The sequence below is a fragment of the Pseudomonas sp. IT-P74 genome (assembly GCF_949768175.1).
Taxonomy (GTDB): Bacteria; Pseudomonadota; Gammaproteobacteria; order Pseudomonadales; family Pseudomonadaceae; genus Aquipseudomonas.
Map to the genome: position 1 here is coordinate 1 of NZ_CATKQD010000088.1, position 55,152 is coordinate 55,152.

Consider the following 55,152-nt stretch of genomic DNA (forward strand, 5'->3'; position numbering starts at 1 on the left):
TAACGAGCTGTTCTACCTGGACAAGACCATGATGGTGTTCGGCGACGCTAAAAAGGTCATCGAGGACATGGTAAAAGCTGTCGACTAACCCTCTGCGGCACACGGAACGCCCCGACTCGTCGGGGCGTTTTTGTTTGCGCAAATCGTCGGACAAACTGTCCTTTTGTTACCGATCCGGTAACGGTGTTTTGCTTGAAAGGCCCTGAATAGACGCCTCGATTGCGACCTTGGTAGCGGGACAGAAGCTGGCGCAATTCACTAGACTGCACGTCCTGCTACCTGTTGCCCGAGATAACAATCCATGTACCGTGACCGTATTCGCCTGCCTTCGTTGTTGGACAAAGTGATGAGCGCCGCCGACGCTGCCGCCCTGATTGAGGACGGCATGACCGTCGGCATGAGTGGCTTTACTCGCGCCGGCGAAGCCAAGGCCGTCCCTCAGGCGCTGGCCGAGCGTGCCAAGGTCACGCCGCTGAAGATCAGCCTGATGACCGGCGCAAGCCTGGGCAACGACCTCGACAAACAGTTGACCGAAGCCGGTGTGCTGTCGCGACGCATGCCGTTTCAGGTCGACAGTACCCTGCGCAAGGCGATCAATGCCGGTGAGGTCATGTTCATCGACCAGCACTTGTCGGAAACCGTGGAGCAATTGCGCAACCAGCAATTGAAGCTGCCGGACATTGCCGTGATTGAAGCCGTAGCGATAACCGAGCAAGGACATATCGTGCCAACCACTTCGGTCGGCAACTCGGCCAGCTTCGCGATTTTCGCCAAGCACGTGATCGTCGAGATCAACATGGCGCACAACCCGAATCTCGAAGGTCTGCACGACATCTATATTCCGACCTACCGTCCGACCCGTACGCCGATTCCGCTGGTCAAGGTCGACGATCGCATTGGCAGCACCGCCATCCCGATTCCACCGGAAAAAATCGTCGCCATCGTAGTCACCCACCAGGCTGACTCGCCCTCCACGGTGCTGGCGCCGGACGCCGAGACCCAAGCCATTGCCGATCATCTGATCGACTTCTTCAAACAGGAAGTGGCAGCAGGGCGCATGACCAACAAACTCGGCCCGCTACAAGCCGGTATCGGCACCATCGCCAACTCGGTGATGTGCGGCTTGATCGACTCGCCGTTCGAAGACCTGACGATGTACTCCGAAGTGCTGCAGGACTCGACCTTCGACCTGATCGACGCCGGCAAGCTGAGTTTTGCTTCGGGCAGTTCGATCACCCTGTCGAGCCGACGCAATGCCGACGTGTTCGGCAATCTGGAGCGCTACAAGGACAAGCTGGTTCTGCGCCCGCAGGAGATCTCCAACCACCCTGAAGTCGTGCGCCGCCTTGGCATCATCGGCATCAACACGGCACTGGAGTTCGATATCTACGGCAACGTCAACTCCACTCACGTCTGCGGCACGCGGATGATGAACGGCATCGGCGGCTCGGGCGATTTCGCGCGCAACGCACACCTGTCCGTGTTCGTGACCAAGTCGATCGCCAAGGGCGGTGCGATCTCCAGCGTGGTGCCGATGGTCAGCCATGTCGACCACACCGAACATGACGTCGACATTCTCGTGACCGAAGTGGGCCTGGCAGACTTGCGTGGCCTGGCGCCTCGGGAACGCGCCCGGGTCATCATCGACAAATGCGTGCACCCGGATTACCGCCAGGCGCTGAATGATTACTTCACCGCCGCGTGCGCCATCGGCGGGCACACCCCCCACATCCTGCGTGACGCCCTGAGCTGGCACATCAACCTGGAAGAAACCGGGCAAATGCTGAAGAAGTAATTGGTACAGATAGCAGCTGGCGCAAACACAGTTTCGTCAGCTTGCCCTTGCCCCTTCGGAATATTAAAAAAACTGTACTGCTGTACTGGTCGTTTCTTTAGGAAAACTCCTACACCACCAAGCCAAAACAACAGTTTTGCACCTTAATAGTGCAGACAGGTACAGTTGCCTCAATTTAGACCAGTACACCCCCTTTAAACAGTTAACTGAGCTCTTACAATACAGATGAACTGTATCTACAGAGACTAGGCAAACGAGAGGATCATGGGCACCAGTTAAGCCACTACCTAATCCCGCCATAAGCGGAAGGATGAAAACCATGGAACGTACACTCAGTTCCGAACTGTTCTTCGAAGACACCGCTGCAAAAACCCAGGCTTCCCTGCCTCTGCGCGTTATCGCCAACCTGATGCTGTGGCAGCGCCGCATCACCAGCCGCCATCAACTGGCTCGTCTGGATTCGCGTCTGCTGGCTGACGCCGGTATTAGCGAAGCACAACGCTACGAAGAGCTGAGCAAGCCGTTCTGGCGCTAAGTTAGCGTCGCTGGCCCTGACCTGAAGGTCCATCGCCAGCAACCCGAATTGAAAAAACAAAACCCGTCGTGGGGAACCACGACGGGTTTTGTCGTTTTGGCCTGTCAAATCCGCTCGAACAGTAGAAAACCAAGACACCAGTACAGTTTGTAAAAACAACAAACTGAATGAGTACAATATCATCGCGGTGTGTCTGTAGCGGATATTCGACCGGTGTCAGCATGGAGCTCTCTACTTATCAAGACAGGGACCGCGCCATGAGTTCTTTACAGGATGTTTCCACACCACAGGTTCAATCGAGACCTTGCTTGCGCTGGGTCAGATACCTGTTAACAAGACTCTTCGCTAGTCTGGAAAGGGCGAGAACACGGCGTTTACTGGCTCAACTCGATGATCGTCAGCTATCGGATCTTTGCATCAGCCATGCTGAGCGCATCAATGAATTGGATAAACCGTTCTGGCGCTGACTGCCTGCTTGCATGTCGGGCTGTTCGAATTGACACACTCAGGCCTAATATCAGGTCAGAACGTGGCGAGCGCCAAGCGCCTGGCGTCTGACTTTGCAGACACTGCGCCATCTTCCAATCGGCTTACCCTAGGAGTTACACCATGTCCCGACTTCGCTTGCTCAGCGCTGCAGCCCTGCTTGCCGTAGCAGCCAATTCCCACGCCACCAGCTTTATCGTGACCACCGACGCAGTCGTTGGGGCACTCAAATCCAGTTCCGATGCGACGTCCGACATCACGTCTTCGTTCAAAGATGACAAGATCGTGCTCGCAGCACGTGACGACGCCGCCAGCTTCGTTGCCAGCGAAGGTTCCATCCGCGGGGTGAAACTGGAAAGCGCGCTCGACCATATTCGTCATCAGGCCCCCCAGTTGAACGCAACCGATGCACAACTGGCGCAGGCGATCCTGACGATCTGATCGACTTCTGGCCGGGGACACGCTCGACGTGTCCCAATATTTCCGTGCTGGCTCTGGAATGGGCCTTGCGCTAGCCTTGGGACTCACTTTTAACTGTCGAGTCTCATGCGCTTTCTTGCAAATCTGTTGATCACTCCAGTCATGGTTACTGCCGCCTGTTCAGGCTCAGCCCACGCCTACGACGCCTTTAACCTGTCAACCCAAGGGGTCGTGGCCAGTGGATATGCCACAAGCATGGTGACCTCCGCCCCCTTCGACCATAAACTGCTGCTCGCAGCCCAGGATGACGCCGCGGCATTCATTGCCAGTGACGGCCAACTAAGAGGCGCACGACTGGAGTCGGCCCTGCGGTATCTGCGCCGAACCCAGGCAAAACTTCATGCCAGCGACCTTGAACTGGCACAAGCAATTCTCGTCCAATGGTTATCCCTGTTTTTTCTGGAGTCATTCCATGCGTAACCCGCTGATTGCTGCCACCTTAGGCCTGCTGCTGTTGGCCGATGTGGCCCAGGCACATACTCTGGTTGCCACCAGTAATATTCTGATCCGTGCTACCCAGCGCACCCTCGATTTCACCTCCGACACCACCACGTCCATTCGCGATTCGAAAATCGTGCGCGAAGCCCAGGACGACGCCGCCAGTTTCGTTGCCAGCAATGGCGACATTCGTGGCGCTCACCTGGAATCCGCCTTCGATTTGCTGCGCACCCGTGTGCCGGAAGCTCGTGACGCCAGTGACCAGGATCTCGCCGAAGCCATCCTCGCACTGTGAAGCGTCCAGGCGCCTGGCTGCTGGCCGGAGCCCTGTTGCTGCTCGGCAACACGGCCCACGCTGGCCTTCAATTACAGCTCAAGACCGAAGGTCTGACGCCCGCGCAACAGCAAGCCAGCCAGGCGTTGCTCGATGAAGCCATGCAGGCACTGCCGCCACGCTTTGTCGAACAATTGGACCGGCGCATCGATGTCGGCTGGACCGATGACATGCCGAGAAATGCCTACGGTCAGGCGACACTGGTGTCCGAACTCGATCTGAACCGCAACCTGCTGGCCGGCCTCACCGATGGCAGCGCCGCGACCAAGAAGACCCATCGCCCCCATGGCACCGTGCGCCGGGAAATGCTGGCCACGGTGTTGCACGAGCTGACTCACATCTACGATCGCTCACGCCTGTGGCCAAAGGCAGAGCGCACACTGATTCAACGCTGTACCCGACAAGACAGCAGCTCAGGGCTGGTCGGCATCCCCGACCAATGCCGCGGCCAGACCGGCCGCCGCTATACCCTTAGCGATGATCCACGCCTGCTCGACCTCGCCGGCTGGCCGCAATACGTCGGCCGTCGTGGCGAGCGCGAACAGTACAACCGGCAGATCGCGCGCAGCCCGGACATCTACGAGACGAGCAGCCCCAAGGAGTTCGTCGCGGTCAATATGGAGTACTTCCTGCTCGATCCGAGCTACGCCTGCCGTCGTCCCGCGTTGTACCGCTACTACAAAGAACACTTCGGCTGGGCACCCACGGCCAAAGACGCTTGCGGCAAAACCGTCGCCTTCCTCAATGCCGGCAGTGATTTCGCCAAAACACCACTGGGCCAGGTCGATCCTGAACGGGTTTACGCCATCGACTACCTGCTGGCCGAAGCTAACCAGAACTTGTTCAGCTACTGGGGTCACAGCATGTTGCGCCTGGTCATTTGCGCACCGGGCCGGCCACGCGGACCGGATTGCCGACTGGACCTGGACCAGCATCTGGTGCTGTCGTACCGTGCTTTTGTCGGTGATGTGCAGATGTCGAGCTGGAACGGGCTGGTCGGCAAGTACCCATCGCGCCTGTTTGTCCTGCCGCTTTCCCAGGTCATCGATGAATACACCAAGACCGAGTTACGCAGTCTGGCCTCAGTACCGCTGAACCTGTCGCGCCGCGAGATCGATGATGTGGTGGAGCACGCCGCCGAAATGCACTGGAGCTACGACGGCAACTACTTCTTCCTGTCCAACAACTGTGCAGTAGAAGGACTGAAACTGCTGCGTAGCAGCACTAACAACCCGCAACTGGTGGGTCTGGACAACATCATGCCCAACGGCATGCTCGAAGTGCTCAAGGGGCGTGGTCTGGCCGATACCAGCGTGCTGGATGATCCTCGCGAAGCACTGCGCCTGGGTTATCGCTTCGACTCCTTCCGTGATCGCTACCAGGCGATGTTCGATGTGTTGAAAAAGCAGATGCCGATCAAACAGGAAACTGTCGAAGAGTGGCTGGATTTGAAAGCCGCAGAGCGGCGGCAATGGTTCGAACAGGCTGATTTGCGTACTAGCGCGGCATTGCTGCTGCTGGAACAGGCGAGTTTCCGTCGACAGATGCTGCTGGCCCAGGACGAGGTGAAGCAACGCTATCTGGGCGCTCGGGAGCTGAAAAACGGCGGCATGGACAAGGCCAACGAGACGCTGAAGCAGATTCTCGCCAACAGCGGCTTCCTCAGCCGCCCGGCAGAATTGCTGGGGACCGCAGGTTACGGGTTGCCGCAACCAAGCGAGTGGAAGCATCTGGAATCGGAAAGCAGCCAACGCCAGAAGCAGCTCCTGGCGCTGTCCGGGGATCTGGACAAGGAAGTGAGAGCCTTGCTTGAACCGGGCCGTGCCGCCGAAATGGCCGCCAACGAGGCCAACGTGAAGCAGATTGGTGAGCACCTGCGCAAACTGCACAAGGCATCAGGCGGGATAGAGTTGCCTTGATACCGCAACCTTGTGGGAGCGAGCTCGCTCCCACAAGGTTTACAGCGTTCAGGAACTTTACCTTCAGCTGACGCGGGCTTTACGCACGCCTTCGGCCAACGCCGAGCAGAGGCTCAGCACGCCATCCACGGCTTGTTCCGGGGAGGTGGCATTGGCGATGTGATCGATCAACGCCGAGCCCACCACAACACCGTCCGCCAGACGCGCGATGGACGCTGCCTGTTCCGGAGTCCGGATACCGAAACCGATGCTGATCGGCAGGTCGGTATGGCGACGCAGACGGGCGACCGCTTCCTCGACGTGTTCCAGCGTGGCGGCACCGGCGCCGGTCACACCGGCCACCGAGACGTAGTAGACGAAGCCGGAGCTGCCGTTGAGAACGGTCGGCAGGCGCACATCGTCGGTGGTTGGCGTGGTCAGGCGAATGAAGTCCAGGCCCGCGGCCTGCGCCGGATCGCACAGCTCGCCGTTATGTTCGGGCGGCAGATCGACCACGATCAGACCATCAACGCCAGCCTCCTTGGCTTCGGCAATGAAGCGCGGTACGCCGTACATGTGGATCGGGTTGAAGTAACCCATCAGCACCAGTGGCGTATCGTTGTTGTCCTGGCGGAACTCGCGAACCATTTGCAGGGTTTTCGCCAGATTCTGTTTGGCACCCAACGCACGGATGTTGGCGAGCTGGATGGCCGGGCCGTCAGCCATCGGGTCGGTGAAGGGCATGCCCAGCTCGATCACATCGGCGCCAGCCGCCGGCAAGCCTTTGAGGATGGCCAGGGACGTGTCGTAGCTCGGGTCGCCAGCAGTGACGAAGGTCACCAGGGCGGCGCGGTTCTGTTCCTTGAGTTCGGCAAAACGCGTTTGCAGGCGGCTCATCAGTGTTTCTCCTGCTTGGATTGTTCCATGTGGTGCATCACGGTCTGCATGTCTTTGTCGCCACGGCCGGACAGGTTGACCACCATCAGGTGATCTTTAGGCAAGGTCGGTGCGCGCTTGAATACTTCAGCCAAGGCATGGGCGCTTTCCAGGGCAGGGATGATCCCTTCCAGGCGGCAGCACTGGTGGAATGCAGCGAGGGCTTCGTCGTCGGTCACCGAGGTGTACTGAACGCGGCCGATGTCATGCAACCAGGCGTGTTCCGGGCCGATGCCCGGATAGTCCAGGCCAGCGGAGATCGAATGGGCATCGATGATCTGGCCATCGTCGTCCTGCAGCAGGAAGGTGCGGTTGCCGTGCAACACACCAGGTACGCCGCCGTTCAGACTGGCCGCATGCTTGCCGGTCTCGATGCCGTAACCGGCGGCTTCAACGCCGATGATCTCGACACTCTTGTCGTCGAGGAACGGGTGGAACAGGCCCATGGCGTTGGAACCACCACCGATGCACGCCACCAGGCTGTCCGGCAGCCGGCCTTCCTGGGCTTGCAACTGCTCGCGGGTTTCCTTGCCGATTACGGCCTGGAAGTCGCGAACCATTGCCGGGTAAGGGTGTGGACCAGCCACGGTGCCGATCAGGTAGAAGGTGCTGTCGACGTTGGTCACCCAGTCACGCAGGGCTTCGTTCATCGCGTCTTTCAGCGTGCCGGTGCCGGCCACTACCGGGATCACTTCGGCGCCCAGCAGCTTCATGCGAAACACGTTGGCCTGCTGACGTTCGATGTCAGTGGTGCCCATGTAGATTACGCAATCCAGACCGAAACGCGCAGCGACGGTGGCAGTGGCCACACCGTGCATGCCGGCGCCGGTCTCGGCGATGATGCGCTTCTTGCCCATGCGCCGCGCCAGCAGGATCTGGCCGATGCAGTTGTTGATCTTGTGCGCGCCGGTGTGGTTCAGCTCTTCACGCTTGAGGTAGATCTTCGCACCGCCGCAGAATTCGGTCAGACGCTCGGCGAAGTACAGTGGGCTTGGACGTCCGACGTAGTCGCGCTGGAAGTAAGCCAGTTCTTCCTTGAATGCAGGATCTTCCTTGGCCAGCTCGTATTCGCGGGCCAGGTCGAGGATCAACGGCATCAGGGTTTCGGCAACGTAGCGGCCGCCGAACGCGCCAAACAGGCCGTTGGCATCAGGGCCGTTGCGCAGATTAGTCTGGGTCATGGGGCGCTCCAGTTGAATGCGTGAAGTGATGCATAAAGAGATAGTGGGCTTCACTCTACCCCTGACGCCCCGACCTGAAAACCGATAAGATCGCCACAACCTGTCAGGAAAACTCACAGATCAAATGAGCCATGACCTTCCTCCGCTGAACGCGCTTCGAGCCTTCGAAGCCACTGCCCGCCTGAACAGCGTCAGTCAAGCCGCCGAACAGTTGCACGTCACCCACGGTGCGGTCAGCCGGCAACTCAAGGTGCTTGAAGAACACCTCGGCTTAAGCCTGTTCATCAAGGACGGTCGCGGCCTGAAACTCACAGATGCCGGGTTGCGACTGCGTGACGCCAGCAGCGAAGCCTTCGAGCGCCTGCGTAGCGTCTGCACCGAACTCACACAAAGCACAGCCGATGCGCCATTCGTGCTCGGTTGCTCGGGAAGTCTGCTGGCGCGCTGGTTTATCCCGCGACTGGGCCGACTCAACGCCGACCTGCCGGACTTGCGCCTGCACCTGTCGGCCGGAGAAGGCGATCTGGATCCGCGAAGACCCGGGCTGGATGCCTTGCTGGTATTTGCCGAGCCACCCTGGCCTGCGGACATGCAGGTTTTTGAGCTGACCAGTGAACGTATCGGCCCGGTCATGAGTCCGCGGTTCGCCGGCTATGCACGACTCAAGCAGGCGCCGGAAACCGCACTGCTGAGCGAACCCTTGCTGCATACCACCTCACGCCCGCAAGCCTGGCCGAACTGGGCGCAACCACGCGGGCTCGACGCCAGGGCGTTGAAGTACGGTCAGGGATTTGAACATTTGTATTACTTGCTGGAAGCCGCCGTCGCAGGTCTTGGCGTGGCGATTGCCCCCGAACCCTTGGTGACGGAGGACTTGAAGGCCGGCCGCCTGGTTGCGCCTTGGGGCTTCAGTGAAACCCCGGCGCAACTGGCGTTGTGGCTACCCAAGCGCGCCGCGGACGGGCGCGCCCGGCAACTGGCGCAGTGGCTCAAGAACGAGCTGCGTCGAGCGGATTAATCACGCTTGCACAACAGATAAGCAGCCAACAGGCCCAATGCACCCACTGCGACACCCGCTGCTGTCCAAGGGTGTTCCTGGGCGTAGTCCCGAGTGGCAATCCCGGTTTCACGGGTTTTGACCTTGACCTCTTCATAGGCATCGGCAAGCAGATGGCGCGAATGCTTCAAGGCATTCTCGGCGTTGCTTTTCAGGGTCTTGAGGGTTTTACGCGACTCGTCCGAGGCGTCGTCCTTCAAGCTTTCCAATGACTTGAGCAGACTCTCGATCTCGGCTTCCATGCTTTGCAATGAGGCTTTGCGTAACGAGGTGTTGGCCATGGTGGCTCTCCTGCATTGGTGATGAGTGGCGTGTGTTGGTTGGGACTTCATGGGTTCGAGAAAGTGCAGAAAATCTGAACTTCACCCTCAGAACGGCCGACGGAAGAAATAGAAAAAATCACTGCTAATCTGTAATTCACACGCCGAGGAGAACGCCATGTCTGACCATCACACCTACAAGAAAGTCGAGCTGATCGGCTCGTCCACCAGCAGTATCGAAGATGCGATCAATAACGCGCTGACCGAAGCCAGCAAAAGCATCAAGTACATGGAATGGTTTGAAGTGACCGAGACCCGTGGGCACATCAGGGACGGCAAGGCTGCGCACTTTCAAGTGACCTTGAAAGTCGGGTTCCGGATTGCCAGCAGCTGACTTTGGACTAGTCTTCTGAACTTGCACGCCGGTCGAATGCCATAGGGAATGGCAAAGCACTACATGAGTGCGTCCGGCTGACGGCTGGTTACCCCTATGATCCGACCAGGGAATGCAACCGATGAAGAAGTTTATGTTGGCAGTAGGTTTGTTGAGCCTTGCGGGGAGCGCATTGGCGGGCGGCAAGCCATGCGAAGAGCTGAAAGCCGAAATCGCAGCGAAACTTGATGCCAAGGGCGTTTCCGGATATTCGCTGGAGATCGTCGATAAAGGTGCCGCTGCCGGCGGGAAAGTTGTTGGCAAATGCGAAGCGGGCGCAAAAGTGATCGTCTATAAAAAGTAGGCCGATTCTCGCCCGAATGAAAAAGCCGACGCCGTGGCGCCGGCTTTTTCATGCCTGCCGTTTGAGTATCAGCCCCGCATGACCTGCGCCAGCAATTCGTAGGAATGCACGCGATCGGCATGTTCGTACAGGTCACAGGTGAAAATCAGCTCGTCAGCCTGGGTCTGCTCGATCAGGAGCTCGAGTTTGGCGCGGATTTTCTGCGGGCTGCCGATCATGGCCAGGCCAAGGAAATCGTGCACGGCATCTTTCTCATGGGGCAGCCACAGGCCGTCCATGGTCTTCACCGGCGGACGCTGTACCAGGCTTTGGCCACGCATCAGGGCGAGAATCCGCTGGAAGACCGAGGTCGCCAGGTAATCGGCCTGCTCGTCGGTATCGGCTGCAACCAATGGCACGCCGAGCATCACATAAGGTTTGTCCAAAACGGCTGACGGTTTGAAGTGATTGCGGTAGACCCGAATCGCTTCATGCATGTAGCGCGGTGCGAAATGCGATGCGAAGGCGTAGGGCAAACCACGCTCACCCGCCAGTTGCGCACTGAACAGGCTCGACCCCAACAACCAGACAGGCACATTGGTCCCGGTTCCCGGCATCGCGATGATGCGTTGGTCCGGGGTACGTGGCCCGAGGTAGCGCACCAGTTCCGCCACATCTTCCGGGAAGTCGTCGGCGCTGCCGGAGCGTTCGCGGCGCAGTGCACGTGCGGTCATCTGGTCGGAACCGGGGGCACGCCCCAGGCCCAGATCGATCCGGCCCGGATAAAGGCTTTCCAGAGTGCCGAACTGTTCGGCGATCACCAACGGTGCGTGGTTGGGCAACATCACTCCGCCCGAACCGACTCGAATGGTCGACGTACCACCGGCCAGATACCCGAGCAGCACTGAAGTGGCGGAGCTGGCGATGCCATCCATGTTGTGGTGCTCAGCCACCCAGAAGCGGTTGTAACCGAACTTCTCGACATGCTGCGCCAGGTCAAGCGAGTTGCGCAGCGATTGGGCCGCGCTGCCGTTCTCGCGCACTGGCACCAGATCGAGGGTCGAGAACTTGATATCGGACAGTCGTTTCATAAACCTGCTTCTCCAATTGAGGGCGCAGGTTTGTTCTTGCGAACGCAAACCTGCCGAATCCAAAAGCGTGTTCATGCAATGAGGGCATATACCCGAGTTTCAATAGCCTGGTAAAAAATCCTACGAAAAAAGCAGATTGATCAGACGAGATGAACTTTGCGCCACCGTCTATCCTCACAACCCTGGCAAACGAAAACCACGAAGGCGCGACGTTTCGCGCCAATCTTGAGGAGGCAGGCATGGCTATCGTTAAGAAAGCTTCGGCTCATTGGGAAGGTGATCTGAAAACCGGCATTGGCTCGATTTCCACAGAAACCGGCGTGCTCCGGGAAGCACCCTATGGCTTCAAGGCGCGATTCGAAGGCGGCCGGGGCACCAACCCGGAAGAGCTGATCGGCGCGGCCCACGCCGGCTGTTTCTCCATGGCGTTTTCCATGATTCTCGGTGATGCCGGTCTGAAGGCCGATAGTATCGACACCCAGGCAGAAGTCACTCTGGATCAAGTGGACGGCGGTTTTGCGATCACCGCAGTGAAATTGATTCTGAAGGCGAAAATCCCCGGAGCGACCCAGGCCCGGTTCGAAGAGCTCAGCAACAAGGCCAAAGAGGGCTGTCCGGTGTCCAAAGTGCTGAATGCGAAGATCAGCCTGGAGGCAACATTGGTCGGCTAGATTTTCGTTGAAAAAAAGATCGCTGCTTTGTGCAATCTGCCGGGATCATTCGGTAAAAGGTGCTCAAGGCTGCGATCTTTTTTGCGTCGCGACAGACTTGCCCGTTAAAACTGTGGTCGAATAAATGACAGCAGCGAAAACCACGATTGTGCGTGCTGCCTCAAAGGAGCTTCAACCATGATACGTTTTACCCTGGCGGTTATCTGTTGCGCACTGGCCACTTCGGCTCTGGCGGCACCGAAACCCTGCGAAGAACTCAAGGCCGAGATCGAAGCCAAGATCCAGGCCAGCGGCGTCACTTCCTACACGCTTGAAATCGTCACCAACGACGAGGTACACGACCAGAACATGGTCGTTGGCTCGTGCGAAAACGGCACCAGGAAAATCATCTACCAGAAGAACGATCGCTGAACCATTCACATCAGGCAGTAGGATTCCCGGTCCTCAGCAACGATTTCACGCTTGGCGTTGTACAGCCTGGCACCGGGGGTAAAGGCGATGGAACGGCCTTCGAGCACATAACGCTGACCGGCTTCGAAATGATCATATTTGATGGTCAGGTAGCACAGCCGCTCCGAAGGGCCGCTCATCATGCCCAAACCGCCACCAGGCACTTCAAAGTCGAAACGCACAATCAGTTCATGGCTGCCCGGCGTGACCTCGAAAAAACGCCCGTCGCGCAGACGTTGTTTATCCAGTCGCTCGGCCATCAACAACTTGTCGTTAGGGAAGGGCGTCGAGAATTCGACCCAGGCCATTTTTGGATTGGGTGTCGGCATCGGGCTTTGACAGCCCGTGACAACACCGACGGCGAGTAACAGCATCAACTTGCGCATGATGGATGTCCCAAGGGATATACATCCAGCATAACGCCGATCAGGTGTGTTGACAGCCTGCCGGCGTGCCCTGGCCAATCACCCTGCGCTGCTGATCGTAGAGCTTCGCCCAAGGCCGAAAGCCGATGTTCCCCGCTTGTAGTTGATAACGCTCACCCGCGTTGAAATCGCTGAATTTCACGTTCAACTGACAATCGCGCCACAACGGCTCGGCGTCAGGGCCAATGTTGGTAGGCTGGACCGAGAATTGGTAGCGGACCGTCAACTCATGACTACCGGGATGAACCTGGAAATAGCGTTTATCGTCGGTGATCCTGTTATCGACCTCCAGCGCCTGCAGCGCCGTATCCTCTTGCTTCGAGTCCAGGTCGATCCAGGCTTGCGCAGGATCATGGCGGGGTATTCCGAAACCAGCACAGCCGGCCAGCATCAGCAGGCCTCCTGTCAGTATCAACATGCGCATAGCGGAGCTCCAGTCTGGCGGGATAGTCTTGCGGAAAGACTCTCCAAGGAAGAATTATTGTGATCAGGCCGCTTCCTAGCCTTGGGTTACTTGATCGCGTTTTTCGCGTTTTGTTTCCGAGCCTGTTGTTTTTGTTGCTCAACGGCTGCACCAGCGCCAGCTATTACAGCCAACTGGTCAGCGGCCAACTTCAGTTGCTGCGGGCCAGGGAGCCGGTTTCCAGCGTGATTGCCAACCCGGCGCGCGACCAAAAACTGCGTATACACCTGGAGCAATCGCAAAAGGCCCGAACCTTCGCCAGCCAGCAATTGCACCTGCCGGATAACCAGAGTTACCGCTTGTACGCGGACATTGGGCGTCCCTTCGTCGTCTGGAATGTCTTCGCTACGCCGGAATTTTCCCTCAAGCCCATAAACCACTGCTTCCCCATTGCCGGTTGCGTGGCCTATCGCGGTTACTACAACCAGAGCGCAGCCCGCGGCGCAGCGGCTTTGCAACGCTTGCAAGGCATGGACGTGTCGATTGGTGGCGTCGAGGCCTATTCGACACTCGGCTGGTTCAACGACCCGATCATCAGTTCGATGATGGGCTGGGGGGATGAACGACTGGCCACGCTGATCTTTCACGAACTGGCCCATCAACGCGTCTATGTGAAGGACGACACGGAGTTCAACGAATCCTTCGCCACCTTCGTCGAGCAGGAAGGTACTCGCCAATGGCGCGCCTACCGCCACCTGCCACCGGACAACAATGCGCAGGCACGTCAGCGCGAACAGTTCACCGAGTTGGTGCTCAAGACCCGCACCCGACTGGAGAAGCTCTACACCTTGCCGCTGCCCACCGAACAAATGCGCCAGCGCAAGGCGGCCGAATTCGAGCGCTTGCGCAGCGAATACCGGCAATTGCGCGACAGTCAGTGGGCCGCAGACAAACGCTACGACGCCTGGATCCATGCACCCATGAACAACGCCCGGCTATTGCCGTTTGGCTTGTACGACCAATGGGTGCCGGCATTTGGCGCGCTGTTTCATCAGGAAAATGGCGACTGGCTTAAATTTTACGCCGCCGTGGAAAAGCTTGGCGCCTTGCCGACGGACGAGCGCAAGGCCACGCTGAAGGCTTTGGCTGACGGAGCCAATCAACCAAAGAACCAGTAGCAAACCCCGATCGCGCCCAGCACCCCGGCAAGCTCGGCCAGCAATGCACAACCGACGGCATGGCGTGCGCGCTGGATACCCACGGCGCCGAAGTACACCGCCAGGACATAGAACGTCGTTTCGGTACTGCCCTGGACCGTTGCCGCCACCAGCGCCGGGAAGCTGTCCACGCCCGAGGTCTTCATGGTTTCAATCAGCATCGCCCGGGCGGCGCTACCGGAGAAGGGTTTGACCATCGCCGTCGGCAGGGCGTCAACGAAACGTGTGTCCCAACCGGCCCATTCCACCAGATGACGGATCCCGTCCAGACCGAAGTCCAGTGCCCCGGACGCGCGCAGTACGCCCACCGCGCAGAGCATCGCCACCAAGTAGGGCAGCAGGTTCCTGGCGACGTCAAAACCCTCTTTGGCTCCTTCAACGAAGGCCTCGTAGACCTTCACTTTGCGCAGCGCGCCGATCATTAAAAACAGCATGATCAGGCCAAACAGCGTCAGGTTGCCGAGTATCGATGACAGGCCGGCCAGCGCAGTCGCCGAAAGGGTCGCCAGCAACGCCATGAAACCACCGAGGGCGAGGGCGCCGGGGATCAGGTAGGCCAGCACCACCGGGTCCCAGATGCGCAATCGCTGCATGAATGCCACCGACAGGAAGCCGACAATGGTCGAGCAACTGGTCGCCAGCAGGATCGGCAGGAACACCAGCGTCGGGTCAGGCGCGCCTTGCTGGGCGCGATACATGAAGATCGTCACCGGCAGCAGGGTCAGCGAGGAGGCGTTGAGCACCAGGAACAGGATCTGTGCGTTGCTGGCGACGGTCGCGCTGGGATTGAGTTCTTGCAGCGCTTTCATGGCCTTGAGACCGATCGGTGTGGCGGCGTTGTCCAGGCCCAGGCCATTGGCGGCGAAGTTGAGGGTGATCAGGCCGATGGCCGGATGGCCCGGCGGGACTTCAGGCATCAGGCGCAAGAACAGTGGCCCCAAGGCCTTGGCCAACCATTCGACGATGCCGGCTTTCTCGGCGATGCGCAAAAAGCCCAGCCAGAGGGTGAGGGTGCCGAACAGCAGCACCATGACTTCGACCGACAGCTTGGCCATGGCAAAAATGCTTTCCACCATCGCCGCGAATATCCCGGCGTTGCCGCCAATCAGCCACTGGGCCAGCGCCGATACGGCTGCCACGATGAAGAAGCCAAGCCACAGGCCATTGAGCATCAGTCAAATCCCCCAAAAGATCCGCGAATGATAGCGGGGTGGCCAGAAACGACAAACCCCGGATTTCTCCGGGGTTTGTTTGTTACTGCCTGCACTGCTCACTGTAGGAGCGAGCCTGCTCGCGATGAGGGCGGTACATTCAACATCTCTGTTGTTCGAAATTGCGCTATCGCGAGCAGGCTCACTCTTACAGGGGGATTTGTGTCAGTTGCTGGAAACTTCGCCGGCTGGCAGCTTTTCCTTGCTGCGCCAGTGCGGCAGGGAGTTCCAGTAGCGCTGGCCCTTGGCGTCGTCGTACATGCCTTCCCAACGAGCGATAACCAGAACGGCCAGGGCGTTGCCGATCACGTTCAGTGCGGTACGGGCCATGTCCATGACGCGGTCGACACCAGCGATGAACGCCAGGCCTTCCAGCGGAATACCGACGCTGCCCAGGGTGGCCAGCAGCACCACGAAGGACACGCCCGGTACACCGGCGATGCCTTTGGAGGTGACCATCAGGGTCAGTACCAGCAGCAGTTGCTGGCTGATCGACAAGTCGATGCCATACAGCTGGGCAATGAAGATTGCCGCGATACTTTGGTACAGGGTCGAGCCGTCGAGGTTGAACGAGTAACCGGTCGGCACCACGAAGCTGCAAATGGCCTTCGGCGCGCCGTAGGCTTCCATCTTCTCGATCACTCGCGGCAGCACGGTTTCAGAGCTGGCGGTGGAGTAGGCCAGTACCAGCTCGTCCTTGAAGATGCGCATCAGCTTGATCACCGAGAACCCGAACAGACGAGCGATCAGGCCCAGGATCACGAAAGCGAAGAAGGCGATGGCGACGTAAACCAGGATCACCAGTTTGGCCAGCGGTATCAGCGAGGCGAAGCCGAAGTTGGCCACAGTCACCGCGATCAGTGCGAACACGCCGATCGGGGCGTAGTTCATGATCATGTGAGTGACCTTGAACATGCTTTCCGATACGCCCTGGAACATCTTCACCAGCGGCTCGCGCAGGTCTGCCTGCAGGCTCGACAAACCGAGACCGAACAATACGGAGAAGAAGATGATCGGCAGCATTTCGCCGCGAACCATCGCCGCGAAGATGTTCGACGGGATCAGGTTGAGGATGGTTTGGATGAACGCGTGTTCATGCTGAACCTCGGCCGCCGTGGCCTGGTACTTGGAAATATCCACAGTGCCCAGGGTGCTCATGTCGATGCCGGCACCCGGATGGAACAGGTTGGCCAGCAGCAGACCGACCACGATGGCGATGGTGGTGACGATCTCGAAGTAGATGATGGTCTTGAAGCCGATGCGCCCCAGCTTCTTGGCGTCACCGACGCCGGCAATGCCGACGATCAAAGAGGAAATGACGATCGGGATCACGATCATCTTGATCAGACGGATAAAGATATCGCCTGCCGGTTGCAGAACGTTGCTGATCCACCAGGCTTTTTCGGCACTGAAATGGTTGAGCAGCGCACCGATTGCAATCCCCAATACCAGACCGATGAGGATCTGCCAGGCGAGGCTAAGCTTTGCCTTCTTCATATCTTTACCCTTACTTATTGTTTGACTCAGGGAGATGCGCGAACTGGAACGCTTATGGCGAAAAAGTCCAGTGCATCTGCCCCCCGTATAAGGTGCCCCGGAGCTCGTGTTTGCAGCTCTCTGGCAGGCGAAAAAAGGCGCAACTATTCCGATGCAAGGGAGCGCCGTCTAATGCCGTAAACGCCTACCCCATGCCGAATCGGCATGAGGTTTTTTTAGCGAAACGCGCGTCCCAACCGGTTCGAATACGACATTTCGGCAGGCATAAGTGCCGTGAACCGGCCATCACAGAGCAGATTGAATATTTTTTGAGCAGTGGCCGAGCGTTGGTTTTTCAGCAAAATCCCGCAGGACGAAGGGAAAAATCGCGGCCAAAGAAAGGTGATTTTTCTCGATATACGGTCGCAGATGAAACACCGGGAAAAGTATTTTCCGACGTAACAAGGACAAGGACGAGAAAACAGTGATGAAACGGGACGAGCGCTCTATTTCAAAGTGTTGCTTGATCAAGCCCTTCGCAAGCCCGTCGAGCCTTGGCGGTCCGACGAACTTGCGCAGCAGCTTTTCCTGACCCGGCCCTTGCGCAGGCACTCCCTGTACCTGTAGGTCACTCCGCCCCTGAAACAGGCAGAACGTCCCGACCCCTTGGTCATGCGCCGACCCTCCTCAGGTGGCGCAGGTGGAAAGAGGCGCTGTGACCTCCTTCGTGTACAAATTCTGTCCTGCCAACAAGCCCTGCATGCGCAGGTCAGGCATGCCGGGGAAACGCCAGCCCGCATGCCATGGCACTACCGCCCAACAGCAGGGCGGCTGCCAGTGTCTTGAACACCCCTCTCATATCAGCCTCGACCGCGACGGCCAAAGAAGAAGGAGGCAATGAACATCACCAGGAACACGATAAACAGAATCTTGGCGATACCCGTGGCGGTGCCCGCGATACCACCGAAGCCCAGTACAGCGGCGATGATGGCGATGATCAGGAATGTGATTGCCCAGCTCAACATGGTGATTCTCCTTACGCTTCTGTTTAGAGGTGCTGCGTTTTCCCGGCGCATGGGGTGCGGCGGAAGTTTTGCCTAGAACACCCAACGCTCTTGATGACGTATCTCACCCACAGGCCCGGTCTGGTCGACATCCATCATGCGCGTCGGGGTGCTATCGGCCTGCTCGCGGCTGACAGCGCTGAAATGGGTTTGGGCCGGATGCGCAATCGACAGGCATGGAGCTTCCGGCTGCCGGCTCAGCTCCCAGCGCAGAAACTGCTGGCCGCCGATCAGGGTGATCAACAGCGCCAGAACAGCAAACAGTCCTTGCTGGATATGCACAGGCCAGAGGTGCAGGTGGGCGGCATGTTGACGTTTCATCCTGGAGCTCCTGCCACTGGGGGTCGGTATTCGATAGCGGGCGCTTGCTTATGAATGCCCTGGTTAACCAGACAACTGCAGGGCGCATGCCAGCCTTGATTCGAAAATATTTCCTTTAATATCAATGTGTTATTAGCATCAAAGAAACCACTCCGCGCGCATCCTGCACGATGCCCCTTGTGCCGTCGTGCGTATTGCACGATTGAATTGAAGGAAGGCTTAAATTTTTTGAATTGAGAGGAGGGTGCGCAGGTCAGACACTCACGCTGGCCGCCGGCAGAGACCGGGTATCAATCAAAAGACCCGCAAAATCATGTGGCTAACCGATGCATCGGATGAGAGCTACTCTGCCTGAACAGGAAAGGCTCAGAATCAATCATGCAACTTGCCCGATTTCTCCGGGACTAAATTAAGATCATTCATTAAGGAGCGTAGGAAAATGGAATCCGCCACTGGGCATCAAGGCCGCATTCTTCTGGTGGATGATGAGTCCGCCATCCTGCGTACTTTCCGTTACTGCCTCGAAGACGAAGGCTACAGCGTGGCCACCGCCACCAGCGCCGCGCAGGCAGAAGTCTTGTTGCAGCGGCAGGTCTTCGACCTTTGCTTCCTCGACTTGCGCCTGGGTGAAGACAACGGCCTCGATGTGCTGGCCCAAATGCGTATCCAGGCACCCTGGATGCGGGTGGTGATCGTCACTGCCCACTCAGCCGTCGACACGGCAGTGGATGCGATTCAGGCCGGCGCCGTCGACTATCTGGTCAAACCGTGCAGCCCCGATCAATTGCGGCTGGCCGCCGCCAAGCAACTGGAAGTGCGGCAACTTTCGGCGCGACTGGAAGCCCTGGAAGGCGAGGTGCGCAAGCCCCAGGATGGTCTGGACTCCCACAGCCCGGCCATGAAAGTGGTACTCGAAACCGCCCGCCAGGTTGCCACGACCGATGCCAATATCCTGATTCTGGGTGAGTCAGGTACCGGCAAGGGCGAACTGTCCCAAGCCATTCACGGCTGGAGCAAACGCGCGAAAAAATCCTGCGTCACGATCAACTGCCCGTCGCTGACCGCCGAGCTCATGGAAAGCGAACTCTTCGGCCACAGCCGCGGCGCCTTCACCGGCGCCAGCGAAAGTACCTTGGGGCGAGTCAGCCAGGCCGACGGCGGAACGCTGTTTCTCGACGAGATCGGCGACTTTCCCTTGGCATTGCAGCCGAAGTTGCTGCGTTTTATTCAGGACAAGGAATATGAGCGCGTCGGTGATCCGGTGACCCGCCGTGCCGATGTGCGCATCCTTGCGGCCACCAACCTCATCCTTGAGGACATGGTGCGCGACGGTCGCTTCCGTGAAGACCTGCTCTATCGCCTGAATGTCATTACCTTGCACCTGCCACCGCTACGCGAACGCCGCGAAGATATTCTCAACCTGGCCGACCGCTTCCTGGCGCGCTTCGTCAAGGAGTACGCCCGTCCCGCGCGCGCCTTCAGCGACGAGGCCCGGGAAGCACTGCTGGGCTATCGCTGGCCGGGCAACATCCGTGAGCTGCGCAATGTGATTGAACGGGCAAGCATCATCTGTCCGCAGGAACGGGTCGAGATCAGTCATCTGGGCATGGCCGAAACCCCGGTCAACAATGCACCGCACATCGGCGCGGCATTGAGCCTGGAGGAGCTGGAAAAGGCTCACATCGGGGCGGTCCTCGCCACCGCCGACACCCTGGATCAAGCGGCGAAAACCCTCGGCATCGACGCCTCGACGCTGTACCGCAAACGCAAGCAGTACAACTTGTGAGCATTAGCCGATGAAACTGCCGCTGAAATTGCGGACCCGGCTTTTCCTGAGCATCTCCGCACTGATCACCGTCGCGTTGCTCGGGCTCTTGCTCGGGCTGGTCAGCGTGATGCAAATGGCCGGAAGCCAGGAAGTACTGATCCGCAGTAACTTCATCACCCTGGACCTGGGGCTAAAGCTGCGTCAGACCCTGGGTGATCAACTGATCATCATGCTCAGCGAGAAGCCTGACTCCGCCGCTTTCGCCGCCTCGAAGCAGCATTACTTCGAATTGCTGGAGGAAGGCATCGCCCAGGAGCCGGCAGAAACCGGAAGCGAGCACGGCTTCAGAAAAGCCAAGGCCGACTACGAGAGCTTTATCCAGGCTTATGAAACCTCCCCGGACCCGTCGAATGTGCTCAGCAGCCACGACAACCTGACGGAAAAATTCAACGCGCTACGCAACGGTCTGATCGCCGAGCACAAGCGCGCGCTGGATAACATCAGCGGTACCGAGCGCCAGGCCCGGGAGCAGGCACTGCTGATTGCCGGGTTGCTTGGCCTGGTGGGGCTGGCAGTGCTGATCATCGGCTTCGTGACCGCGCAGGCCATTGCCCGACGTTTCGGGGAGCCCATCGAGGCCTTGGCCAAGGCGGCGGACAATATCGGCCAGGGCAATTTCGATGTCACCCTGCCGATTTCTTCGGCGATGGAACTGAACCAACTGACCCGGCGCTTCGGGATCATGGCCCAGGCGCTGCGCGAACATCAGGCCACCAACGTCGATGAGCTGCTGGCCGGCCAGCAACGCTTGCAGGCCGTGCTCGACAGCATTGACGACGGACTGCTGATGATCGACCGCCAGGGCCATCTGGAACACCTTAACCCTGTGGCCCAGCGTCAGTTGGGCTGGGAGTCCGATCGTCTGGGTCAGGGGTTGGGCACGGCGCTGGAGCGCCCCGAGCTCGATGAGCAGCTGCAACTGGTGCTGCGCGGGGGCACGCTGGAGCGGGCACCGGAAGACTTGAGTGTCGAAGTCGATGGCGAGTCTCGACTGCTGACCTACAGCCTGACCCCGGTCAGCCATACCCAGGGCCATATCCTGGGTGCCGTGATGGTGCTGCATGACGTCACCGAACAACGAGCCTTCGAACGGGTACGCAGCGAATTTGTATTGCGCGCTTCCCATGAGTTGCGCACACCGGTCACCGGCATGCACATGGCCTTCGGATTGTTCCGTGAGCGCGCGCACTTTGCTCCGGACTCCCGGGAAGCCGACCTGCTCGATACCGTGAATGAAGAGATGCAGCGGCTGATGCAGCTGATCAATGACCTGCTGAATTTCTCCCGTTACCAGAACGGTTTGCAGAAACTCACCCTGACGCCGTGCTCCATCGAGGCGTTGCTGGAACAGGCACAGTCACGCTTTGCCACGGCGGCCGAAGAAAAGGAGATCAATCTGCTGGTGGAAGTGCAGGGACCTTTGCCGCGGTTGCAGGCCGACCCGCCACAACTGGACCGGGTACTCGACAACTTACTCGACAACGCCTTGCGTCACACCGGCTCCGGTGGGCGGATACGCCTGCAGGCCCGGCGGCACGGAGACCGGGTCATCATCAGTGTCGAGGACAACGGTGAAGGCATTGCCTACGGTCAGCAGGGGCGTATCTTCGAGCCGTTCGTGCAGGTTGGACGCAAGAAAGGCGGGGCAGGGCTCGGGCTGGCCTTGTGCAAGGAAATCGTGCAATTGCATGGCGGGCGGATAGGCGTCTATTCACGGCCGGGGCAGGGTACTCAGTTCTATATGACGCTGACCGTGTAGATCACCCTCACGCTTCATCATCCAGGCGCCGGCCTCCCCGACGACGCCCCCGGGTAATCAATTCAGTGAACTGCACTGCGCTCAGCGCGCGGGCGAAAAGCCAGCCCTGGCCGAACTTCACGCCTTCGCTGCACAGGAACGCGGCCTGAGCCTCATGCTCGATACCCTCGGCAATCACCTTCAGGTGCAGCGACTGGGCCATGTGAATGATGTGCGGGGCCACGCCGCTGCTGGCGGCGTCATGGCCCAGCGCATCAATGAACGCCTTGTCGATTTTCAGGCAATCGACCGGCAGGGTCTGCAAATAGGCGAGGCTGCAATAGCCGGTGCCAAAGTCATCGATCAACACCTGGTGCCCGACATCCCGCAGCGCTTGCAGGTTTTCCCGGGCCACCACCACATCGACCAGCCCGCGCTCGGTGACTTCAAAGGCAATTTGCCGCGCAGCGACGCGATGCAGGGTCAGCAGCCGCGCCATCACCTGGCCGATCCGCGGAACCATCACATCACACGCCGCGAGATTGACCGAGATGTACAACTGCGGGTTGGCACGCAGCAACTGGCCGAGTTGCTCGAGCAGGCGTTGCAGGACGAAGTCCGTCATCTGGCGAATCTGCCCGGTGTTCTCCGCCATCGGAATGAACAGGTCGGGACTGGTCAGGGTGCCGTCCGGCCTGCGCCAGCGAAGCAGTGCTTCAGCCCCGACACAGTTGCGGCTATCAAGGTCGAAGATCGGTTGATACAGCACCTGCAACTCGCCACGGCGAATCGCCCCGGTCAGTTCGGCGTCCAGCGACTGCCGCTGGCGTACCAGCAGAAACACCAGGAACCCAACACAGGTGCCCAGCCCGAGGCTGGCCGGCAACAACCACCACCAGACCGCCGGGATATGCATGCCGGTGCGTGGGCTGATCAACACCAATTGATATTCCGGGTTGTCGGTGGGCATGCGGTATATCAGGCGTGCCTGGGTGATCTGCAGCGCATCACGGTTTTTCGGTGGCCAGGCCTCGGTCGGCGGCCAGACCTGAGAAGCGCCGAGCACCGGAATCGCGCGCGCGCCATGGTCGAGGACCACCAGTAAGCTGCTGCCCGGCGACAGGTCGACCATATCGGTCAAATGCCCGCGAGAGGTCGCGACCCGAAAATTCCCGCGCCCGAGCATCAGCGCGGCGCGGTTTTCATCGGGTTCGGTGGTGGTGTTGAGCCAATAGCTGTAAGTCGGGCCTTTGATGTCTGGCGATCGACTCAGCGACAACCCTTCCTGGCGGGGGCGATTGGAGCAGATTCGCGAGGAGTCCATGTAGGCGGCTTCGTAGACGAAGCGATAATTGAACGAAACCTGCTGCAAGGTTGCGATCATTTCAGCATCGCAGCCGCGCAACGGTTGCGCTTCAAGGTCGTCAAGACTTTCACGCAATTGACCGAAGAGCTGTTCCAGACGGGCGAGGAAGCGTTCGCCCTGAGCATTCATTTCTTCGCTTTCGTTTTGCTCGACCTGGTGTATGGCGACGAACAGGCTGCCGGCCATCAATAACGTTGCGCTCAAGACAGTAGACATCAGCCCCAGGAACCAGGGGCGATGGAACCAACTACGGAAGGTCTCTCGAGCAGCAGTCATTGTGAAATATCCGAAGGATTACCAATGAGTTATAGCTGCTGATTGGAAAAAAGCCCTGACCGTCGGGCGGGCGTCATTATTTTGTCTGATTCAACACCAACAATAGCGCGGCAGTTTGCGCATCCGGAGTGCCATCGAAGCGCGCCGGACGGAAATGCATCTGAAATGCCGCGATCACATGTCGCGTCGCGACATCGAGCTCGCCGGTTTGTGGCGAAGCATAACCCAGGCGGGCCAACTGCGCCTGAAACCAGCTGATGCTCGGCAACTGCTCGGCGAACAACATTTGCTGGCGTGCCACCGACTGTTCATTCGGCCAGATGCCCAGGCCTTCAAAAGCCAGACGCTTCCAGGGAAACAGCGGCCCCGGGTCCAGCTTGCGCAAGGGTGCGATATCGCTATGGCCAATGATGTCGCGAGGTTTTATGCCGTGACGCTTGCTGATGTCCTTGAGCAACACGATCAACGACTGGACCTGATCTTCGGTGTAGGGATACCACAGGCGTCCGGTCGGGGTGTCCTTGAACCCCGGATTGACGATTTCGATACCGATGGAGCTGGAATTCAGCCAGGTTCGGCCATCCCACTCGCTCTCCCCGGCGTGCCAGGCCCGCACGTTTTCATCCATCAGCTTGTAGATGGTGGCGCCCTTGTCGTCACCGATCAGGTAATGGCTGCTGACTTCACCGTGGGTCAGCAATTGCAATGAACGCTCCAGCGAGGCATTGGTGTAATGCACCACCACAAATTGCACGCGGCTGTCGTAATTGGCCGAAGGGTGGCTAGTGTCGAAACGAGGACCGCTGGCACAGCCGGCAAGCACAATCAGCGATACGATCAGAGCAAAATATTTCATGGCGAAAGGCATTACACACAAGACAATAATGCAACAGTGTAACGTAATGCCTTGCTGGCAGACGGTAATCCCATCGAATTAAACAAAATGGAACAAATAACCGTCAGCTGGGTTCCACCCGGTTGCGGCCGGCATTTTTCGCGCGATACAGCGCCTGATCGGCTCTTTTAAGCACCTGATCGCCATGTTCACCCGGCCTGAACGCCGTCATCCCGATAGACACGGTGATGGTCACCGGCTCTCCCTTGAAGTGGAACGGGCAGGCCTCAATGGAGGCCCGCAAGCTTTCCAGCAACTTCAGCCCCGCCGCCGGCACCGTGGATGGCATTAACAGCACAAACTCCTCGCCGCCAAACCGGGCAATGAAATCCGTCCCGCGCAGCCGCTTGCGCAACACGCTGGCAATGATTTTCAGCACTTTGTCACCGGCCAGGTGCCCGTAGTTATCGTTGATGCGCTTGAAATGATCGAGGTCGAGCATGGCCAGCAACAGCGTGTTGCCATGTTGCTGCCATCGTGTGACTTCATGATGCAGGCGCTCGCTCCAGGCCGCGCGGTTGGGCAGCCCGGTCAACGGGTCGACCAATGCCTTCTGCCGCTGCTCTTCTAGGTGCTCGCGGTAACCCTGGGCCTCCTGTTCCATATGGGCGACCCGCTCGGCCAGACTGTGCAGGCGCGCAGCGACTTCTTGCTCACGCTCATCGCGCTGCTTCTGGTGCTGATCCATGGTGCCCAGCAAGCCTTCGAGATGGTTTTCCAGTACGTGCTTGAGATCTTCCAGGTCCGCGGCTTCCTGCATGCTGCTTTGCAGGCCATCGACCTGTTCGCGGATCTGCGTGTCCATCTGCCGCGCAGCCGAACGGTTGTCGGCGTGTCCTGCGGTGGCGGCCTGCAGGTTGCTCTGGAACGATTCGAGGCGCTCGTTCAGTCGTTGCAGATAGGCTTCGAACTCATGCTGGCCGCTGTCGGTAATGGCCAGCATCAAGGTGGCGAAGTCGTCGAGGATCGGCAGCAATTCGTACCAGTTCAGACCGTTTTTCAGACGATCGCGCATGGATTCGGCTTGCGGGCGATGACGCTCGGGCAATGTCAGATCGTCGAGTAGCCCCAGCAGCGTGTCTTCGATGTGGCTGGCCACCGAGCTGTAGGAGGGCTCGGGGGAATCCGGGAGTGCGTAGAGAATGTCGTGTTCGGAGGGTGCCTGATCGACGGCGGCTACGTCCTCCATGGGCATCGGAGGTAAAGGCAAGCTATCCGGCAATGCTTGCGTGGTCAGCTCGTCGGGGTTTGTTTCCGACTCAGAAAGCGTCGAGATGGTTTCCGGTGTCGGTTGCTCGGCCTGTTCGATTTCTGTCGCGGCGGCACTGGCCGGTTGAGACTCCGCAGCCGGGGAGGCAAAAGCCACGACTGCCGGGGCAGGCGCAGCCACGGTTGGCTCGGTCGGTGCGGAGTCGTCTTCAACCCGCTCAGCAGGGGGAATCTCGAAAGTTGCCGCAGGGTTCTCGGCTACAGGGACCAGGTCAGGAGAAATAACCGTTGATGCCGCCTCCTCCGCTTCACGACCGCCGAACAACCGCTGCAGCAAGCCCGGCCGGCCGTTCTCCGTCGGGGTCTCCAGCTGGCTCAGGGCTTGGCCCTGCAAGCCACTCAGCTCGCTGAGCAGCAAGGGTATCTCACGTGCCTGACTGACCCGCGCCTCCAGCTGCTTGGCGAAACTCTTGAGTGGCCGGCTCACATCCCGCGGCAGCGGTAATGTTTGCAATTGCGTGACCAGCGCAGTCAGGGCGGCACTGGTCTGGTTGACCCGGGTTTCCCGTCGCTGCTCCGAGTCGAGCACGGCTTTTTCCAGGCGTGGAATCAGCGCGGCCAGGCCGGCGTCCATGTCATCGGTGCGCACGACCTCGCGCATTTCCTTCATGCATTGGTCAACCGCGCGGTCTGTACCTTCCGCCGCCAGGGTGCTGCGCACCAGCCCGCGACGCAGCAAGTCGAGCCGCGCGTCCCAGCGACGTTCGAGCTTTTCCTGTTGTTCGATGCTTTTGAGGTATTTCTCTTTCCAGCGCTGTGCTTCGTCGCTCATTCATGGGATCCGCGAGGGGCAGGACTCAACGCGGGCAATGCATCGGCCGTGAGCGAACCCGGCAAACGAATCTCTACCGCGACCGGCAGGTGATCGGAAATGGGCTGTGCCAGCACCTCGACCTTTTCCAGGGTCAGGCTCGGGCTCAGCAGGATATGGTCCAGGCAACGCTGTGGGCGCCAGCTGGGAAACGTCGCTTCCAGTTGCGGCGCGAGCAGGCCGAGATCGCGCAACGGGGAATGTTGCAGCAGGTCACTGGCATGGGTGTTCATGTCGCCCATCAGTACCTGATGCTTGTAGTCGCCAATCAACTCGCGGATATAGGCCAGTTGCAGACTGCGTGCCCGGGCGCCCAACGCCAGGTGCATCATGACCACCACCAGTGCTTCCGGACCTTCGCCGAACCGTACCAGAATGGCTCCGCGACCCTTTGGCCCCGGCAACGGATGATCTTCAATTGCCCACGGGCGCAATCGGCTGAGCACGCCATTGCTGTGCTGGGCCAGGCGACCAAGATTGCGATTGAGTTGTTGATACCAGTAGGGAAAGGCACCGAGCTGGGCCAGGTGTTCGACCTGATTGACGTAGCCTGATCGCAGGCTGCCGCCATCGGCCTCTTGCAAGGCGACCAGATCGAAATCGCCCAGCAAATTGCCGATTTTCTGCAGATTGTCGGCACGCCCGGTGTGCGGCAGCAAGTGCTGCCAGCCCCGGGTCAGGTAATGCCGATAGCGCTCGGTACTGATGCCGACCTGGATATTGAAACTGAGCAAGCGCAGACGACTGTCTGCGGGCAGGCCCGTGGACTCCAGATGATGTTCGTTGACCCGCGGATCATGAAGGCCAACGATGCGTTCAGTGCCCCATCGGCGCATGGCAGTGACTGCCCTTAGTTGGCGGCAGCCTTGTTAGCCGCCCGCTCTTTGTCGATCAGTTTGTCGGCCAGTTGCAGAGCCTGCTCGGCACCGCCGGCAGAACCCACGTCAAAGCGGTACTTACCGTTGACGATCATGGTTGGAACGCCGGAGATTTCATACTTCTTGGCCAGTTCACGAGCCTTGACGATCTGACCCTTGATAGCGAAAGAGTCGAAAGTCGCGAGGAACTTGTCCTTGTCCACGCCTTGGGTAGCGAGGAAGTCGGCCATGTCGTCTTTGTCGGTCAGTTTTTTGTGTTCTTTCTGAATCGCGTTGAACACCGCGGCGTGAACATTGTGCTCGACACCCATGGCTTCAAGGGTCAGGAACATCTGACCGTGAGCATCCCACGCACCACCGAACATGGCGGGGATGCGCACGAAGTTCACGTCCGAAGGCAGCTTCTCGACCCAAGGATTGATCACCGGCTCGAAAGCGTAGCAATGCGGGCAGCCGTACCAGAACAGCTCTACCACTTCGATCTTGCCAGGCACGGCGACCGGAACCGGATTGCTCAGTTCGACATAAGGTGCGGCGGGGGCGTCAGCAGCCTGGGCAGTCATGCCGAACAGGCTGGCAGCGGCAAAAACGGCGCTGATGATCAGATTACGCATGCTTTACTCCTGGACAATTTTTTCGCCTCGCGCGGTTGTTTTCAGACAGATCCTGGCGGGCTTGAGTTCTGTAGTGTAACGGCAGCGGCCACAAAAAAGGGCGGCCAAGGCCACCCTTTTTATACTCGTTGCAACGGATTAATCGAGCGTTAACGTTGCAGGCGATCAGCACGCCGTTCAACGCCCGATCCACCGGCCTTAGTGCAGGCCCTGAATGTAGCTGGACACCGCGGCGATGTCTTCGTCGCTCAGCTTCTTGGCAATGCTCTGCATGGGTTTGGTATCGCCGTCGTTGGTACGGCCGCCGTCTTCCTTGCGGAAATCGACCAATTGCTTGCCGACGTATTGAGCGTGCTGGCCACCCAGGTGCGGGAAACCGGCAGCCGCGTTACCTGCGCCATTTGGCGAGTGGCAACCGGTGCAGGCTGGCAGGCCCTTGGCCAGGTCACCACCACGGAACAGGGCTTCACCGCGAGCGACGATCTTCGGATCGGCGGCTCCGACGCTGCCTTTCTGGCTGGCGAAGTAGGCGGCGATGTCCGCCAGGTCCTGATCGCTCAGGTTGGTCAGCAGGCCGGTCATCTCCAGAACGGTGCGCTTGCCCGACTTGATGTCGTGCAATTGCTTGGTCAGGTAGCGTTCACCCTGACCCGCCAGTTTTGGAAAGTTTGGCGCCATGCTGTTGCCATCCGGGCCGTGGCAGGCGCCACAGACGGCGGCTTTGGCCTGGCCGGCTTTTGCATCACCCGGTTGTACTGCCTCACCTGCAGCATGGGCCATGCCGGAGATGCCCACGGTCAACAGCAGACTCACGATCAATTTCTTCATCAGCTAATCCAACTACGGCTAAGGGTTAAGAGTTATGGACCGGGCTTACTCGCTCATCCAAAGGATGATGGCTTGGTAATCCTCGGCACTGCAGTCCATGCACAAACCACGCGGCGGCATCGCCTTGAAACCCTGGGTCACGTGTTGCACCAGCGTCTCCATACCTTTCGCCAACCTCGGCGTCCAAGCTTCCTGATCGCCTTTTTTCGGCGCCATGGGGAGTTGGCCGGAATGACAGGCACCACAAACACGGTTGTACACAGCTTGCGGATCCTGTGTAGCCTGAGCGCTGTAAAGCGGCATCAAGACACCGGCAGCTAGCAGCCATTTCGTCATAAAACGACCTTTTCAGGGTTGAGAGCGAGCTGCGTTCTAGTGCGCAATCAAGGTCTGTCGCTCTCGTGAACTTCATCCTACGCTGGGACAAAGCGCACACAAAATCTGCGGCATTATATACTGGCGTCACTGAAACGGAAGCGACACTGCTTGCCGCCCCCATTCCTGGCGCCGCCCACATCGGAAATCCCATGCAACTCAAGAATCCCATCCTCGGTCTGTGCCAACAGTCCACCTTCATGCTCAGCGCCGCCAAAGTCGACCAATGTCCGGATGACGAGGGCTTCGAAGTCGCCTTCGCCGGGCGTTCCAACGCCGGCAAGTCGAGTGCCTTGAACACCCTGACCCACGCCAGCCTGGCGCGCACCTCGAAAACCCCGGGGCGCACACAGCTGTTGAACTTCTTCAAGCTAGACGATGAACGCCGTCTGGTCGACCTGCCGGGTTACGGTTATGCAAAAGTACCGATCCCGCTCAAGCAACACTGGCAGCGTCACCTGGAGGCATATCTGGGTGGTCGCGAGAGTTTGAAAGGTCTGATCCTGATGATGGACATCCGCCATCCGATGACCGACTTCGACCTGCTGATGCTCGACTGGGCCGTGGCTGCCGGCATGCCGATGCACATTCTGCTGACCAAAGCGGACAAGCTGACCTATGGCGCGGCCAAGAACACACTGCTCAAGGTTCAGGCGGAAATCCGCAAGGGCTGGGGCGATCTGGTGACAATCCAGCTGTTTTCGGCCCCGAAACGCATGGGCCTGGAAGATGCCTACACCGTACTGGCTGGCTGGATGGAGCTGGCGGACAAGGGTGTCGAGGCAGAAGCTCAGTAAGTGCCGAAAACTGCCTGCGGCGCACGCAGGCAGTTTTCTCGGGGCAAAAAAAACCCCGGGCTTCATATGGGGAGGGAGAAGTTCCGGGGTTCAAGCTCTAGACCGCTAGGGCGGGGTCCAGATATCTGCCAACACTTAACACAACATAGGAGCATCGAAGGGCTTCACCAGCCATTCAGTAACTCTGAGTGGTGGTATGCAAGATTAGTTCAGATTTTTTTCAAATAGCTTTGAAATAACTCTGACTGCCTTTCGGACTAAGCTGTTTTCGCCCCGCGGCACTATGCCGCAACAGAACACGACAATTTTCTGTAGGAGCGAGCTTGCTCGCGATGGAATTTCAGTCGAAATCGATGTGCCTGACACTCCATCGCGAACAAGCTCGCTCCTACAAGAAGGCTCAGTGAGCCTCATCCCAGTTGTTTCCGACACCCACTTCGACCAGCAACGGCACATCCAGTTTCGCTGCCTCGCTCATGTGCACGCGAATTTCATCGCGAACCTGGTCGACCAGGTCTTCACGCACCTCGAGCACCAGCTCATCGTGCACCTGCAAGATGACTTTGGCGTCGAGGCCCGACGCGGTCAGCCAGTTATCCACCGCGACCATGGCTTTCTTGATGATATCCGCCGCGGTGCCTTGCATCGGTGCGTTGATCGCCGTGCGTTCGGCGGCGGCGCGCTCTTGCGGCTTGTTGGAGTTGATGTCTGGCAGGTACAGGCGACGGCCGAAGAACGTCTCGACATAACCTTGCTCGGCGGCCTGGGCACGCGTGCGGTCCATGTACTGGCGAACGCCGGGGTACCGAGCGAAGTAGGTATCGATGTAGGCCTTGGCGGTCTTGGTGTCGACGCCGATGTCCTTGCCGAGTTTTTGCGCGCCCATGCCGTAGATCAGGCCGAAGTTGATCGCCTTGGCGCTGCGGCGCTGGTCGGAGGTCACGTCGGCCAGTTCGACCTTGAACACTTCGGCGGCGGTCGCGGTGTGTACGTCCAGATTGTGGCGGAAGGCGTTCATCAGCCCTTCGTCCCGGGACAGGTGAGCCATGATCCGCAGTTCGATCTGCGAATAGTCCGCCGCCAGCAGCTTGTAACCGGCCGGGGCCACGAAGGCCTGGCGGATGCGACGCCCTTCGGCGGTGCGCACCGGGATGTTCTGCAGGTTCGGATCACTGGAGGACAGCCGCCCGGTGGATGCCACAGCCTGGTGGTACGAGGTATGGATCCGCCCGGTACGCGGATTGATCTGCTCCGGCAGACGGTCGGTGTAGGTGCTTTTCAGCTTGCTCATGGAGCGGTATTCCATGAGCACTTTCGGCAATCGATAGTCGTCTTCCGCCAGTTTGGCCAGCACCTCTTCGGCGGTGGAGGGCTGGCCCTTGGCGGTTTTCTTCAACACCGGAAGGCCAAGCTTCTCGTAAAGGATCACGCCAAGTTGCTTGGGCGAACCGAGGTTGAATTCCTCGCCGGCAATCTCGAAGGCTTCACGCTCCAGCGCCACCATCTTGTCGCCCAGTTCGATGCTTTGCACGCCCAGCAAGGCGGCGTCGACGAATGCGCCCTGGCGCTCGATACGCGCCAATACCGGCACCAACGGGATTTCGATGTCGGTCAGCACACTGGCCAGGCTCGGAATGGCCGAGAGCTTTTCGAACAGGGTCTGGTGCAGACGCAAGGTGATATCCGCATCTTCGGCGGCGTAAGGCCCGGCCTGCTCCAGAGCGATCTGATCAAACGTCAGCTGCTTCACGCCTTTGCCGGCGATGTCCTGGAAACTTACCGTGGTGTGGTCCAGGTACTTCTGCGCCAGGCTGTCCATGTCATGGCGCGTGGCCGTGGAGTTGAGCACGTAGGACTCAAGCATGGTGTCGAAGGCGATACCCCGCACGGTAATGCCGTTTGCCTGATCGCCGCCGATGGCGCAGTTGGCCAGGATGTTCATGTCGAACTTGGCGTGCTGGCCGACCTTGAGCTTGTTCGGATCTTCCAGAATCGGCTTGAGCGCGCGCAGGACCGTGTCGCGGTCCAGTTGCTGCGGTACGCCGATGTAGGAGTGGGTCAACGGGATGTAGGCCGCTTCGTTGGCCTGCACCGCGAACGACAGGCCCACCAGTTGCGCCTGCTGCGCATCGATACCGGTGGTTTCGGTGTCGAAGGCAAACAGTTGGGCGTTGTTCAGTTTTTCCAGCCAGGCATCGAACCGCGCTTGATCCAGAATGGTTTCATATCGGGCTTCAGTGACCACCACGACGGCGGCCTCGACCTCGGTGGCGCTAAACAGATCAACGACCGGCCCCGGCTCAGCGGCAGCGCTCAGCTCCAGGCGTTTGGCGTCGCGATCCAGGTCGTTCAGCCAGCTCTTGAACTCCAGCAGGGTGTACAACTCGTAGAGTTTCGCCGGATCTTCCGCGCCCATTTGCAGGTCATCGAGACCGATGTCCAGTGGCACGTCGACCTTGATGGTCGCCAGCCGATAGGAGAGGAAAGCCATTTCCTTGTGCTCTTCGAGCTTGGCTGGCAGGGTCTTGGCGCCGCGAATCGGCAGGGTCGGCACGATGTCGAGCTGCGCATAGAGCTCGGTCAGGCCGCCGTTCACACCGACCAGCAGACCGGAAGCGGTCTTCGGACCGATACCTGGAACACCCGGAATGTTGTCGGAAGAATCGCCCATGAGCGCCAGATAATCGATGATCTGCTCGGGAGCGACGCCGAATTTCTCCTTCACGCCCTCCACGTCCATGCTGCTACCGGTCATGGTGTTGACCAAGGTAATGTGACCGTCGACCAGTTGCGCCATGTCCTTGTCACCGGTGGAGATGATCACCGGGCGATCCGCCGCCGCGCTGCTGCGGGCCAGAGTGCCGATTACGTCATCGGCCTCGACGCCTTCGACGCACAGCAGCGGGAAGCCCAGGGCGATCACACTCTGGTGCAGCGGCTCGATCTGCACGCGCATGTCGTCGGGCATGCTCGGGCGGTTGGCCTTGTATTCGGCGAACATCTCATCGCGAAAAGTCCCACCCTTGGCGTCGAACACCACGGCGAACGGACTATCCGGATATTGCTTGCGCAGGCTCTTGAGCATGTTCAGCACGCCCTTGACCGCGCCGGTCGGCAGGCCTTTGGACGTGGTCAGCGGTGGCAGCGCGTGAAAGGCGCGGTACAGGTAAGAAGAACCGTCCACCAGGACGAGGGGGGCTTGGCTCATGAGCAGGATCAACCTTTTCGGCGGGTCCGGCGCTAGAATAGCGGGACCGTTGACGACAAAGGGACAAGGTTATCATGCGCACACTAAATCGCCTGTTGCTGGCTGGCTTGTTTGCAATCACACCTTTGGCCGTCATGGCGGCGGATGACGCCCCATCGGCAGATCCGGATGTAACCATTCGCACGGAAGGCGATAAAACCATTCAGGAATACCGCCAAAACGGCTTTTTGTACGCCATCAAGGTCACCCCGAAGGTTGGCAAGCCGTATTTCCTGGTGCGAGCGGATGGCTCGGAGGGTAACTTCGTCCGCTCCGACTACCCGGATATGCTGATTCCGGCGTGGGAAATATTTAAGTGGTAAGTCGTCCTTAACTTTAATCGGCGCCGGCTCAACAGCGGCGCCCGTACTGGCAGCTTAAACATGTCTGTGTTCACCCCCCTGGCTCGGCCCGAGCTGGAAGCTTTTCTCGCCCCTTATGGCCTCGGCCGCCTGCTTGATTTCCAGGGGATTGCCGCCGGTAGCGAAAACACCAATTTCTTTATCAGCCTGGAGCAGGGCGAGTTTGTCCTGACCCTGGTCGAGCGCGGTCCGGTTCAGGAAATGCCGTTCTTCATCGAACTGCTCGACGTGCTGCACAGCGCCGACCTGCCGGTGCCTTACGCCTTGCGCACCACCGACGGCGTGGCCTTGCGCGAACTGGCAGGCAAACCTGCGTTGCTGCAACCGCGCCTGGCCGGCAAGCACATCAAGCAAGCCAACGCGCAACATTGCGCGCAGGTGGGTGAGTTGCTCGGCCACCTGCACCTGGCGACCCAGGCCAACATGATCAAGCGCAAAACCGATCGCGGCCTGGACTGGATGCTGGAAGAGGGCACGCAGTTTTTGTCGCACCTGGGTGCCGAACAGAAAGACCTGCTGCAACGGGCACTGGAAGAAATCACCCGGCAGAAAGAAAAAATCCTGGCACTGCCGCGGGCGAACATTCACGCCGACCTGTTCCGGGACAACGCGATGTTCGAAGGCACGCACCTGACCGGGCTGATCGATTTCTACAACGCCTGTTCCGGGCCGATGCTCTACGACGTGGCGATTGCCTTGAACGACTGGTGCTCGGACGACGATGGCGTGATCGATGGACCGCGAGCGCGGGCCTTGCTCGGCGCTTACGCAGCCCTGCGACCGTTCACCGCCGCCGAAGCCGAGTTGTGGCCGACCATGCTGCGGGTGGCTTGCGTACGGTTCTGGTTGTCACGCCTGATCGCGGCGGAGTCATTCGCCGGACAAGACGTGTTGATTCACGATCCGATGGAGTTCCAGTCGCGCCTGGCGCAACGGCAGACGGTCAATACGCCGTTGCCTTTCGCCCTTTAAAAGCTTCGCTCCTGCAGGGTCACCGCAACCCTGTGGGAGTGAGCAAGCTCGCTCCCACATGTCTGGTGCGGTTACAACGACTCCAGGCACCCCGCCAAATCATTCCCCAGCTTCTCCAACAACTGCTCATAACCCTGAGCAGTCGCCGGCGTATACCCACCCAGCGCATCCAGCTCAGCCAGTTTCACCGGCAAACCCGCCACCAGGGTTTCCGCCAGGCGCGGCCGCAGCGGTGGTTCGCTGAACACGCACGTCTTGCCGACTTCCTGCAAACGCGCACGCATCGCCGCGACATGTTGGGCACCGGGTTGCACTTCGGCCGCGACGCTGAATACGCCCACGTGCTTGAGGCCGTAGGCGTCTTCGAAGTAGTCGAAGGCTTCGTGGAAAACGAAGTAAGGCTTGCCCTGAACATCGGCCAGGCGTCTCTTCAGACGCGCATCCAACGCATCGAGACGCTCGTCGAAGGCTTTCAGATTGCTCTGATAGCGCGCGGCATTGTCAGGATCGGCGACACTCAGGTCCGCCGCCATTTTCGTGGCGATGACCCGGGCGTTGACCGGCGATAGCCACAGGTGCGCATCCAGGCTGCCCGGACGGTGATCGTGGTCGTGGTCTTCGGCCTCTTCGGCCTCTTCGGCGTGGGAGTGGCTATCTTCGGCAAAGCGGCGCAGTTTCATGCCTGGCAAATCCTGCACGGCGACGTTGGGCAACGTACGACCATTGAGTACCCGTGGCAGGAAGCCTTCCATGTCCGGGCCGATCCAGTACAGCAGGTCCACCGATTGCACCTTGCGTACGTCGGAAGGGCGCAACGCATAGTTATGCGGTGAGGCACCCGGTGGCAGCAAAACCTCGGGGATCGCCACGCCGTCCTGCACCGCCGCGGCGATCAACTGCAGAGGCTTGATGGTGGTAAGGACCTTGACCTCGGCCTGCGCCGGACCGATCAGCAGAAAACTTGCGATAAATGCGACAAAAACAGAAAAAAGTCGGGACACGATGACCACTCGAAGAGGCGAGAACGGGTAACATAATAACGTCTCTCACAAACCTCGTCGCCGCTCATGCTAAAAACACCGATCGCCAGCCGTCCCCACGACCACTCACATTGCGTTCACAGCGCTTTGTCCGAGGCCGATGCCCTGTGTGCACGTCAAGGCCTGCGCCTGACCGCGTTGCGCCGGCGAGTGCTGGAACTGGTGTGGCAAAGCCACAAGCCGCTGGGGGCCTATGACATTCTCGCGGTTCTCAGCGAGCAGGACGGTCGCCGTGCCGCGCCGCCGACGGTGTACCGTGCGCTGGATTTCCTGCTGGAGAACGGCCTGGTCCATCGCATTTCCTCGCTCAACGCCTTCATCGGCTGCAATCACCCGGAACATGCCCACCAGGGTCAATTCCTGATCTGCCGTGTATGCCACGCCGCGATCGAACTTGAGCAGAAATCCATCAGCGACGCGATCATCGCCTGCGCCAGGGATGTCGGGTTCGTCGTCGAAGGCCAAACCGTTGAAGTGGTTGGTCTCTGCTCGGGTTGCCAGGGGGCTAGATGAGCAACGCGCTGATCCGTCTTGAGCAGGTTGCCGTCACGTTCGCCGGGCAACCGGTGCTGGACAACATCGAGTTGAGCGTCGAGCCGGGGCAGATCGTTACCCTGATCGGCCCCAACGGCGCCGGCAAAACCACCCTGGTGCGAGCCGTGCTCGGCCTGTTGAAACCGGACAGCGGCAGCGTCTGGCGCAAGCCGAAACTGCGGGTCGGTTACATGCCGCAAAAACTTCATGTCGATCCGACCCTCCCGCTGTCGGTCCTGCGTTTCTTGCGACTGGTGCCGGGCGTGGACCGTGCGATGGCCTTGGCGGCACTCAATGAAGTCGGCGCCGAACAGGTGATCGACAGCCCGGTGCAAAGCGTTTCCGGTGGCGAAATGCAGCGCGTATTGCTGGCCCGTGCCTTGTTGCGCGAACCGGAACTGTTGGTACTCGACGAACCGGTACAGGGTGTCGACGTAGCCGGCCAGGCCGAGCTGTACAGCCTGATCACCCGCCTGCGCGACCGTCACGGTTGCGGCGTGCTGATGGTCTCCCACGATTTGCATCTGGTGATGAGCACCACGGATCAGGTGGTTTGCCTCAATCGCCACGTCTGCTGCTCCGGGCATCCCGAGCAGGTCAGCGGCGATCCGGCTTTCGTCGAGCTGTTCGGAAAGAACGCACAAAGCCTGGCGATTTATCACCACCATCACGACCACGCCCACGACTTGCACGGCTCGGTGGTCAAGGCGCCCGCATCGGGCCAACCCCATGTTCACGGAGATAGCTGCAAGCATGGCTGATTTTCTGCTCTACGCCCTGCTTGCAGGCCTGGCCCTGGCCGTCGTCGCAGGCCCCCTGGGGTCTTTCGTGGTCTGGCGGCGCATGGCCTATTTCGGCGACACCCTGTCCCACGCGGCATTGCTCGGCGTGGCCCTGGGCTTCCTGCTGGATGTCAGCCCGACCGTTGCCGTCACCGTTGGCTGCTTGCTGTTGGCGGTGATGCTGGTGACTTTGCAACAACGCCAGCCGCTGGCGTCCGACACGCTTTTGGGAATTCTCGCACCCAGCACGCTCTCTCTGGGCCTGGTGGTACTAAGCTTCATGCACGAAGTGCGGATCGACCTGATGGCCTATCTGTTCGGTGACCTGCTGGCGATCAGTCCGACCGATCTGGCCTGGATCCTTGGCGGCAGCGCTGCAGTATTGGCCTTGCTGGTTGCGTTGTGGCGCCCATTACTGGCGATCACGGTGCACGAAGAACTGGCCAGGGTCGAAGGCCTGCCGGTCGCAGGATTGCGCCTGGCCCTGATGCTGTTGATCGCCGTAGTGATTGCCGTGGCGATGAAAATCGTCGGCGTATTGCTGATCACCTCGTTGCTGATCATCCCGGCGGCTGCGGCACAACGTCACGCCCGCTCGCCGGAACAGATGGCACTGGGCGCGAGCCTGCTGGGCATACTCGCCGTGTGTGGCGGGCTGGCGCTGTCCTGGTTCAAGGACACCCCGGCCGGCCCGTCGATTGTGGTGACGGCCGCCGCGCTATTTCTGCTGAGTTTTGTTCTGCCCCGTCGAGGGGTGTAGACTTGCTCGTTTTTTGCGCAAATAGAGAGTCGCAGGAATGAAGTCGTTCGCCTCCCGTTATCTGCTCCTTGTCGCATTTTCTTTGCTGCTGGGCGCCTGCCAAAGCACGCCACCGGCGGCCACCGAGGCCGCGGATGCGCGGGCCACGGCCATCGTGCAGCTGGAACAAAACATCGCCAGCGATGAACTGGCCATCGCCGAAGACCAATTGGCAGCCCTGCAGGCCGAAACGCCCAACGATGCTTCCCTTGAGCAATACCAGCGGCAACTGGCGGAAGCCTATCTGCGCCGCAGCCAGAGCGTGTTGCAAAAGGGTGACGTGGATGCCGCCGCGACCGCCCTGAGCCGTGCCCGCGCATTGATGCCCAAGGCTCCGGCACTGACCGGTGGAGTCAACGGCTCGATTGCCCAGGCGCGCAAGGCCGAGCTGGAAAAAGCCGAAGCCGCCCTAAAGGCTGCCGAAGCCAGGCCAAAAGCCAAGGTCATCGACCTGACGGCTGAAAGCACCACGGTCGTGCTGAATATCAACGATATGGGCAAACTGCGTCGCCAACTGGATGCCATCGCCGCCGATGTGGTGAATTTTGAGTGCGACGTAAGCATTCAGGCTCCACGCACCAACGATTACCCCTGGCTGGCTAACTTGCTGACCAAACGGGTGAAGAAACTCGATCCTGAGTTTGATCTGAAGCTCGAGCGGCAGATTTTGCGCGGTGTTCCGGCGCAGATGGTTCTGAGCCCGCGTAAACCCTGAAAAGCATCGCGGGCTTGCCCGCGAAGGCGTCCTGTCTGGCAGTAAAACCCTCAGGCCGGAATCGCCTTGGCCTTCGCCTCCCTGTCCCAAACCCGATGCTGCCCGATCGCGACCAGAAACGGTTTGATCAATTTTACATCCGCGCCCACGATCAATCCCCCATCCGCCTCCAGCTTCAACACATCCAGCAACTGCTTCGCCTCGCCCTGCAAGGCGATAACCTTCAAATGCTTGTATGCCTCCAACAGGTAGTGCAGCGCCACACCGTCAGTGCTCAACAACTTGATCGACGCTGCTCCACCCGGCACGAACACCGCATCGAACGTCACCGACGGCGATCCCTCCATCGAAGCATCGACAGCCAGGGTTTTGCCATCGGCCGTTTTCACTGACGCCGAACTTGGTCCTAACAACTTCCCGTGGGCGCCCTCCGCTTTCAGCGCTTTCTTCATTGCATCGATCGAGGCGCCATCGACACCGTTCGCCGCCAAAATCGCGACTTTCCGCGTCTTGATGCTCTCCGGCAACAGATTGGCCTGGCTCAATGCCGGCGAATGATCCAGTGAGGTTTTGCGCACCTCGATGGTTCCTCGACTGGGCGCAGGCAATCCAAGGTTCTGCGCCACACGCCTGGCCAACTCCAGATCGATATTGGCGAGGATTTCGTTCACTTCCCGGGCGCGAATCGCCTCGCGCTCAACCTTGCCCAACTCAAAGCTATAGGCCGAGATGATGTGCTCCCGTTCATGTTCACTCATGCTGTGGAAAAACAAGCGAGCCTGGGAGAAGTGGTCCGCGAACGACTCGCTGCGCTGGCGAATCTTGTTGGCGTCGATGCGTTCCGGGTAGCTATCGAACCCGCCGTCCTGAACGGAGGCCGGCGTTTCCTTTGGCCAGCCGCCATCAATGGAGTTTGGCTCATAGGAGGCACGCCCCTTGTCGATAGTGGTGCGGTGCTGCGCATCCCGCTGGCCGTTGTGGAAGGGTGACACCGGGCGGTTGATCGGGATCTCGTGAAAGTTCGGCCCGCCGAGTCGGCTTATTTGCGTGTCGGTGTAGGAAAATAATCGCCCCTGCAGTAGAGGGTCATTGGAAAAGTCGATTCCCGGGACGATATGTCCGGGGCAGAAGGCGACCTGCTCGGTTTCGGCGAAAAAGTTGTCCGGGTTGCGGTTCAGCACCATCTTGCCCAGTGGCGTGATAGGGACCAACTCTTCGGGGATCAGCTTGGTGGGGTCAAGAATGTCGAAATCGAAGGCATGTTCGTTCTCTTCTTCGATGACCTGCACCCCCAACTCCCACTCCGGATAGTCGCCGACCTCGATCGACTCCCACAAATCACGACGGTGGTAGTCGGTATCTTTACCCGCAAGCTTCTGCGCCTCATCCCACACCAGCGAGCAAGTGCCGGCCGTGGGGCGCCAGTGGAATTTGACGAACCGCGATTTTCCTTCGGCGTTGATCAGGCGAAAGGTATGCACGCCGAAGCCCTGCATGCTGCGCAGGCTTTTCGGGATCGCCCGGTCGGACATCGCCCACATCACCATGTGCGCCGACTCCGGCACGAGCGAGACAAAGTCCCAGAAGGTGTCATGGGCCGACCCCCCGGTAGGGATTTCGTTGTGTGGCTCGGGTTTGACCGCATGCACAAAGTCGGGAAACTTGATGGCGTCCTGAATGAAGAACACCGGCATGTTGTTGCCCACCAGATCGAAATTGCCTTCATCGGTGAAAAACTTCACCGCGAAACCTCGTACGTCGCGCACGGTATCGCCAGACCCACGCGGCCCCTGAACCGTGGAAAAGCGTACGAAGACCGGGGTTTTCTTCGCTGGATCCTGCAGGAAACCTGCCTTGGTCAGCACAGAGTGGCTTTCATAGCTCTGGAAATAACCATGGGCACCAGCGCCACGAGCGTGAACGATGCGCTCCGGGATCCGCTCGTGATCAAAATGCGTGATCTTTTCACGCATGATGAAATCTTCCAGCAACGATGGCCCGCGGGCCCCGGCCTTCAGGGTGTTCTGGTTGTCCGCCACCTTCACGCCCTGGTTGGTACGCAAGGCCTGCTCAGTGGCATCGGAGCGAAACGTTTCCAGGCTGTCGAGCTTGGTGTTGGTGTTATGGCGGTCCGGGGTATCGGACCCGGCCACGGCACTCTGGGTGGCGGCAGGCTTCTTGGTACTCATCAGGCGTGAACTCCTCAGGCGTATTCCAGTGGCCTAAGTAGTGACTGACGGGCTTCGTCAGCCGTTCCTTTTTTCTGACCTTTGATCGCGTTATTGCCAAATGGCAGGACAAATGCGAAATAAATGCTAAGAACCTCTATACGGACAGGCTAAAATGCGCGCCCGGCTAACCGCTGATCCTTTTCTAACGCGCCCCACAAGGTTCGCTACGTGATCGAGTTTCAAAACGTCCACAAAACCTACCGCGTCGCCGGTAAGGAAATCCCCGCCCTGCATCCGACCAGTCTAACGATTGAGAACGGGCAGGTTTACGGCTTGATCGGTCATTCCGGCGCAGGAAAAAGTACCCTGCTGCGTCTGATCAATCGCCTGGAAAATGCCAGCGGCGGCAAGATCATCGTCGACGGTGAAGAAGTCACCGCCCTCGACGCCAACGGCCTGCGCCGCTTCCGTCAACAGGTCGGGATGATTTTCCAGCACTTCAACCTGCTGGCCTCCAAGACTGTCGCCGACAACGTCGCGCTGCCGCTGTCTCTGGCCGGCGAGCTGTCGCGCAACGAGATCGATTCCCGCGTGGCCGAGTTGCTGGCGCGGGTCGGTTTGTCCGACCACGCGAAAAAGTACCCGGCGCAATTGTCCGGCGGGCAGAAGCAGCGTGTCGGCATTGCCCGTGCGCTGGCGACCAAGCCGAAAATCCTGCTGTGCGACGAAGCCACCAGCGCCCTCGACCCGCAAACCACCGCATCGGTCTTGCAATTGCTGGCCGAGATCAATCGCGAGCTGAAACTGACCATCGTCTTGATCACCCACGAGATGGACGTGATCCGCCGGGTCTGCGACCAGGTAGCCGTGATGGACGCCGGCGTGATCGTCGAGCAAGGCTCGGTGGCCGAGGTGTTCCTGCATCCGAAGCACCCGACCACCAAGCGCTTCGTGCAGGAAGACGAGCAGATCGACGAAAGCGAACAGCGTGACGACTTCGCTCACGTACCGGGGCGCATCCTGCGTCTGACCTTCCAGGGCGAAGCGACCTACGCACCGCTGTTGGGCACTGTCGCCCGGGAAACCGGTGTGGACTACAGCATCCTGGCCGGTCGTATCGACCGCATCAAAGACATCCCCTACGGGCAACTGACCCTGGCCGTGACCGGCGGTGATATGGAAGCGGCCTTTGCCCGCTTCACCGCTGCCGACGTCCACATGGAGGTGCTGCGCTAATGGAAGCCCTGACAAGTTTCTTCGCCAATATCGACTGGTTCGAAATCTGGCTGGCCACTGGCGACACGATGCTGATGCTCGGCGGTTCGCTGCTGTTCACCGTGCTGCTCGGCTTGCCCCTTGGCGTGCTGCTGTTCCTATGCAGCCCGCGTCAGTTGCTGGAAGCCAAAGGCGTCTACGCGATGTTGTCGCTGGTGGTAAACATCCTGCGTTCGCTGCCGTTCATCATCCTGTTGATCGTGATGATCCCGTTCACCGTGTTGATCACCGGTACGTCCCTGGGTGTCGCCGGTGCAATCCCGCCGCTGGTGGTGGGTGCCACGCCGTTTTTCGCCCGCCTGGTGGAAACCGCCCTGCGTGAAGTGGATCGCGGCATCATCGAAGCGACCCAGGCCATGGGCGCGACCACGCGACAGATCATCACCAATGCCTTGCTGCCGGAGGCTCGTCCGGGCATCTTCGCGGCGATTACGGTGACAGCCATTACACTGGTGTCCTACACGGCGATGGCCGGTGTCGTGGGTGCCGGTGGTCTGGGTGACCTGGCGATCCGTTTCGGTTACCAGCGTTTCCAGACCGATGTGATGGTCGTGACGGTGGTATTGCTGCTGGTATTGGTCCAGGTGCTGCAAACCGTTGGCGACAAATTGGTTGTGCATTTCTCCCGTAAATAAGACATGAGCCGGCCATTCGCTGGCAGGCGCCAAACGGGCGCCGCAAGCGGGCACCTCACATGGAGTTAGCTGAATGAAAAAACTACTCGTGGCCTTCGCGGCCGTTGCTGCATTCTCTGCCCACGCTGAAACCCTGACCGTCGCGGCCACTCCGGTTCCCCACGCCGAGATCCTCGAATTCGTGAAGCCGGCCCTGGCCAAAGAGGGCGTGGACCTGAAGGTCAAGGTATTCACCGACTACATCCAGCCGAACGTGCAGGTCGCGGAAAAACGCCTGGACGCCAACTTCTTCCAGCACCAGCCGTACCTGGATGAGTTCAACAAGGCCAAGGGCACCCACCTGGTTTCCGTGGCCGGCGTGCACCTGGAGCCCTTGGGCGCTTACTCCAACAAGTACAAGACCATTGCCGAACTGCCTGGCGGTGCCACCGTGGTTATCCCGAACGATGCCACCAACGGCGGCCGTGCGCTGCTGCTGATGGCCAAGGCCGGCCTGATCAAGTTGAAGGATTCGAACAACATCCTGTCGACCGTGAAGGACATCACCGAGAACACCAAGGACCTGAAAATCCGCGAACTGGAAGCCGCGACCATCCCGCGCGTGCTGACCCAGGTCGACCTGGCGCTGATCAACACCAACTACGCGCTGGAGGCCAAGCTCGATCCGGCCAAGGACGCGCTGTTCATCGAAGGCAGCGACTCGCCTTACGTGAACATTCTGGTGGCTCGCCCGGACGACAAGGACAGTGACGCGATGAAGAAGCTCGTGGCTGCCCTGCACAGCCCGGAAGTGAAGGCCTTCATTCTCGAGAAGTACAAAGGCGCGGTGGTGCCGGCGTTCTGACCGAACTGCTGCAACGCAAAAAGGGGCGCATCGAATGCGCCCCTTTTTTGTGCCTGAAACACAGCCCCTTGTAGGAGCGAGCTTGCTCGCGAAGGTGTGTCAGCCACTGTGATGTCGACTGACACTCCATCGCGAGCAAGCTCGCTCCTACAGAGGGATTGCGGTGCTTAATTGCGCTTGAGCATCACCGGCAACTGCGCCACCAGCTTCGCATTGTTCAACGGCGCACGGATGAACCCGCGCTGGGTGCCGTCCGGCCCGATCACCGCGAGGTTGCCGCTGTGGTCAACGGTGTAGTTCGGCTTGCTGGTGTCCGCCGGAATGAATGGAATGCTCACCGCGTTGGCGATCGTTTGCAGCTCATCGGTCGACGCCGGGGTCAGGCCAACAAACTGCGGGTCGAAGTAGCCCAGGTACTGCTTGAGCTGCTTGGGTGTATCGCGATTGGGGTCGACGCTGACCAGCACGATTTGCAGTTTATCCACAGCCTCGGGCGGTAACTCGCTCTTGATCTGCCGCAACTGGGCGAGGGTGGTCGGGCAGATGTCCGGGCAGAAGGTGTAGCCGAAGAACAGCAGGCTCCACTTGCCTTTCAATTCATTGATCGCGACCGGCTGGCCGTCCTGATTGGTCATCGTCACGTCCGGCAGATTACGGCTCTGCGGCAGCAGGATGATACCGGCGTCGATCAGCGCCGTCGGATCGCCCTGGTTTTTCTCGGACAATACCTTGTTGACGGTCAGGCCCAGGATCAGTGCGACCAGGGCGACGAGTATGAAGACGGTTTTCTGGGTTCGAGTCATAGGTTCAACAGTAGGTAGTGGTCTACGAGCAGGGCGATAAACAGCAGGAACAAGTAGTAAATAGAGTACTTGAACGTGTTGATCGCCGCGTGCGGCCGAGTGCCACGGTACAGCACCACGGCCCATTGCAGAAACCGCGCGCCCAGCCCGAGCGCGCAGACCAGGTAGAGCGTGCCGCTCATGTGGATCACATAAGGCATCAGGCTGACGGCAAGCAATGCGAAGGTATATAGCAGGATGTGAATCTTGGTGTAGTGCTCGCCATGGGTGACCGGCAGCATCGGGATATCGGCCTTGGCGTATTCCTCCTTGCGATGGATCGCCAGCGCCCAGAAGTGCGGCGGGGTCCAGGCGAAGATGATCAGCACCAGCAACAGCGGTTCGGCGCTGACGTGACCGGTGGCGGCGGTCCAGCCAAGCAATGGCGGCGCGGCACCGGCCAGACCACCAATGACGATGTTCTGCGGGGTCGCGCGCTTGAGGAATCCGGTGTAGACCACCGCGTAGCCAAGCAACGAGGCGAGGGTCAGCCACGCTGTCAACGGGTTGGTGAACGCCAGCAACATGGCTTGCCCGAGGACCGCCAATACCAGCGCGAACGTCAGCGCTGCGGTCGGCGAAACCCGGCCTTCGGCGAGCGGCCGTTTGCGGGTGCGCGCCATCACCGCGTCGATGCGCCGGTCCACCACATGATTGACCGCCGCTGCGCCACCGGCACACAGGGCGATGCCCAGATTGCCGAAAATCAGCACCGTCCACGGCACCCCGGCGCGGGTCGCGAGGAACATCCCCACCAGCGAAGTGATGAGCATCAGCACCACGACTTTGGGTTTGGTCAGTTCCAGGTAGTCACGCCAGATCGCCTGACTGGGACGTTCGCCGATCAGAATCGCCATGGCATCTCTCCTTTTATTGTTATGGGCCCGGCTGAGTGTTTACGCGGGCTGAAGTGCCAGCGCGCTTGCTTGACCCGGACCAGACTGGTTCGGGCGTGGTAATTGACCAGCACCATGGTCAGCAACAGCGCCGCGCCGCCCGCGTTATGCGCGACGGCCACCGGCAGTGGCAGATGGAACAGCACGTTGCTGATGCCCAGGGTGATTTGTGCGCCGAGGGCGATCAGCACCAGGCCTGCCAGGCGCGTCATGCCGACGGCTTTCAGTTGCCATGCCAGACCGAGCAGCACCAAAGTCACCAACAGGGCGCCAATACGGTGAGTCAGGTGAATCGCAGTACGGGCGTCGCTGTCCAGTTGCCCGCCGAGGTAGTTCGGGCCGATGTGCTGGGTCAGGTGAAAGCCGTTGGCGAAGTCCGCCGGTGGCAACCACTGGCCGTGGCAGGTCGGGAAGTCGATACAGGCTACGGCGGCGTAATTGGAACTGACCCAGCCACCGAGGGCGATTTGCCCGATCACCAGCAGCAGCCCCGCCGTCGCCCAGTGTTGCAAACGTCGTGGCACGGTCAGCGCCGGCACTACGCCGGACAGGCGCAAGGTCAGCAGAAACAACAGGCTCAAGGTCGCGAAGCCGCCCAGCAAATGCCCGGTGACCACCTGCGGCCAGAGCTTTAGCGTTACCGTCCACATGCCGAACGCGGCTTGGCCAACAACCACCGCCAACAGAAACAACGGCAGCTTCACCGGCTGCCCGGGATGTCGGCGATGCACCCACGAACGACCGGCCAACACCGCGATCAATAGCCCCAAAGTGCCGGCGAAATAGCGGTGGACCATCTCGTTCCAGCCCTTGTGGGCCTCGACCGGAGCGTCCGGGAAATGCAATTCGGCATGGGCCAGCTGGGCTTCGCTTTTCGGCACGCTGATGAAGCCATAGCAACCCGGCCAGTCCGGGCAGCCGAGGCCGGCGTGGGTCAGGCGGGTGTAGGCGCCGAGCAACACCACAATCAGTGCCAGCAAGGTGGCAAACAACGCGAGGCGAAATCCAGGCTTGGCCATGACGATGCCCTTATCCGATGTTCGACAGTTTCAACAGGTGGCGCAGATCGTTGAGCAGGTCCTTGCCCTTTACCGACGGGTCGTAGCGCAGCACCAGATTGCCGTGGGGGTCGATGATCCACAGGTGCGGCGCGTCATTGCTCTGGGCGGCTTTTGTGTAGGCAGGCAAGTCCAGTGAATAGCGTTGCAACTGCGGGTACTCGCGTTGAAGTTTAGTCTCGTAATCGCTGTTCAGCGTTTGCGCGGCGGCCAATGCATGGCTGGCGCGGGACGCATCGCGGCCCAGGCCGATCTGGATTTGCCGCGCCAGATACACCAGTTGCTGGCAGTCCACCGCGCAATCCTTGGGCGCGGTCACCAATATCTGCCAGCGATCTTCCCGGGCTTGCACGCCGATGTCCGCGCGGGTCTGGCCGTTGCCGATCAGTTCGCCGTGATAACTGCGGCCCTCGGGCACCCAGAAATTCAGCTTGTACATGCCGGTGGCGAGGATCATCGGACCGATCACCCCGAGCAGGATCAACAGCAGTTGCATACGGCCCTTGCGCCGGTTCACCGACGGTTTCGCCTCAGACATGCTGGGTGGATTCATGGCCGCTCCCATGGTGTTTCTCCTTTGCGTTGTGCCAGCCGAGATAGAGATAAAGACCGAACAGGGCGATCGCCATGGCGAACCACTGCACGGCATAAGCGACGTGTTTTTCCGGGCCCGTGGCGACTACTGGCCATTCAGCCTGATAGGTGACGGGGCCGGTTTCAGCACGTAGTTCGTAGGCAAAACCTTCGCGATTCAGGGCGGCCCAGAGCTTGTCTGGCTCAACGGCCGTAACCAGCTTCGGCCACGTCAACGTTGTGGGGTCAGCGTGCAATTGGAACGTCGCACCGGGGGAGACGTAGACCCACACGTCGAGGCTGACTGCTTCGGCAGGTGTCTTGAATTGCGGTGGTGTGCGGCGCTCCGGCCATGCCAGCCAACCGCGATTGACCAGCAACCAAAGCCCGGATGCCTGATCGTGAAAGGGTTGCAATAGCTCGACGCCGACCTTGCCGTTGCGTTGACTGTTATCCAGCAACAGGCTGTGTTCAGCATCGAACTGGCCGTACAGGTGAACCCGACGGAAGGCCGGGTCTGTCGTGTGTTGCAGTTCGGTGCTGGCCATCGGCTCGGCGGCCCGGCGCTCGGCGTAGGTTTGCAGCAGCGCGCTTTTCTCCGCGCCCCGGCTCAACTGCCAGAACCCCAGGGACACCAGTAGCGGCAGCAACATCGCCACCACCAGCGTTGGCACGATACCCGGCCGAAAGCGCTTCATGGCATCGCCAGAAAGTCGGTCATCGCGATAGCTATACTCAAGTGCATCGCTTATCCCCCCGGAGTCTCACCATGCTCAAAGCAGCCATCGTCCTGATGCTGATTGCCACGGTTGTCAGCCTGTTCAGCGGCCTGTTTTTTCTGGTCAAGGACGACAGCCGCTCAAACCGCCTCGTCATTGCCTTGAGTGTGCGTGTCACTCTGGCCGCCATTACCCTCGGTCTGATCGCCTGGGGCTTTTTCAGCGGCCAACTGGTTTCCAATGCCCCCTGGTAGCTGTAGCTGCTTTAGAGCACATAGACGAAAACAAACAGCCCGATCCACACCACATCCACGAAGTGCCAGTACCAGCTCGCCGCTTCGAAACCGAACTGGTGCTCGTTGTCGAAGTGCCCGCGCATGATCCGCACCAGCATCACGAACAGGATGATGGTGCCGATGGTGACGTGGGCGCCGTGGAACCCGGTGAGCATGAAGAAAGTTGCGCCGTAGATGCCCGAACCCAGGGTAAGGCCCAGTTCGTGGTAGGCGTGAATGTACTCTTCGGCCTGGAAGGTGAGGAACGCACAGCCGAGCAATACGGTGAGCAACAGCCAGAGTTTCAGTGCACCGCGATGGCCCTTTTTCAAGGCATGGTGGGCGATGGTCACAGTCACGCTGGAACTCACCAGCAACACGGTGTTGAGCAACGGCAGGCCCCAGGGGCTGATGACCTCCCTGGGCGGCGGAAACAGTTTCGAGTCGGGGTTGCTCAGCAGCGGCCAGGTGAACTGGAAGTTCGGCCATAGCATGTGCGCCATGCCTTTGGCGCCTTCACCGCCGAGCGCCGGCCCGGAGATATGGCGGACATAAAACAGCGCGCCAAAAAAGGCGATGAAGAACATCACCTCCGAGAAAATGAACCAGCTCATGCCCCAGCGGAACGAGCGATCCATCTGTGCGCTGTACAAGCCACCGCGACTTTCCTTGATCACCGTGCCGAACCAGCCGAACAGCATGTAAGCCACCAACAGGCCACCGACGAAAAAGATCAGCGGCCCGTGGGATTCCGGACGCGCCGCTTTCAGATCGTTGAACCAGGTGGCCAGGCCAAACACTGTGACGAACATCCCGACAGTTGCGATGATCGGCCATTTGCTCTGGGCCGGGACGTAATAATGTTCATGAGTTGCCATTTATTGTTCTCCTTATCGGGCACGCTCAGCCGCCAGTGTTTACAGCTACCGGTGGATGTCGGGCGGTGATATCGAACAGCGTGTAGGACAGCGTCAGGTGCTTCACATCCTTGGGCATGTCACGGTCAACGATGAAACGTACCGGCATCTCGATCCGCTGACCGGGCTGCAGCACTTGCTGGGTAAAGCAGAAGCATTCGGTCTTGTGGAAGTACGCCGCCGCATTGCTGGGCGCAATGCTCGGCACGGCCTGGGCGCTCATCGGCTTATCGGTGGGGTTGTGGGCGATGAAGATCATCTCGTTCACAGCCCCCGGGTTCGCGGTCAATTCGTCATGTTTGGGGTAAAAGTCCCAAGGCATGTCAGCGGTGTTGGTCGACAGAAACTGCACACGCACCTGCCGCGAGGTGTCGACCGTTTGCTCACCTTCGTACTGCCCGCCGGTCTTGCCATTGATGCCGAAGGCCTTGCACATCACGTCGTAGATCGGCACCAGGGCAAAGCCGAACACAAACATTGCCACCACCACGGTCAGCAGGCGCGTGACCAGCTTCTTCATCGAAATTGAGTCAGCCATGACTTCCGCACAACCCTGTAGGAGCGAGCTTGCTCGCGAAAAACTTGAGAGCGCCGTTGTGTGTCAGGCTTCCAGCGTTATCGTTGACGGCCATCGCGAGCAAGCTCGCTCCTACAAGGCGCGCGTTCATTTCACTTCCGGCGGCGTGGTGAAGGTGTGATACGGCGCCGGTGACGGAATGCTCCACTCCAGGCCTTCAGCCCCATCCCATGGCTTGGCCGGTGCCGCCGGGCCGCCGCGAATGGTCTTGATCACGATGAACAGGAAGAAAATCTGCGTGGCGCCGAACATGAATGCGCCGATCGACGACACCATGTTGAAGTCGGCGAATTGCAGGTTGTAGTCCGGAATCCGTCGCGGCATGCCCGCCAGCCCCACGAAATGCATCGGGAAGAAGGCCAGGTTCATGCCGATGAACGACAACCAGAAATGCAACTTGCCGAGGGTTTCGTCGTACATGTGGCCGGTCCATTTCGGCATCCAGTAATAGGCCGAGGCGAAGATCCCGAAGATCGCCCCCGGCACCAGCACGTAATGGAAGTGCGCGACCACGAAGTAGGTGTCCTGGTACTGGAAGTCCGCCGGGGCAATGGCCAGCATCAACCCGGAGAAACCGCCGATGGAGAACAGGATCACGAACGCCACGGCAAACAGCATCGGCGTCTCGAACGTCAGCGAGCCCTGCCACATGGTGCTGGCCCAGTTGAACACCTTCACACCCGTCGGCACCGCAATCAGCAATGTGGCGTACATGAAGAACAGCTCGCCCACCAGCGGAATGCCGACCACGAACATGTGGTGCGCCCAGACGATGAACGACAGGAACGCGATACTCGCCGTGGCGTAGACCATCGAGGTGTAGCCGAACAGTGGCTTGCGCGAAAAAGCCGGAATGATCGAGCTGACCGCACCGAACGCCGGCAGGATCATGATGTATACCTCGGGGTGACCGAAGAACCAGAACACATGCTGGAACAGCACCGGGTCTCCGCCACCGGCGGCACTGAAGAAACTGGTGCCGAAATGGATGTCCATCAGCATCATCGTCACGCAACCGGCCAGTACCGGCATCACCGCGATCAGCAGGAACGCGGTGATCAGCCAGGTCCAGACGAACAACGGCATTTTCATCAACGTCATGCCGGGGGCGCGCAGGTTGAGGATGGTGGCGATCACATTGATCGCGCCCATGATCGAACTGATCCCCATCAAGTGGATGGCGAAGATGAAGAAGGTCACGCTTTCCGGCGCGTAGGTCGTCGACAGCGGTGCGTAGAACGTCCAGCCGAAGTTCGGTCCGCCACCCGGAGTGAACAGGGTCGACACCAGCAGCAGGAACGCCGCCGGCAACAGCCAGAAGCTGAAGTTGTTCATGCGCGGCAGGGCCATGTCCGGCGCGCCGATCATCAGCGGGATCATCCAGTTGGCGAGACCGACGAAGGCCGGCATCACCGCACCGAAGACCATCACCAGACCGTGCATGGTGGTCATCTGGTTGAAGAACTCCGGCTGGACGATCTGCAGCCCAGGCTGGAACAGCTCGGCGCGAATAACCATCGCGAACGAACCGCCAAGCAGGAACATGGAGAACGCAAACCACAGGTACAGCGTACCGATGTCCTTGTGGTTGGTGGTCAGCACCCAGCGCATCAGGCCTTTAGCGGGGCCGTGGGCGTGGTCGGTGGCGGTATGAACATGTTCATCGATTACAGCAGTCATGTCCTGTCTCCTGCAAACAGATGGGCTGGGCAGGCCGGGGTGCTTAGCCCCGACCGGTTCCTTTCGTGCGCAATAGACCGGATCATTTGCTTTCCGCCTGTTTCAGCTCCAGCACTTCTTTAGGCGTGACCATGTCGCCCTTGTTGTTGCCCCAGGCGTTACGTTCATAGGTCACGACCGCTGCGATATCGACTTCCGACAGTTGTTTGCCGAATGCGGCCATGGCGGTGCCAGGCTTGCCGTGGAAGACAATGCTCAGGTGAGCGTCTTTCGGCCCGGTGGCGATCTTCGAGCCCTTGAGCGCCGGGAACATCGGCGGCAGGCCCTGGCCTTCGGCCTGGTGACAGGCCACGCAGGTGGTGTGATAGACCTTGTCGCCGCGATCCTTGAGCTCGTCGAGGGTCCATTCCTTGCTGGTCAGCTCTTTGAGTTGCGCGGCCTCGGTCTTGCGCTCGGCCAGCCATTTTTCGTAATCGGCCTTTTCCTTGACCTCGACCACGGTCGGCATGAAGCCGTGATCCTTGCCGCACAACTCGGCACACTGGCCACGGTAGATGCCGGGCTTGTCGATGCGGGTCCAGGCTTCATTGACGAACCCGGGAATCGCGTCGCGCTTGACCGCAAAAGCCGGCACCCACCAGGAGTGGATCACGTCGGCGGAGGTCACCAGGAAGCGCACTTTGGCGCCGACCGGTAGCACCAATGGTTTGTCGACTTCGAGCAAGTAGTGCTCGCCCTTGGTTTCCTTGTTGTGGATTTGATCCTGAGGGGTGGTCAGGTTGCTGAAGAACTCGACGTCCTGGCCCAGGTATTTGTAGTGCCACTTCCACTGATAGCCGGTGATCTGGATATCGATTTCCGGCTCGCTGGCGTCGTACATCTTGATCAGGGTCGCGGTAGCGGGAATCGCCATGGCCACCAGGATCAGGAAGGGCACGATGGTCCAGAGGATTTCGACGGTGGTGCTTTCATGAAATTTGGCGGCCACCTGCCCGGTCGAGCGGCGGTGGAGAATCATCGACCAGAACATGGCACCAAATACGATGATGCCGATCACCACACAGATCCAGAAAATGATCATGTGCAGGTCGAATACTGCGTGACTGATTTCAGTCGCTCCAGGCGCCATATTCACAGTCCAGGCCGCTTGCGCCTGACTGAAAATCGACCACAACAGGAGGCCCATCCAGACATGTGGATGTCGCATCATTGCGGGTTCCCCTTATCGTTCTTGTTATCCCGCCGGCTTTCACCTGCGGCAAGGGAGCGGCTGCATCAGACTACGAACTTGAGCACCGGGCCTTGCTGCATATGCAGTCGGGCGTCATCAGCTAACTCCATTCCACCCCGAGTATAGACAGCGACTCTGACCTCGCAATGCGAAGGCGTAAATGATCTGAAACAGCATTGACTTGCGTTGCAGGGCACGAATGGAGAAGGATGCAGACGAGTGGTGGCAAATCGATATAACGGAGCCGTCTCAAGGATGAAATAATTATGACAAATGCGTCTTAGCATTTTTCGTAAGCCAGCTAAGTTATGTCTTCCCTATTTCATTGCCTTGTTTCCTGGAGTTTTCATGAACACCGCCGCATTGCGCGAGCAGATCCAAAAAGCCCAACAACACGAAGCCGAGACCGGTCTGCTGACGCGTCAGCTGGAAAGTAAACTGCCTCATCTGCACCCGGCGATCCAATTGCCGGAGGCCGATACCAACGGCGTACTGACGCGATTTGTCGCCGCCTACATCGAAGAAGTGCCCGATCTGCTGGATGCAGCCAATGAAGTCGCCAGGGAAGCGGGCATTGAGTCACAGATCAAACCGGTACTGAGTATCGCCGAGCAGTACTTCCTCCAGCCGCCAGCCATCATGGCCGGCCATGTCGGGCTCGACAGCCTGCTGGATGAAGCTTACCTGGCGCACCGGTTTGTCGAAGAGGTCAACGACCTGTACATCAAGCATTTCGGCCAGCCACTGATCCCCTTGGACATGACTGTCGCCAACCTGATTGCTCACCAATTGATCGGTGAGGAATTTGCCAACCAACTGGACGAAGTCGTACATCACGCGTTCGAGCAAATGTTGACCGAAGAGAGCTTTGCGCTAGAGTCGGTGGAAGCCTACCGCGACAAGCTCAGCAGCCCGGACACCGGCGCCGCGTGGAAACGCTGGCCGTGCATGTCCCGCCGCCTGGGCGTAGGCCTGGAACTGGATCAGCCGGCGGCTTGATCCACCGGTAAACACTGTCCTCCTGTAGGAGCGAGCCTGCTCGCGATGGGGTCATGACATTCAACATCAACGTTGACTGATCCGCCGCCATCGCGAGCAAGCTCGCTCCCACATTGGGCCTCAGCCAGCCGCACCAATACCCGTGTTGGTACGAACCCTGCCTTCGAGCCTGCGCTTCAACCCCCGCGATTCAATCAACAGCTTCGACCCCTTGGCCGCGTTCGCCCGACCCCATTCCTCCAGCAGTTCCAGACACGAGTGATCGATATAGCTCAGGTTGTTGAGCGGCACATGCACCGTCGCGCCTGGTGGAATACTACTCAGCACCTGGGTCAGCGCTGGCACCTTGAGGAAGGTCGCCGCCCCCACCAGGCGCAATTCCATTTCACCGTCCTGAGGCAGGTCGATCAGGCTGATTTTCAACCGCGAAGCTTTCAGCGCCAGCTTCACCAGCGTCAGGCCGAAGCCAATCAACACGCCGGTCAGCAGGTCCGTGAAAACGATGGCGAGTGCGGTTGCCGCATAGGTGAACATCGGCGCCCGACCATACCGGCCCAAACCACGGAAGACCTTGAGATCCACCAGCTTGAAACCGGTGTACACCAGCACGCCCGCCAGGCTCGCCACCGGAATGCTTTGCAGCACGCTGGACAGCAACAGCACGAACGCCAACAACCACAGACCGTGGAAAATGGTCGAAAACCGCGTGGTTGCGCCGGCCTGAACATTCGCCGAACTGCGTACGATAACGCCGGTCATTGGCAGTGCCCCAAGCAGGCCACACAGCATGTTGCCGATACCTTGCGCCGACAGTTCCCGGTCGAAGTCCGAGCGCTGACCACTGTGCATGCGATCAACCGCAGCGGCTGAGAGCAAGGTTTCGGCGCTGGCGATGAAGGCCACGGCAAACGCCGCGATCAGCAAGGTCGGATCAGCCAGGTTGAGCAGGTCCGCGGGCTTCAGCCAGTCTATGGCTTCCGTCAGATTGGCCGGTACCTCAACCCGTTTGACCTGCAACGCCAGCACCAGGCTGGCAACCGTGGCCAGGCCGACGCCCAGTAGCGCGCCAGGAATGAAGCGCAGGGATTGCGGACGGAGTTTCTCCCAAAGCCACATGGCGGCGATCGTCGACAAACCGAGCAACCCGGCTTGCCAGCCAAACGTGGGCAACGCCTGAGCCAGCGCTGTCGGGAAGGCCGCCAGGTTATCCAGGCCCGAGGGTTTGGGCACGGCATCCAGCATCACATGCACCTGAGACAGGATGATCAGCACGCCAATCCCGGCAAGCATGCCGTACACCACCGCAGGTGCCGTCACCCGAAACCAGCAGCCCAGCTTCAAACGGCCAGCCACCAATTGCAGCAAACCCGCCAGCAACAGAATGGGCCCAAGCATGGCGATACCGTGCTGGCGGACCAGTTCGAATACCAGAACGGCCAGGCCCGCCGCCGGGCCGCTGACTTGCAGCGGCGAGCCGGCCAACCAGCCGACCACCAGACCACCGATGATGCCGGTGATCAGGCCTTTGGCCGGCGGCAGCCCCGAGGCAATCGCGATGCCCATGCACAGGGGCAGGGCGACCAGAAACACAACCACCGAAGCCAGCAGCTCCCGTGGCAGAACAGCTTTGAGTCGAGCAGCACGCATGGTGAATCTCCCGAAGTTTTCTTCAGGCATGGCAAAGCCAGGCTGCCTGAACGGCAGCCTCGGCTGAACCACACAACGATTTAGGAGGGTTTAGAAGCGCGCTTTGGGCGTCGCCACGGGAATCGGCAGGCTGCCATTGAGCGGCAGGAAACAACCTTGATCGGCGTCATACGCTTTGATTTCGCTGGTTTCGATGTTGTAGACCCAGCCGTGAATAAATAACTGACCGTTAGCCATGCGCG

60 protein-coding genes (1 of these 60 only partly in view) are annotated in these 55,152 nt (G+C 59.6%); 28 read left to right on the forward strand and 32 right to left on the reverse strand.

All coding sequences use genetic code 11. The features are described 5' to 3' along the window. The 8 genes from ACM6J5_RS25975 to ACM6J5_RS26010 all read left to right on the forward strand — a co-directional run. On the forward strand, positions 1-88 hold an 88-nt coding region (locus tag ACM6J5_RS25975), incomplete at its 5' end, for a hypothetical protein (protein WP_414929706.1). A gap of 213 nt (positions 89-301) precedes the next feature. Next, entirely contained in the window at positions 302-1,795 is a 1,494-nt protein-coding gene (locus ACM6J5_RS25980) for an acetyl-CoA hydrolase/transferase family protein (RefSeq protein WP_150671858.1), read from the forward strand. Positions 1,796-2,114: 319 nt separating this feature from the next. Continuing rightward, positions 2,115-2,330, forward strand: a complete 216-nt coding sequence (locus tag ACM6J5_RS25985; RefSeq protein ID WP_008018491.1) for a DUF1127 domain-containing protein — start codon at positions 2,115-2,117, stop codon at positions 2,328-2,330. Between the two features lie 257 nt (positions 2,331-2,587). Continuing rightward, positions 2,588-2,797, forward strand: a complete 210-nt coding sequence (locus ACM6J5_RS25990; protein WP_095943055.1) for a DUF1127 domain-containing protein — start codon at positions 2,588-2,590, stop codon at positions 2,795-2,797. A gap of 142 nt (positions 2,798-2,939) precedes the next feature. After that, positions 2,940-3,257, forward strand: a complete 318-nt coding sequence (locus ACM6J5_RS25995) for a DUF2388 domain-containing protein (RefSeq protein WP_095942951.1) — start codon at positions 2,940-2,942, stop codon at positions 3,255-3,257. Positions 3,258-3,362: 105 nt separating this feature from the next. Then, positions 3,363-3,716 (forward strand): DUF2388 domain-containing protein, encoded by a 354-nt coding sequence (locus ACM6J5_RS26000; protein ID WP_414929607.1) that lies wholly within the window; start codon positions 3,363-3,365, stop codon positions 3,714-3,716. Then, the gene (locus tag ACM6J5_RS26005) at positions 3,709-4,029 is read left to right on the forward strand and encodes a DUF2388 domain-containing protein (protein WP_057712574.1); all 321 of its coding nucleotides are present in this window, start codon (positions 3,709-3,711) and stop codon (positions 4,027-4,029) included. Before ACM6J5_RS26000 ends, ACM6J5_RS26005 begins: the two co-directional genes overlap by 8 nt. Further along, positions 4,026-5,987: a DUF4105 domain-containing protein gene (locus ACM6J5_RS26010; RefSeq protein WP_095942953.1), complete on the forward strand. Its 1,962-nt coding sequence runs from the start codon at positions 4,026-4,028 to the stop codon at positions 5,985-5,987. Before ACM6J5_RS26005 ends, ACM6J5_RS26010 begins: the two co-directional genes overlap by 4 nt. 63 nt (positions 5,988-6,050) lie before the next feature. Here the strand turns inward: ACM6J5_RS26010 and trpA are convergent, their stop codons facing one another. Both trpA and trpB read right to left on the reverse strand, forming a co-directional pair. Next, on the reverse strand, positions 6,051-6,863 hold the full coding sequence (gene trpA, locus ACM6J5_RS26015) for a tryptophan synthase subunit alpha (protein WP_095942954.1): 813 nt from the start codon (positions 6,861-6,863) through the stop codon (positions 6,051-6,053). Further along, positions 6,863-8,083, reverse strand: a complete 1,221-nt coding sequence (gene trpB, locus ACM6J5_RS26020; RefSeq protein WP_008002146.1) for a tryptophan synthase subunit beta — start codon at positions 8,081-8,083, stop codon at positions 6,863-6,865. The genes trpA and trpB overlap by 1 nt, the downstream gene beginning before the upstream one ends. Before the next feature lie 124 nt (positions 8,084-8,207). Between trpB and ACM6J5_RS26025 the strand changes: the two genes are divergently transcribed. Then, entirely contained in the window at positions 8,208-9,101 is an 894-nt protein-coding gene (locus ACM6J5_RS26025; RefSeq protein WP_095942955.1) for a LysR family transcriptional regulator, read from the forward strand. Here the strand turns inward: ACM6J5_RS26025 and ACM6J5_RS26030 are convergent. Beyond that, on the reverse strand, positions 9,098-9,421 hold the full coding sequence (locus ACM6J5_RS26030; protein WP_095942956.1) for a DUF883 family protein: 324 nt from the start codon (positions 9,419-9,421) through the stop codon (positions 9,098-9,100). The two genes, ACM6J5_RS26025 and ACM6J5_RS26030, sit on opposite strands and share 4 nt — an antisense overlap. Positions 9,422-9,578: 157 nt before the next feature. On the opposite strand from ACM6J5_RS26030, the gene ACM6J5_RS26035 reads away from it, so the two are divergent. Together ACM6J5_RS26035 and ACM6J5_RS26040 are read left to right on the forward strand one after the other, a co-directional pair. Then, positions 9,579-9,794, forward strand: a complete 216-nt coding sequence (locus tag ACM6J5_RS26035) for a dodecin (RefSeq protein ID WP_095942957.1) — start codon at positions 9,579-9,581, stop codon at positions 9,792-9,794. A gap of 121 nt (positions 9,795-9,915) precedes the next feature. Continuing rightward, positions 9,916-10,137, forward strand: coding sequence for a DUF1161 domain-containing protein (locus ACM6J5_RS26040; protein WP_008045869.1), 222 nt, complete (start codon positions 9,916-9,918; stop codon positions 10,135-10,137). 68 nt (positions 10,138-10,205) lie between these two features. On the opposite strand, the gene ACM6J5_RS26045 is transcribed toward ACM6J5_RS26040, so the two are convergent. Further along, positions 10,206-11,207 carry an LLM class flavin-dependent oxidoreductase gene (locus ACM6J5_RS26045; protein WP_414929608.1) on the reverse strand — a complete coding sequence of 334 codons (1,002 nt, stop codon included), beginning with the start codon at positions 11,205-11,207 and terminating at the stop codon, positions 10,206-10,208. A gap of 239 nt (positions 11,208-11,446) precedes the next feature. Between ACM6J5_RS26045 and ACM6J5_RS26050 the strand changes: the two genes are divergently transcribed. Together ACM6J5_RS26050 and ACM6J5_RS26055 are read left to right on the forward strand one after the other, a co-directional pair. Beyond that, positions 11,447-11,878 carry an OsmC family protein gene (locus tag ACM6J5_RS26050; protein WP_056726695.1) on the forward strand — a complete coding sequence of 144 codons (432 nt, stop codon included), beginning with the start codon at positions 11,447-11,449 and terminating at the stop codon, positions 11,876-11,878. Positions 11,879-12,055: 177 nt separating this feature from the next. Then, positions 12,056-12,289, forward strand: a complete 234-nt coding sequence (locus ACM6J5_RS26055; RefSeq protein ID WP_095942958.1) for a DUF1161 domain-containing protein — start codon at positions 12,056-12,058, stop codon at positions 12,287-12,289. 5 nt (positions 12,290-12,294) lie between these two features. On the opposite strand, the gene ACM6J5_RS26060 is transcribed toward ACM6J5_RS26055, so the two are convergent. Next, positions 12,295-12,714, reverse strand: coding sequence for a hypothetical protein (locus ACM6J5_RS26060; RefSeq protein ID WP_095942959.1), 420 nt, complete (start codon positions 12,712-12,714; stop codon positions 12,295-12,297). 40 nt (positions 12,715-12,754) lie between these two features. After that, positions 12,755-13,177 carry a hypothetical protein gene (locus tag ACM6J5_RS26065; protein ID WP_095942960.1) on the reverse strand — a complete coding sequence of 141 codons (423 nt, stop codon included), beginning with the start codon at positions 13,175-13,177 and terminating at the stop codon, positions 12,755-12,757. 59 nt (positions 13,178-13,236) lie between these two features. Here ACM6J5_RS26065 and ACM6J5_RS26070 point away from each other — a divergent pair, with 59 nt between their 5' ends. Further along, entirely contained in the window at positions 13,237-14,334 is a 1,098-nt protein-coding gene (locus ACM6J5_RS26070) for an aminopeptidase (protein ID WP_414929609.1), read from the forward strand. Here the strand turns inward: ACM6J5_RS26070 and ACM6J5_RS26075 are convergent. The 5 genes from ACM6J5_RS26075 to ACM6J5_RS26095 all read right to left on the reverse strand — a co-directional run bounded on the left by ACM6J5_RS26075 (position 14,316) and on the right by ACM6J5_RS26095 (position 18,445). Continuing rightward, entirely contained in the window at positions 14,316-15,545 is a 1,230-nt protein-coding gene (locus tag ACM6J5_RS26075) for a nucleoside recognition domain-containing protein (protein ID WP_095942962.1), read from the reverse strand. The two genes, ACM6J5_RS26070 and ACM6J5_RS26075, sit on opposite strands and share 19 nt — an antisense overlap. A 204-nt stretch (positions 15,546-15,749) precedes the next feature. Next, positions 15,750-17,081 carry a glutamate/aspartate:proton symporter GltP gene (gltP, locus tag ACM6J5_RS26080; protein ID WP_095942963.1) on the reverse strand — a complete coding sequence of 444 codons (1,332 nt, stop codon included), beginning with the start codon at positions 17,079-17,081 and terminating at the stop codon, positions 15,750-15,752. Positions 17,082-17,366: 285 nt separating this feature from the next. Further along, positions 17,367-17,672: a hypothetical protein gene (locus ACM6J5_RS26085; protein WP_414929610.1), complete on the reverse strand. Its 306-nt coding sequence runs from the start codon at positions 17,670-17,672 to the stop codon at positions 17,367-17,369. Between the two features lie 248 nt (positions 17,673-17,920). Continuing rightward, on the reverse strand, positions 17,921-18,085 hold the full coding sequence (locus tag ACM6J5_RS26090; protein WP_095942964.1) for a DUF1328 domain-containing protein: 165 nt from the start codon (positions 18,083-18,085) through the stop codon (positions 17,921-17,923). A gap of 72 nt (positions 18,086-18,157) precedes the next feature. Next, positions 18,158-18,445, reverse strand: a complete 288-nt coding sequence (locus ACM6J5_RS26095; RefSeq protein WP_414929611.1) for a hypothetical protein — start codon at positions 18,443-18,445, stop codon at positions 18,158-18,160. A gap of 439 nt (positions 18,446-18,884) precedes the next feature. Between ACM6J5_RS26095 and algB the strand changes: the two genes are divergently transcribed. Both algB and ACM6J5_RS26105 read left to right on the forward strand, forming a co-directional pair. Next, positions 18,885-20,231, forward strand: a complete 1,347-nt coding sequence (algB, locus tag ACM6J5_RS26100; RefSeq protein WP_414929612.1) for a sigma-54-dependent response regulator transcription factor AlgB — start codon at positions 18,885-18,887, stop codon at positions 20,229-20,231. A 10-nt stretch (positions 20,232-20,241) separates the two neighbouring features. Then, on the forward strand, positions 20,242-22,032 hold the full coding sequence (locus ACM6J5_RS26105) for an ATP-binding protein (RefSeq protein WP_150671864.1): 1,791 nt from the start codon (positions 20,242-20,244) through the stop codon (positions 22,030-22,032). Between the two features lie 7 nt (positions 22,033-22,039). Here ACM6J5_RS26105 and ACM6J5_RS26110 read toward each other — a convergent pair whose 3' ends face one another. The 7 genes from ACM6J5_RS26110 to ACM6J5_RS26140 all read right to left on the reverse strand — a co-directional run bounded on the left by ACM6J5_RS26110 (position 22,040) and on the right by ACM6J5_RS26140 (position 29,284). Further along, positions 22,040-23,653, reverse strand: a complete 1,614-nt coding sequence (locus ACM6J5_RS26110; RefSeq protein WP_095942968.1) for an EAL domain-containing protein — start codon at positions 23,651-23,653, stop codon at positions 22,040-22,042. Positions 23,654-23,729: 76 nt separating this feature from the next. After that, on the reverse strand, positions 23,730-24,509 hold the full coding sequence (locus tag ACM6J5_RS26115) for an N-acetylmuramoyl-L-alanine amidase (RefSeq protein ID WP_095943056.1): 780 nt from the start codon (positions 24,507-24,509) through the stop codon (positions 23,730-23,732). Between the two features lie 103 nt (positions 24,510-24,612). Next, on the reverse strand, positions 24,613-26,589 hold the full coding sequence (locus ACM6J5_RS26120; protein ID WP_414929613.1) for a GGDEF domain-containing protein: 1,977 nt from the start codon (positions 26,587-26,589) through the stop codon (positions 24,613-24,615). After that, positions 26,586-27,464 (reverse strand): endonuclease/exonuclease/phosphatase family protein, encoded by an 879-nt coding sequence (locus ACM6J5_RS26125; RefSeq protein WP_057712592.1) that lies wholly within the window; start codon positions 27,462-27,464, stop codon positions 26,586-26,588. Before ACM6J5_RS26125 ends, ACM6J5_RS26120 begins: the two co-directional genes overlap by 4 nt. A gap of 14 nt (positions 27,465-27,478) precedes the next feature. After that, positions 27,479-28,120 (reverse strand): thiol:disulfide interchange protein DsbA/DsbL, encoded by a 642-nt coding sequence (locus ACM6J5_RS26130; protein ID WP_095942970.1) that lies wholly within the window; start codon positions 28,118-28,120, stop codon positions 27,479-27,481. Between the two features lie 198 nt (positions 28,121-28,318). Further along, complete coding sequence (locus ACM6J5_RS26135; protein ID WP_095942972.1) at positions 28,319-28,948, reverse strand: c-type cytochrome; 630 nt, start codon at positions 28,946-28,948, stop codon at positions 28,319-28,321. A 45-nt stretch (positions 28,949-28,993) separates the two neighbouring features. Then, on the reverse strand, positions 28,994-29,284 hold the full coding sequence (locus tag ACM6J5_RS26140) for a c-type cytochrome (RefSeq protein ID WP_095942973.1): 291 nt from the start codon (positions 29,282-29,284) through the stop codon (positions 28,994-28,996). 191 nt (positions 29,285-29,475) lie between these two features. Between ACM6J5_RS26140 and yihA the strand changes: the two genes are divergently transcribed. After that, complete coding sequence (gene yihA / locus ACM6J5_RS26145) at positions 29,476-30,120, forward strand: ribosome biogenesis GTP-binding protein YihA/YsxC (protein WP_414929614.1); 645 nt, start codon at positions 29,476-29,478, stop codon at positions 30,118-30,120. A gap of 400 nt (positions 30,121-30,520) precedes the next feature. On the opposite strand, the gene polA is transcribed toward yihA, so the two are convergent. Beyond that, positions 30,521-33,328: a DNA polymerase I gene (polA, locus tag ACM6J5_RS26150; protein ID WP_414929615.1), complete on the reverse strand. Its 2,808-nt coding sequence runs from the start codon at positions 33,326-33,328 to the stop codon at positions 30,521-30,523. A 74-nt stretch (positions 33,329-33,402) separates the two neighbouring features. Here polA and ACM6J5_RS26155 point away from each other — a divergent pair, with 74 nt between their 5' ends. Then, positions 33,403-33,690, forward strand: coding sequence for a DUF2782 domain-containing protein (locus ACM6J5_RS26155; RefSeq protein WP_095942975.1), 288 nt, complete (start codon positions 33,403-33,405; stop codon positions 33,688-33,690). Positions 33,691-33,750: 60 nt separating this feature from the next. Further along, positions 33,751-34,701 (forward strand): homoserine kinase, encoded by a 951-nt coding sequence (locus ACM6J5_RS26160; protein ID WP_150671867.1) that lies wholly within the window; start codon positions 33,751-33,753, stop codon positions 34,699-34,701. 71 nt (positions 34,702-34,772) lie between these two features. Here ACM6J5_RS26160 and znuA read toward each other — a convergent pair whose 3' ends face one another. Further along, positions 34,773-35,702 (reverse strand): zinc ABC transporter substrate-binding protein ZnuA, encoded by a 930-nt coding sequence (gene znuA, locus ACM6J5_RS26165; protein WP_414929616.1) that lies wholly within the window; start codon positions 35,700-35,702, stop codon positions 34,773-34,775. 66 nt (positions 35,703-35,768) lie between these two features. On the opposite strand from znuA, the gene zur reads away from it, so the two are divergent. Genes zur through ACM6J5_RS26185 form a run of 4 tightly spaced genes read left to right on the forward strand, consistent with a single transcriptional unit; the run spans position 35,769 to position 38,571 of the window. Beyond that, positions 35,769-36,254, forward strand: coding sequence for a zinc uptake transcriptional repressor Zur (zur, locus tag ACM6J5_RS26170; RefSeq protein ID WP_095942977.1), 486 nt, complete (start codon positions 35,769-35,771; stop codon positions 36,252-36,254). After that, entirely contained in the window at positions 36,251-37,036 is a 786-nt protein-coding gene (znuC, locus tag ACM6J5_RS26175; RefSeq protein ID WP_414929617.1) for a zinc ABC transporter ATP-binding protein ZnuC, read from the forward strand. Before zur ends, znuC begins: the two co-directional genes overlap by 4 nt. Beyond that, positions 37,029-37,817 carry a zinc ABC transporter permease subunit ZnuB gene (gene znuB, locus ACM6J5_RS26180; RefSeq protein WP_414929618.1) on the forward strand — a complete coding sequence of 263 codons (789 nt, stop codon included), beginning with the start codon at positions 37,029-37,031 and terminating at the stop codon, positions 37,815-37,817. The genes znuC and znuB overlap by 8 nt, the downstream gene beginning before the upstream one ends. Positions 37,818-37,854: 37 nt before the next feature. Further along, on the forward strand, positions 37,855-38,571 hold the full coding sequence (locus ACM6J5_RS26185; protein WP_414929619.1) for a PA5502 family lipoprotein: 717 nt from the start codon (positions 37,855-37,857) through the stop codon (positions 38,569-38,571). A gap of 50 nt (positions 38,572-38,621) precedes the next feature. Here ACM6J5_RS26185 and katE read toward each other — a convergent pair whose 3' ends face one another. Next, positions 38,622-40,760, reverse strand: a complete 2,139-nt coding sequence (gene katE / locus ACM6J5_RS26190) for a catalase HPII (protein WP_095942979.1) — start codon at positions 40,758-40,760, stop codon at positions 38,622-38,624. A 210-nt stretch (positions 40,761-40,970) separates the two neighbouring features. Here katE and ACM6J5_RS26195 point away from each other — a divergent pair, with 210 nt between their 5' ends. The 3 genes from ACM6J5_RS26195 to ACM6J5_RS26205 all read left to right on the forward strand — a co-directional run bounded on the left by ACM6J5_RS26195 (position 40,971) and on the right by ACM6J5_RS26205 (position 43,496). Beyond that, complete coding sequence (locus tag ACM6J5_RS26195) at positions 40,971-41,978, forward strand: methionine ABC transporter ATP-binding protein (RefSeq protein ID WP_095942980.1); 1,008 nt, start codon at positions 40,971-40,973, stop codon at positions 41,976-41,978. Beyond that, positions 41,978-42,652 carry a methionine ABC transporter permease gene (locus ACM6J5_RS26200; protein ID WP_056726718.1) on the forward strand — a complete coding sequence of 225 codons (675 nt, stop codon included), beginning with the start codon at positions 41,978-41,980 and terminating at the stop codon, positions 42,650-42,652. The genes ACM6J5_RS26195 and ACM6J5_RS26200 overlap by 1 nt, the downstream gene beginning before the upstream one ends. A 73-nt stretch (positions 42,653-42,725) precedes the next feature. Beyond that, positions 42,726-43,496 carry a MetQ/NlpA family ABC transporter substrate-binding protein gene (locus ACM6J5_RS26205; protein ID WP_414929620.1) on the forward strand — a complete coding sequence of 257 codons (771 nt, stop codon included), beginning with the start codon at positions 42,726-42,728 and terminating at the stop codon, positions 43,494-43,496. Between the two features lie 167 nt (positions 43,497-43,663). Here ACM6J5_RS26205 and ACM6J5_RS26210 read toward each other — a convergent pair whose 3' ends face one another. From ACM6J5_RS26210 to ACM6J5_RS26230, 5 genes are read right to left on the reverse strand one after another with little or no spacing between them, the layout of a single operon-like run. After that, entirely contained in the window at positions 43,664-44,299 is a 636-nt protein-coding gene (locus tag ACM6J5_RS26210) for an SCO family protein (RefSeq protein ID WP_414929621.1), read from the reverse strand. Next, positions 44,296-45,195, reverse strand: a complete 900-nt coding sequence (gene cyoE / locus ACM6J5_RS26215) for a heme o synthase (protein WP_095942983.1) — start codon at positions 45,193-45,195, stop codon at positions 44,296-44,298. The genes ACM6J5_RS26210 and cyoE overlap by 4 nt, the downstream gene beginning before the upstream one ends. Next, entirely contained in the window at positions 45,183-46,253 is a 1,071-nt protein-coding gene (locus tag ACM6J5_RS26220) for a COX15/CtaA family protein (RefSeq protein ID WP_095942984.1), read from the reverse strand. The genes cyoE and ACM6J5_RS26220 overlap by 13 nt, the downstream gene beginning before the upstream one ends. Positions 46,254-46,263: 10 nt before the next feature. Further along, positions 46,264-46,857: a hypothetical protein gene (locus ACM6J5_RS26225; protein ID WP_095942985.1), complete on the reverse strand. Its 594-nt coding sequence runs from the start codon at positions 46,855-46,857 to the stop codon at positions 46,264-46,266. Then, positions 46,823-47,563 carry an SURF1 family protein gene (locus ACM6J5_RS26230; protein ID WP_414929622.1) on the reverse strand — a complete coding sequence of 247 codons (741 nt, stop codon included), beginning with the start codon at positions 47,561-47,563 and terminating at the stop codon, positions 46,823-46,825. Before ACM6J5_RS26230 ends, ACM6J5_RS26225 begins: the two co-directional genes overlap by 35 nt. Positions 47,564-47,634: 71 nt before the next feature. On the opposite strand from ACM6J5_RS26230, the gene ACM6J5_RS26235 reads away from it, so the two are divergent. Further along, a complete protein-coding gene (locus ACM6J5_RS26235; protein ID WP_095942987.1) occupies positions 47,635-47,838 on the forward strand; it encodes a twin transmembrane helix small protein in 204 nt (67 codons plus the stop codon). Positions 47,839-47,849: 11 nt separating this feature from the next. Here ACM6J5_RS26235 and ACM6J5_RS26240 read toward each other — a convergent pair whose 3' ends face one another. The 4 genes from ACM6J5_RS26240 to coxB form a co-directional block, all read right to left on the reverse strand. After that, a complete protein-coding gene (locus ACM6J5_RS26240; RefSeq protein WP_095942988.1) occupies positions 47,850-48,737 on the reverse strand; it encodes a cytochrome c oxidase subunit 3 in 888 nt (295 codons plus the stop codon). 25 nt (positions 48,738-48,762) lie between these two features. Beyond that, the gene (locus ACM6J5_RS26245; RefSeq protein WP_056726726.1) at positions 48,763-49,314 is read right to left on the reverse strand and encodes a cytochrome c oxidase assembly protein; all 552 of its coding nucleotides are present in this window, start codon (positions 49,312-49,314) and stop codon (positions 48,763-48,765) included. Between the two features lie 126 nt (positions 49,315-49,440). Then, positions 49,441-51,033, reverse strand: a complete 1,593-nt coding sequence (ctaD, locus tag ACM6J5_RS26250) for a cytochrome c oxidase subunit I (protein ID WP_095942989.1) — start codon at positions 51,031-51,033, stop codon at positions 49,441-49,443. 82 nt (positions 51,034-51,115) lie between these two features. Next, positions 51,116-52,243, reverse strand: coding sequence for a cytochrome c oxidase subunit II (gene coxB, locus ACM6J5_RS26255; protein ID WP_095942990.1), 1,128 nt, complete (start codon positions 52,241-52,243; stop codon positions 51,116-51,118). Between the two features lie 369 nt (positions 52,244-52,612). On the opposite strand from coxB, the gene ACM6J5_RS26260 reads away from it, so the two are divergent. Next, the gene (locus ACM6J5_RS26260; protein WP_095942991.1) at positions 52,613-53,263 is read left to right on the forward strand and encodes a hypothetical protein; all 651 of its coding nucleotides are present in this window, start codon (positions 52,613-52,615) and stop codon (positions 53,261-53,263) included. A gap of 120 nt (positions 53,264-53,383) precedes the next feature. Here ACM6J5_RS26260 and ACM6J5_RS26265 read toward each other — a convergent pair whose 3' ends face one another. Further along, the gene (locus ACM6J5_RS26265; protein WP_414929623.1) at positions 53,384-54,910 is read right to left on the reverse strand and encodes a SulP family inorganic anion transporter; all 1,527 of its coding nucleotides are present in this window, start codon (positions 54,908-54,910) and stop codon (positions 53,384-53,386) included. A gap of 90 nt (positions 54,911-55,000) precedes the next feature. Beyond that, on the reverse strand, positions 55,001-55,152 hold the end of the coding sequence (locus tag ACM6J5_RS26270) for a carbonic anhydrase (RefSeq protein ID WP_008045785.1). 580 nt of this gene lie beyond the right edge of the window; only the last 152 of its 732 coding nucleotides appear in the window; its start codon lies off the right edge, out of view; its stop codon occupies positions 55,001-55,003.

Bases quoted from the DNA above. Each gene is read 5' to 3' on its own strand.
- cyoE (WP_095942983.1), bottom strand. From the start codon at position 45,195: ATGGCGATTCTGATCGGCGAACGTCCCAGTCAGGCGATCTGGCGTGAC.
- trpB (WP_008002146.1), bottom strand. From the start codon at position 8,083: ATGACCCAGACTAATCTGCGCAACGGCCCTGATGCCAACGGCCTGTTT.
- znuB (WP_414929618.1), top strand. From the start codon at position 37,029: ATGGCTGATTTTCTGCTCTACGCCCTGCTTGCAGGCCTGGCCCTGGCC.
- algB (WP_414929612.1), top strand. From the start codon at position 18,885: ATGGAATCCGCCACTGGGCATCAAGGCCGCATTCTTCTGGTGGATGAT.
- katE (WP_095942979.1), bottom strand. From the start codon at position 40,760: ATGAGTACCAAGAAGCCTGCCGCCACCCAGAGTGCCGTGGCCGGGTCC.
- ACM6J5_RS26155 (WP_095942975.1), top strand. From the start codon at position 33,403: ATGCGCACACTAAATCGCCTGTTGCTGGCTGGCTTGTTTGCAATCACA.
- trpA (WP_095942954.1), bottom strand. From the start codon at position 6,863: ATGAGCCGCCTGCAAACGCGTTTTGCCGAACTCAAGGAACAGAACCGC.
- yihA (WP_414929614.1), top strand. From the start codon at position 29,476: ATGCAACTCAAGAATCCCATCCTCGGTCTGTGCCAACAGTCCACCTTC.
- ACM6J5_RS26065 (WP_095942960.1), bottom strand. From the start codon at position 13,177: ATGCGCATGTTGATACTGACAGGAGGCCTGCTGATGCTGGCCGGCTGT.
- ACM6J5_RS26045 (WP_414929608.1), bottom strand. From the start codon at position 11,207: ATGAAACGACTGTCCGATATCAAGTTCTCGACCCTCGATCTGGTGCCA.
- ACM6J5_RS25990 (WP_095943055.1), top strand. From the start codon at position 2,588: ATGAGTTCTTTACAGGATGTTTCCACACCACAGGTTCAATCGAGACCT.
- ACM6J5_RS25980 (WP_150671858.1), top strand. From the start codon at position 302: ATGTACCGTGACCGTATTCGCCTGCCTTCGTTGTTGGACAAAGTGATG.
- ACM6J5_RS26000 (WP_414929607.1), top strand. From the start codon at position 3,363: ATGCGCTTTCTTGCAAATCTGTTGATCACTCCAGTCATGGTTACTGCC.
- ACM6J5_RS26105 (WP_150671864.1), top strand. From the start codon at position 20,242: ATGAAACTGCCGCTGAAATTGCGGACCCGGCTTTTCCTGAGCATCTCC.
- ACM6J5_RS26135 (WP_095942972.1), bottom strand. From the start codon at position 28,948: ATGAAGAAATTGATCGTGAGTCTGCTGTTGACCGTGGGCATCTCCGGC.
- ACM6J5_RS26050 (WP_056726695.1), top strand. From the start codon at position 11,447: ATGGCTATCGTTAAGAAAGCTTCGGCTCATTGGGAAGGTGATCTGAAA.
- ACM6J5_RS26265 (WP_414929623.1), bottom strand. From the start codon at position 54,910: ATGCGTGCTGCTCGACTCAAAGCTGTTCTGCCACGGGAGCTGCTGGCT.
- ACM6J5_RS26140 (WP_095942973.1), bottom strand. From the start codon at position 29,284: ATGACGAAATGGCTGCTAGCTGCCGGTGTCTTGATGCCGCTTTACAGC.
- ACM6J5_RS26030 (WP_095942956.1), bottom strand. From the start codon at position 9,421: ATGGCCAACACCTCGTTACGCAAAGCCTCATTGCAAAGCATGGAAGCC.
- ACM6J5_RS26210 (WP_414929621.1), bottom strand. From the start codon at position 44,299: ATGACTCGAACCCAGAAAACCGTCTTCATACTCGTCGCCCTGGTCGCA.
- gltP (WP_095942963.1), bottom strand. From the start codon at position 17,081: ATGAAGAAGGCAAAGCTTAGCCTCGCCTGGCAGATCCTCATCGGTCTG.
- ACM6J5_RS26240 (WP_095942988.1), bottom strand. From the start codon at position 48,737: ATGGCAACTCATGAACATTATTACGTCCCGGCCCAGAGCAAATGGCCG.
- ACM6J5_RS26095 (WP_414929611.1), bottom strand. From the start codon at position 18,445: ATGAAACGTCAACATGCCGCCCACCTGCACCTCTGGCCTGTGCATATC.
- znuC (WP_414929617.1), top strand. From the start codon at position 36,251: ATGAGCAACGCGCTGATCCGTCTTGAGCAGGTTGCCGTCACGTTCGCC.
- zur (WP_095942977.1), top strand. From the start codon at position 35,769: ATGCTAAAAACACCGATCGCCAGCCGTCCCCACGACCACTCACATTGC.
- ACM6J5_RS26035 (WP_095942957.1), top strand. From the start codon at position 9,579: ATGTCTGACCATCACACCTACAAGAAAGTCGAGCTGATCGGCTCGTCC.
- ACM6J5_RS26235 (WP_095942987.1), top strand. From the start codon at position 47,635: ATGCTCAAAGCAGCCATCGTCCTGATGCTGATTGCCACGGTTGTCAGC.
- ACM6J5_RS26090 (WP_095942964.1), bottom strand. From the start codon at position 18,085: ATGTTGAGCTGGGCAATCACATTCCTGATCATCGCCATCATCGCCGCT.
- ACM6J5_RS26005 (WP_057712574.1), top strand. From the start codon at position 3,709: ATGCGTAACCCGCTGATTGCTGCCACCTTAGGCCTGCTGCTGTTGGCC.
- polA (WP_414929615.1), bottom strand. From the start codon at position 33,328: ATGAGCCAAGCCCCCCTCGTCCTGGTGGACGGTTCTTCTTACCTGTAC.
- ACM6J5_RS26245 (WP_056726726.1), bottom strand. From the start codon at position 49,314: ATGGCTGACTCAATTTCGATGAAGAAGCTGGTCACGCGCCTGCTGACC.
- ACM6J5_RS26160 (WP_150671867.1), top strand. From the start codon at position 33,751: ATGTCTGTGTTCACCCCCCTGGCTCGGCCCGAGCTGGAAGCTTTTCTC.
- ACM6J5_RS26260 (WP_095942991.1), top strand. From the start codon at position 52,613: ATGAACACCGCCGCATTGCGCGAGCAGATCCAAAAAGCCCAACAACAC.
- ACM6J5_RS26115 (WP_095943056.1), bottom strand. From the start codon at position 24,509: ATGAAATATTTTGCTCTGATCGTATCGCTGATTGTGCTTGCCGGCTGT.
- ACM6J5_RS26040 (WP_008045869.1), top strand. From the start codon at position 9,916: ATGAAGAAGTTTATGTTGGCAGTAGGTTTGTTGAGCCTTGCGGGGAGC.
- ACM6J5_RS25985 (WP_008018491.1), top strand. From the start codon at position 2,115: ATGGAACGTACACTCAGTTCCGAACTGTTCTTCGAAGACACCGCTGCA.
- ACM6J5_RS26075 (WP_095942962.1), bottom strand. From the start codon at position 15,545: ATGCTCAATGGCCTGTGGCTTGGCTTCTTCATCGTGGCAGCCGTATCG.
- coxB (WP_095942990.1), bottom strand. From the start codon at position 52,243: ATGATGCGACATCCACATGTCTGGATGGGCCTCCTGTTGTGGTCGATT.
- ACM6J5_RS26125 (WP_057712592.1), bottom strand. From the start codon at position 27,464: ATGCGCCGATGGGGCACTGAACGCATCGTTGGCCTTCATGATCCGCGG.
- ACM6J5_RS26060 (WP_095942959.1), bottom strand. From the start codon at position 12,714: ATGCGCAAGTTGATGCTGTTACTCGCCGTCGGTGTTGTCACGGGCTGT.
- ACM6J5_RS26120 (WP_414929613.1), bottom strand. From the start codon at position 26,589: ATGAGCGACGAAGCACAGCGCTGGAAAGAGAAATACCTCAAAAGCATC.
- ACM6J5_RS26185 (WP_414929619.1), top strand. From the start codon at position 37,855: ATGAAGTCGTTCGCCTCCCGTTATCTGCTCCTTGTCGCATTTTCTTTG.
- ACM6J5_RS26225 (WP_095942985.1), bottom strand. From the start codon at position 46,857: ATGGGAGCGGCCATGAATCCACCCAGCATGTCTGAGGCGAAACCGTCG.
- ctaD (WP_095942989.1), bottom strand. From the start codon at position 51,033: ATGACTGCTGTAATCGATGAACATGTTCATACCGCCACCGACCACGCC.
- ACM6J5_RS26025 (WP_095942955.1), top strand. From the start codon at position 8,208: ATGAGCCATGACCTTCCTCCGCTGAACGCGCTTCGAGCCTTCGAAGCC.
- ACM6J5_RS26130 (WP_095942970.1), bottom strand. From the start codon at position 28,120: ATGCGTAATCTGATCATCAGCGCCGTTTTTGCCGCTGCCAGCCTGTTC.
- ACM6J5_RS26055 (WP_095942958.1), top strand. From the start codon at position 12,056: ATGATACGTTTTACCCTGGCGGTTATCTGTTGCGCACTGGCCACTTCG.
- ACM6J5_RS26200 (WP_056726718.1), top strand. From the start codon at position 41,978: ATGGAAGCCCTGACAAGTTTCTTCGCCAATATCGACTGGTTCGAAATC.
- ACM6J5_RS26205 (WP_414929620.1), top strand. From the start codon at position 42,726: ATGAAAAAACTACTCGTGGCCTTCGCGGCCGTTGCTGCATTCTCTGCC.
- ACM6J5_RS26230 (WP_414929622.1), bottom strand. From the start codon at position 47,563: ATGAAGCGCTTTCGGCCGGGTATCGTGCCAACGCTGGTGGTGGCGATG.
- ACM6J5_RS26220 (WP_095942984.1), bottom strand. From the start codon at position 46,253: ATGGCCAAGCCTGGATTTCGCCTCGCGTTGTTTGCCACCTTGCTGGCA.
- ACM6J5_RS25995 (WP_095942951.1), top strand. From the start codon at position 2,940: ATGTCCCGACTTCGCTTGCTCAGCGCTGCAGCCCTGCTTGCCGTAGCA.
- ACM6J5_RS26110 (WP_095942968.1), bottom strand. From the start codon at position 23,653: ATGACTGCTGCTCGAGAGACCTTCCGTAGTTGGTTCCATCGCCCCTGG.